The sequence below is a fragment of the Xanthobacter autotrophicus ATCC 700552 genome, from assembly GCF_043194565.1.
GTDB lineage: Bacteria > Pseudomonadota > Alphaproteobacteria > Rhizobiales > Xanthobacteraceae > Xanthobacter > Xanthobacter autotrophicus_F.
In genome coordinates, this window is record NZ_JBAFVS010000017.1 from 57672 (window position 1) to 105597 (window position 47926).

The following is a 47926-nucleotide window of genomic DNA, read 5'->3' on the forward strand; positions in this document are numbered from 1 at the left end:
ATGGGGCTTGCCCTACAGCGCCCCCATGGTCGGGGCAAGCCTCGTCCTGCCCGGCCCGCGACCGCAGGCCGCCGACCTCGTCGATCTGATCGCGACAACGGGAGTGACATGGTCGGCCGCGGTGCCCACCGTCTGGCTCGGTGTGCTTGAGCGCCTGCGCGCGACCCGACCGGCCATTCCCCAGCCGCTCAGGATAGCCGTGGGCGGCGCCGCCTGCCCGCCCCACATCGCCACGGCCTTTCACGACGAGTTCGCCATCACCGTCAACCATGCCTGGGGCATGACGGAGACCACCCCCTGCGGCCTGTTCAACCAGCGCAAGATTGAGAACAAGGACATGCCGCTTGCCGAATGGCTCGCCTCCCAGCGCCGCCAGGGGCGTCCCACTTTCGGCGTGGAGATGAAGGTGGTGGACGACACCGGCGCCGAAGTGCGTGCCGACGGAGCCTCCACCGGCGAGATGCTGATCCGCGGCCCCTGGATCGCGGCGGCCTATTTCAAGAGCCGGAGCCAGGACGCCTTCACGGCCGATGGCTGGTTCCGTACCGGCGACGTGGTCACGCAGGATGCCTCCGGCTATTTCGAGATCGTCGACCGCACCAAGGATCTGATCAAGTCTGGCGGCGAGTGGATCAGCTCCATTGCGCTCGAGAACATCGCGGTGGCGCATCCGGCGGTGGAGGAGGCGGTTGTCATCGCCGCGCGCCACGCCAAGTGGGACGAGCGTCCCCTCCTGCTCGTGGTTCTGAAACCCGGGCGAACTGCGGACAAGAGCGAGATCATCGACTGGTACGTCGGCAAGGTGTCCAGGTGGTGGATTCCGGACGACGTTGTATTTGTAAATGAATTGCCGCACACGGCGACGGGAAAGCTCCTGAAGTCCGAAGTTCGTAACACGTATTCTGACTACATCATCACCAACGCACAATAATAATCTGCGCAGAACGATCCGACGTCAAACAGTCAGCCGGAGTCCTCGTCCGATGTGCCCCATGCTGCGCGGGCCACGCCGGGAGGGCGAGCGGAGGGAAGCATCGTGCCGGTCAAGACGCATATCGAGGACGGGATCGGGATCATCGTCTTCTCCAATCCGCCCCTCAATCCCATCTCGGCGCGCGCGGGCATTCCCCAAGCCATCGAGGCTGCATTGCACGCGCTCGATGCCGATCCCCAGGTCAAGGCCATCGTGCTGGCGGCCGAAGGCCGGATGTTCAGCGCGGGCGCGGATATCGCCGAGTTCGACAAGGACCCTGCCGCGATCGCGGCTCCGGCGCGCCGGCTCGGTCATGTCCTCGATGGCCTGAAGAAGCCGGTGGTTTCCGCCATCCAGGGCGGCGCCCTCGGTGGCGGCCTGGAGCTCGCGCTGGCGACCGACTACCGCATCGCCACGGCGGACGCGAAGGTGGGGCTGCCCGAAGTGACGCTGGGTCTCATTCCCGGCGCGGGCGGGACCCAGCGGCTCCCCCGCCTGACCGGCGCAGCGCAGGCGGTGCAGCTGATCTCCGGCGGCACGGCCATCGACGCCGCGCAGGCTCGCCGCCTCGGCCTGCTGGACGCCCTCGCGGGAGACGACGTGCAGGCCGAGGCCATTGCCTATGCCCGTTCGGTCGCCGGAGAGGGCCGCCGCAGGAGCCGGGACCGGGAGATTTCCAACGAGGGCGGGCCGAGCGCCATGGCAGAAGCGCGCGCCAAGGCTCCCCGTGGCGCGCCGGGCGATGCGGTGCGCGGTGCGCTCAACGCCATCGAGACCGGCATCACGCAAGGCTTCGATGGGGGCTTAGAGGTCGAATACGACCTCTTCGACCGCCTGCTGGTCAGCGAGCCGGCGCGCGGCCTGCGGCACGCCTTCCTCGCAGAGCGCGCGGTGGCGCGGGTGCCGGGCCTCGATCCGGCGCTGAAGGTTGACCCGGTGCGGGCCGTCGCCATCATCGGGTCTGGCACCATGGGAACGGGCATCGCGCTCGCGGTGGCTCAGGCCGGCCTCCCCGTCACCGTCATCGACGCCAACGCCGCAGCGCTGGAACGCTCCCGCTCCTCGGTCGAGAGCGCGATCGCGCGCTCAGTCGAGCGCGGACGGCTGAGCGAGGCCGCGGGCGCGGCACAGCGCGCGCTCATCGGCTTCTCGCTCGATCTCGCATCCGTGCGCGGCGCCGACGTCGTCATCGAGGCGGTGTTCGAGGACATCGTCGTCAAGCAGCAGGTTTTCGAGGCGCTTGACCGGCTGGCCGACGAACACGCCGTCCTCGCCTCCAACACCTCGACGCTGGACGTGGACAGGATTGCCGCATTCACGAAACGGCCGCAGTGCGTGGTCGGAATGCACTTCTTCAGCCCCGCCAACATCATGCGACTGCTGGAGGTAGTGCGTGGCGAAAAGACCGCGCCCTTGACGCTCGCGCGCGCCATGACCTTCGCCAAGCAGATCCGCAAGGTGGGCGTGGTCTCCGGCGTGTGCGACGGCTTCATCGGCAACCGCATGTTCGAGGAATATCTGCGTCAGGCCTATTTCCTGCTGGAGGAAGGCGCCCTGCCGCAGCAGGTGGACGCCGCCATGGAAGCCTTCGGCATGGCCATGGGCCCGCTGCGCACCATGGACCTCGCGGGCCAGGACATCGGCTGGAGCATTCGCAAGCGCCGCGCCGTGGAGCAGCCCGATCGGCCCTATTCGCGCATCCCCGACCTCATCTGCGAGATGGGCCGCTTCGGGCAGAAGACCGGGGCCGGCTACTATCTCTACGGCAAGGGCGGCAAGCCGGACGTGGACCCGGCCATCGACGCGCTGGTGGCAGAGGAATCAAAGCGCCTCGGCATCACCCGCCGGCCGATCGGCGACGAAGAGATCGTCGAGCGCTGCGTCTATGCGCTGGTGAACGAGGGCGCGCGCATCCTTGAGGACAAAATCGCGGCGCGCCCGCTCGACATCGATACGGTGTGGGTGAACGGCTACGGCTTCCCGCGCTTCCGGGGCGGGCCAATGTTCCATGCCGATCGCGTGGGATTGCCGCGCGTCCTCTCCCGCATCGAGGACTTCGCCGGTGCCTATCAGGGCTGGGCCTGGCAGCCCGCCGACCTCCTGCTCCGAGCGGCCGGGTCCGGCATCGGCTTCGCCCGCCTCAATGGAGACGGCGCATGACCAACGACCTGCATCGCCTCCTCGACCTCTCCGGGCGCGTGGCGATCGTCACGGGCGGCTCGCGTGGCATCGGCCTGCAGATGGCGGAGGCGCTGGGCGAGTTCGGCGCCCTTGTGGTCATCACCGCGCGCAAGGCCGACGAACTGGCGCGGGCCAGGCAACATCTGGAAGGGCTCGGCATCGCCGCGATCACGCTCGCGGCGGATCTGTCCGACGCCGCATCGATCCCGGGCATCGTGACCGAGGCCCTCGCGGTAACGGGACGGATCGACATTCTCGTGAACAATGCGGGCGCCACCTGGGGCGCTCCGGCCGAAGCCTATCCGCCGCAGGGCTGGGCCAAGGTAATGGACCTCAACCTCAACCGCCTGTTCGATCTGACCCGCGAGGTGGCCGCGCGCGCGATGCTGCCGCAGGAGTGCGGGCGCATCGTCAACATCGCTTCCATCGCCGGCCTGACGGGCAACCTGCCGGGCATGGAAGGCACCGTCGCCTACAATGCCTCGAAGGGTGGCGTCATCAGCCTGACGCGCGCGCTCGCCGCCGAATGGGGCGCGCGCGGCATCACGGTGAACGCCCTCGCGCCGGGCTACTTCCCCTCGAAGATGACCGCCGGCACCCTCGACAGGCACGGCGAGAAACTGCTCGCCGTGACGCCGCGCGGCATGCTCGGCGGCGCGGGCGACCTGAAGGGCGCGGCGCTGCTCTTCGCCTCCGACGCTGGCGCCCATATCACCGGCCAGATCCTCGCCGTGGACGGCGGCATGACCGCGGTCTGAGCGCGGGCGCCGCTGTTCTCAAGCGAAACACGGGACCACCCATGACTGCCACATCTCTGATCCGTCGCGCGGACCTGGATTTCCTTCTGCTCGACTGGCTGGGCGCAGACCGGCTGGCCGAGGTCCCGCGCTTTTCCGACCTCAGCCGCGAGACGCTGACGGCGCTGCTCGATCTGAGCGAGACTGTCGCCGCGCGCCATTTCCTGCCCCACTACAAGACGGCGGACGTGACGGAGCCAACGCTCGATGCGAGCGGCGTCCATATCCTGCCTCAGATCACCGCCGCACTGTCCGCCTATGCCGAGGCGGGCCTGTTCGGACAGAGCTTCGCCTGTGAACATGGGGGCATGCAACTGCCGCTCACCGTGGCGGCCGCGTCCTTCGCCCATTTCCTCGCAGCGAACATCGCCACCGCCGCCTATCCCATGCTGACGGTGGCAAATGCGCGGCTCATCACCACCTTCGGCAGCGCTGCGCTGATCGACGCCCTCGCACGGCCCGAGATCGAGGGGCGTTTTTTCGGCACCATGTGCCTCTCCGAGCCGCAGGCGGGTTCCTCCCTTGCCGATATCGCCACCCGCGCGGTGGCGGACGGGGAAGATGGTCTCGGCCCGCGCTATCGCCTCGCCGGCAACAAGATGTGGATCTCCGGGGGCGACCAGGACGCATCCGAGAACATCTGCCACCTGGTCTTGGCGAAGATCCCCGGTCCGGATGGAAAGGTCGTCCCCGGCGCCGCCGGCATCTCGCTGTTCGCCGTGCCGAAGATCCTCGTCGCACCGGGCGACTTCGCCGGCGCGCCCAACGACGTGGTGGTGGCGGGGCTGAACCACAAGATGGGCTATCGCGGCACCGCCAACTGCCTGCTCGATTTCGGCGAGGGCCAGCGCCACCGGCCGGGCGGCGTGTCGGGTGCGGTGGGCTACCTCGTCGGCGCGCCCGGGCAGGGGCTCGCGATCATGTTCATGATGATGAACGAGGCACGGCTCCAGGTCGGGCTCGGGGCGGCCATGCTGGCCTATCGCAGCCACCGCCTCAGCGTCGCCTATGCCGGCGACCGCGCCCAGGGCCGTCCGCGCGGCGCGACACCACACATGCGCCCGATCCCCATCATCGCCCATGCCGACGTGAAACGGATGCTGCTCGCGCAGAAGGCCTATGCGGAAGGATCCCTGGCGCTGGTGCTCTACTGTTTCCATCTCGCCGACCGCGCCGAGGCGGCAGGGGACGTCGAGGCGCGGCAACTGCTCGACCTCCTCACGCCGGTGGCAAAAACCTGGAGCTCGGAATGGGGCCTCGCCGCCAGCGATATCGCCATCCAGATCCACGGCGGCTACGGCTACACCCGCGACTTCGACGTGGAGCAGCTCTATCGCGACAACCGCCTCAACCCCATCCACGAGGGGACGACCGGCATCCAGTCCATCGACTTCGTCGGCCGCAAGCTCATCCGCGACAAGGGCGAGGCCTTCGCCCTGCTGCTGTCGCGGATCGACGGGACGCTGACCCGGGCCACGGGCTCCGCAGCCCTCGCGGAGGCCGGGCAGGTGCTGAAGATGGCGCGGGGGGCGGTTGCGGACGTCGCGCAGACCCTGGTCGCCGATCCCGCGGGCACCGGCGCCCTGGACAATGCCACCGCCGTGCTCTCCGCCTTCGGCCATTTGGTGGCCGGCTGGCTCTGGCTGGACCAGGCGCTTGCCGCAGAGGCGGCGCGAGAGCACCTGCCGGCAGTGTTCGTGGACGGCAAGGTCGCGACTGCCCGGTATTTCGCCGCTTACGAGTTGCCGAAGATCCCCGGCTGGCTCTCGCCCCTGCGCGCCGCCCCGCATCTGTTGAGCGAGATCCGTCCCGAGCTGTTCTGAGCCGCCCCTCGCATTCCATCGCAACCACGAGAAAGGTCGAACCGCACCTGAGGTGCTCCCCGAAATCGGGCCGGCGGGAGCTGGGTGGGGGTGAGGCTCAGTTCGTTGGTGGCGTCCACGAGCTTGGCAAGGAGCGCCCGTTCCTCCGGCGACAGGGGCGCCATGATGCGGCGCCTTCGGCACGGTCGGTCACCCCTCGCTTGGTCGCCGATTGTGGCGCAGCGAAACAGTCCCCGATTGCTGCAGCGCTGCCGCATCCGAGGGGACAGAGAAGGCATCGCGATAGGCGCTCGGGTTCTGCCCCACATGGCGGGTGAACAGGCGGGTGAAATAGGCCGGATCGGTGAAGCCCAGCAGGAAGGCGATCTCGGCGACGGTCATGGAGGTGTAGAGCAGGTGGCGCCGCGCCTCCAGCACCAAGCGCTCCTGCACCACGCCCAGCGCCGAGCGCCCCACCATCTGCCGGCACACCCGGCTGAGATGGGGGGCGCTCACCCCCAGCCGCCGGGCCCGGTCGGCGAGGGAGGGGTGACGGCGAAAATCCTCCTCCACCTGCGCCCGGAAACGCTCGAACAGGCGCCGCTGGACCGATGCCCCGCCCGGCCCGCCGTCGGGCGACACTGCCGCGATGGCGCGCCGGAACCAGACAAGGATGAGGCCGGCGAAGGCCGTCAGCGCCTCGGTCCGCCCGGCACGTGCATCGGCGAACTCCGCGTGGGCGAGCGCAAGCATCTGCGACAGTCGTGAGGCCGCCTCCGGTTCTGCTGCGATCACCGCCGGGCGCGCCAAAGCGCTGCGCCATTGCCCGTGGGTGGTCGAGGCCCGGTCCAGGACCGCGGGCGGAACGCTCGCCACATAGCCGTCGGTTCCCGCCTCGAAATCGAAGCTGTGCACCACCAGGGGCGGCAGAACCACCGCCGAGCCGGGGCGCAAGACATGGGTCGCGCCGTCGATGGAGGCGACGCCGCCGCCACTTGCAATGAAGAAGAACTGGTAGAGGTCGCCGTGGCGGTGGGAGCGGATGCGCCATTCATGGATTGAACTGCGGGCGACGATGGTCTCCACATGCAGTTCGTCGGGAAAGCCGTCGCTGCCCTCGCCATAGAGGGCATAGGCCGGGACCGTGCTGCCCATCGCGTGCTCTTTTTGTTGAAGGGGCAATTATTGAAGGGGCAATCCACCGGGCAAGTTCATGCACGCCGCCCGGATCGCGCTCACGGTTCGATTTGTCCAAGACTGTGCCCGAACGCACCATTCCGCACAAGGTGCCGGCTGCGCCCCTCTCCCAAGGAAGACGCCGGCTGATCGAGCGCAGGCTCCCCTCGCCGACCGGGTCGAGGATTGGCCGGATGAGCGCTTCTATGACGAGTTGCACCGGCGCCTGCCGCAGGACGTCGAGGCGCCCGTCACGCCCGGCCCCTCCATCGATTTGCGGGCGGCTCGCGGACGGGTATCGACGCCTGTTCGCAGCGGGCGCTCGCGCGCATCTGGAGGGCGGTTGCGCCCTTCGGCGGCGTCAAGCAGTCCGGCCTCGGCCGCGAGGGATCGAGCCACGACATCAAGGAATATCTGGAGATCAAATATCTCGCCATGGGCGGGCTTTAAATTACAGGCTTTTGCCGTATCGAATGGCAAAATGACAGAAGATCGCTCTTCAATATAAGATAGCCCTGATCTGCCCCCAAACTTTTCAAAGCAGCCGTACATATTTGGCGGGGCGCGGTCGCCCGGACGAGGGCTGGAACCCCCGACTGTGGCCACCGCTCCAAGCCTACCACCAGCGGGACGGCCAGCTTCCGCGCCGGGCCAGATTGTGCCAGCCGAACGCATAGAGCGACAAAAGCACGGCGCCGAGGCCCACCGGGACCAGCAGGAAGCCCGGCTTCATGGCCTCCATCACCACGATGATGGGATTGATGGCCGCCGGTGGATGCATGGTGCCGCTGGCCCGCATGGCGACCATGGCGATCCCCACCGCCGCCGCGGCGGCCGGTTCCGAGCGCCCAAAGACGGCGAGCATGGCGAGGCCTACCAGCGTCGAGACCAGATGGCCTCCCACCAGAGCGCGGGGCTGGGCCGCCTCCGCCTCCGGCATGCCCAGCACCAGCACGATGGAGGTGGCGAACGGAATGAGGGCCAGCGGCGTTTCGCCGAAATAGGCCGCGATCTCCATGGCTGCGACCGCCAGCGCCCCGCCCATCCCCTGCCAGCACCAGAGCAGGAGCGTGCGCCGGTCTCTGCCAAGAAAGGTCCGCGCCGGAGCGCGTGTGTCAGATGAACTGCCGGGTTGTGGCGTGGAAGGGGGCATGCTTCATTTTGCAACACTACGCGACCCATTCGCAAATGCGAATTGGCCCGATCCGCAAACCGGGACGTGCCGGGGCTCCGAGCACGCGTCCCGCACTCGCTTGACCCATGGCGAACCGCCGGCGTCGCCGCTCAAGCTGCAACAGCCCGCGCGGCGAACGCCGGCCGGCTCACTCGGCGGCCGCGGGCGGATAGTTGGAGGGGAAGAGGGCGCGGCGGCTTTCCTCGTCGCCGGACGCCTTGAAGCTGTGGTCCTTGCCCACCGCGCGGGCGCGACCCACCGCTGCCCGGCCGTCGATCTCCGCGAACCACCGCTTCAGGTTGGGGAAGCCCGACAGCGGATCGCTCTCCACCTTCAGCACCCGCGCGGCGCGATCGAGCCAGCCCCAGGCGGACATGTCGGCGATGGTGTAGGTCTCGCCCACCATGAAGTGGCGCGCGGCAAGATGGTCGTCGAGCACCTTGTAGTGCCGCTCCACCTCCCGCCGGTAGCGGTTCACGGCATAGTCGAGGCCCTGCGGCGCCGCATGCTGGAAATGCACCGCCTGCCCCGAGAACGGCCCGAGCCCGCTGGCAAGGAAGAGCAGCCAGGACAGAAGCTCCGGCCGGTCCTGCGGCGCGCCGAGGAACCGGCCGGTCTTCTCGGCGAGATAGAGCAGGATGGCGGTGGAATCGAACACCCGCGCCTCGCCGCCGCCGGGACCCTCGGTATCGACGATGGCCGGCACCTTGCCGTTGGGATTGATGGCGCGGAACGCCGGCAGGTGCTGCTCGCCCTTCGCCGTATCGACGGGCACCAGCTCGTAGGGGAGGCCCGCCTCCTCCAGGAACAGGGCGATTTTGGCGGGGTTGGGCGTGGGATGGAAGTAGAAGCGGATCACGGGGCCACCTGTGCCAGGCGGTCCAGGCCTTGCGGCCGGACCGGATTTGCATTTTAGATCGACTGATATAGAATGCACGCTGAAGCGGAGGCCGCAAGGTCCCTCCTGCAAATTCTACGCGGCGCGCCCGTTTCCGCGTAGCGTTCAGCGCATCAAAGAGGCTGAAAATGATCGATCTTTATTATTGGCCGACGCCGAACGGCCATAAGATCACGCTCTTTCTGGAAGAGGCGGGGCTCGATTACCGGATCATCCCGGTGGATATCAGCACCGGAGACCAGTTCAAGCCGGATTTTCTTGCGATTGCGCCCAACAATCGCATGCCGGCCATCGTCGATCATGCCCCTGCCGACAAGGGCGCGCCGATCTCGGTGTTCGAATCCGGCGCCATCCTGCTCTATCTCGCCGAGAAGACCGGGCGCTTCATCCCCTCCGACATGCGCGGCCGCACGAGCGTCACGGAGTGGCTGTTCTGGCAGATGGGCGGGCTCGGCCCCATGGCCGGGCAGAACCACCATTTCAGCCAGTATGCGCCGGAGAAAATCCCCTATGCCATCGAGCGCTACGTGAAGGAGACGAACCGGCTCTACGGCGTGCTCGACCGCCGGCTGGCGGCGAACGCCGAGGCCGGAGGCGCGTTTGTGGCTGGCCCGGACTATTCCATCGCCGACATGGCCATCTATCCGTGGATCGTGCCCCACCAGCGCCAGCGGCAGGATCTCGCCGACTTTCCCCACCTCAGGCGCTGGTTCGAGGCCGTGGCGGCACGGCCGGCGACCATCGCCGCCTATGCCAAAGGCGAGCCCTATTCCAGCCGGCCGGCCGTGACCGAGGAAGGCAAGAAAATCCTCTTCGGCCAGACCGCGCGCCGCGCCGGGTGACGACGAGGCGGGCGGGGGCTAGCCTTGCCCGCATACCCCAACGAAAGACCACGTGAGACATGGCACGGCCAAGGGCGTTCGACGAAACCGAGGTTCTGGACGCGGCGATCCGCTGCTTCTGGACGCACGGCTATGAGGCCACGTCCGTGCGCGACCTTGCGTCCTGCATGGGGCTGACCGGCGCCAGCCTCTACAATGCCTTCGGCGACAAGCACGCGCTCTATGAACGCGCGCTTCAGCGCTATGTGGACGAGAGCGTGGCCGACCGCATCCGGCGCCTCGAAGACCCCGCCATCGCCCCGCGCGCGGCCATCGGCGCCTTCTTCGACGAGGTGATGGAGCGTTCGCTGAACGATCCCGACATGAAGGGTTGCATGCTGGTCAATGCCGCCGTGGAGCTCGGCCCCCACGATCCCGAGCTGCGGGCCGCGGCAAGCCGCACCCTCGGCGAGATCGAGGGCTTCTTCCGCCGTCGCGTGGCGGCAGGCCAGGAGAATGGCACCATCGCCGCCGGCCAATCGGCGGAGGACCTCGCGCGCATGCTGCTCGGCATCCTGCTCGGCATCCGCGTCCTGTCCCGCATCCGGCCCGAGCGGGCGTTGCTGGAAGGTGTGCTGCGTCCCGCCCTCGCCGCACTGGAGCCGCGCTGACCTTCGCGGACGCGGTTTCAGCGCAGCCCTGCCTTCAAAACCGATCCGAAGGGAGAGACGCCCATGATCAAGGCTTTCATATTCGACGCCTACGGCACGCTCTATGACGTGCAGTCCGTCGCCGACGTGACCGACCGGGCGTTTCCCGGCCATGGCGAGATCATCACCCAGATCTGGCGGATGAAGCAGCTGGAATACAGCTGGCTGCGCTCGCTCATGGACGACTACCGCGACTTCTGGACCGTGACGCGGGAGGCGCTGGCCTACACCCTCGGCGTGCTCGGCCTCTCGCCCACCGCCACCCTCTTCGACGATATCGCCGAGGCCTACAATCGCCTCGCCCCCTATCCGGACGCCGTGGCGGCGCTTGGCGGCCTGTCCGGCGTGCGCCGCGCCATCCTGTCCAATGGCAGTCCCCAGATGCTCGATGCGCTGGTGGGCGGCTCTGCCCTGCGCGACCTCATCGAGACCACCATCAGCGTGGACGAAAAGCGCGCGTTCAAGCCCGATCCGCGGGCCTACGAGCTGGTGGAGGAGCGGCTCGGGGTGAAGCCGCACGAGGTGGTCTTCGTCTCCTCCAACGGCTTCGACATTGCCGGTGCCAAGCGCTTCGGCTTCCGCGTCGCCCGTATTGTGCGCGTGCCCCAGGCTGCGCTCGCCCAAGACATTGCCGCAGACATGACCCGCACCGCCGGAGCGCTACGGCCGGCGACGCTCTACAAGGCATTGCGGACGCAGGAGGAAGCCCTTGGCCATGCGCCCGATTTCGTGGTCTCCTCGCTCGCCGACCTGTCGCGCCTCGCCGTCGCCGGCTGAGCCCTATTTCGGCAGCGCCTCCAGGAAGTCCTCCTGGAATTCCTCGAGTTCCACCGTGTTGAGGTCGGAGATGGCCCAGTAGGTCAGGCCGGCCTCGGACCAGTTGAGAAGGGTGTAGCCCTCATGGGCGCGCGCCATGAACGCCTTGGCCAGGTGCGCGTCGGAACCGGCGGGCCAGACGAAGACGTTGATGACATGCCCATTGCGGCGATAGACAAGGGCCGCCACCACCCGCCCGCCGATATAATCGAGCCGCCCCCCCGCCAGCGGAAAGCCACGCGCCGCGAGATCCACCACCGGGGGCGAGAAATCGATCTTGCCGCCGAACCAGGGCTTCACCGTGTGCTGGTTCGAGCTTGCCACGTCGGTGAGATGCTCCGCCAGCAGGGAGCGGACATGGCCGGCGACCAGTTCCTGCTCCAGCGATGGCCCGCCCCTCGGCGGCAGCACCACGAGCAGCAGCGCCGCCGCGAGCACCGCCAGCGAGGGAATGGCGCTCCATCGCTGGAGGGAAGGCAGCATGGCGCGTAGACGGCCCATGAGCCCCGTGATCCCGGCGGGCCGCTCCAAGGGCGGGGCCGTCGCCGCGCTTCGCTCCCGTGCGAGAGCGGTCATCACGCTGTCGCGCAGGGCCAGCGGGGCGCGCCAGCGCACGTCGTCCAGGGTGATGAGTTGCCGGACCCGCGTCATGCGTTCGAGGGCGCCTGCGCATGCGGGGCAATCGGCAAGGTGGCGCTCCACCTCCATCACATGGGCGGCGTCCAGTTCGCCGTCGAGATAGCCGTTCAGCAGCGCCTCCCATTCGGCGCAGGGCCCGGCTTCGGGGGTGGGCGTGCTCATGGGGCCGCCTCCCTGTCTGGCGCGGCGCGCGACCAGAGGTCCGCGAACAACCGGCGCGCACGGGACAGGCGCGACATCACCGTGCCCACCGGCACCTTCGCGATCTCCGCGATCTCGCGGTAGGACAGCTCGTCCAGCTCGCGCAGCACCAGCACCTCGCGCAGCGGCTCGGGAAGATGTTCCAGCAGCGCGCGCACGGCTTCCGCTTCGGTGCGGCGCAGGAGAAGGCTTTCGGGCGTGTCCCCGTCAACAAGAAGAGCGGCCGCATCGTCCGGCGTCTCCCCTTCGGCGTGCGGCAGGGGGGCGGACTGCGGCAACCGCCGACGCTTGAGACGCCATGTTGCATGGCAATTGCGCACGATGGCGAGCAGCCACGCCCGCGGGCTCAGCCCGCGGAAATCGGCGAAGCTGCGATAGGCGCGCAGGAAGGCGTCCTGCACGATGTCCTGCGCCGCATCCGGATCCCGGCTCAGATAACGCGCCAGATTATAGGCCGCATCGAGGTGCGGCAGGATCAGCGCATCGAACCGCGCCGCCCCGGCCGCATCCAGGCCGCGATCGGCGGCAGGAACAGCAGCGGCCTGCTCATGGCGGCCAGACAGAAAAGCCTTGCTCCAGACCCGCGGGGTGCGCGGGCGGGCGATTTCGGGCACCAAGGCGGCGAGGCCGAGGACCACGGCCCACCATCCGCGCCGCCGGACGAAAAGCGCGCCCGCCCCTCCCGCCTCCCCGGCGGGACACCCCAGCGGGTATCCCGGACCTGTTGCCAGCATCGACCTGCCCCGCTTCCTCAAGCTCTATCGCAGCGGAACCCCGTGTTCCGCTGCGAGTCATATTCGTTGAAATCAGCCCGCAGGTTTCACCACCACCTTGCCAGTCATGTGGGGATGCAGCGAACAGAAATAGGTGAAGTCGCCGGCCGTGTTGAAGGTGAAGGAGAACTTGCCTTCCGTATCGAGAGCCTTGGACCGGAATGCCTGTTTCTTGTCGACCACCGTGTGCGGGATGTCGTCACTGTTCACCCAGGTCACAGTGGTACCGGGCGCTACCGTCACCTCGGCGGGGGTGAAGGTGAAATTGTCGATTGAGACCGTCACCTCCCCACCCGCTGCGGCCGGCCGTGCCGCAAGGCCGAGGGCGAGCGCGAGGAGGGTTGCCGCGAAGAGGGCAGCGGCGGGACCGGACCGCAAGGCGGGAAGCTGCGCGAAGGGCTGACGCACGGAAAACTCCTTTCAGGAAATGGGAAGGGGCAAAGGCGCGCTCAGCCTTCGAGCGGCTGGTCGATGATGGCGAGGGGCTGGGAGCCACGGACGAAGTTCACCGTGGCGATGCCCAGATTCTTGCGCAGTTCGCCCGCCGGCAGCTTCAGCGGGCCGGGCGACGGCGCGCTCCCCGGCGCCGGCTGGGGGAAGGCGGTGGAGCGGGCGGTGTGGAAGGTCACGTTGCCCTCCACCTTCTGCATCACCTGGTGGATGTGGCCGTTCAGCACCGTCACCGAGCCGAAGCGCTTGAGATAGGCCAGCGCCTGCAGCCCGTCCGACGTGCCCCATCCCCATTCGGGATAGACGGTCCAGAGCGGGATGTGGGCGAACACCACGATGGGGGTGGAGGACGGCAGGCCCGCCACGTCGCTCTCCAGCCATTCAAGCTGCTCGGTGCCGAGATTGCCGAGGCCGCCGGCCTTCAGCTCCACCACGTTCACGAGGGCGATGAAGTGGACGCCGTCATGGTCATAGCTGTACCAGCCGGCGCCCTTCGAGCCCTTGCCGTAACGGTCGAGATAGGCCTTGCCCTGCCCATCATCGAGAAGGTCATGCTCGCCCGGCACGTAGAAGACCGGAAGTCCGGCTTCCTTGATGATCTGGTCGGCGTCGTCGAATTCCTTCTCCCGCGACAGGTGGCTGATGTCGCCGGTGTGGATCATGAAGGCCGGCTTCTCCTTCAGCGTCTTGATGCGCGCCACCGCCTCGCGCAACGTCGAGAGGGCGTCCGGGTTGGCCGGCTTGTCGAAGCCCACATGGCTGTCGCTGATCTGGAGGAAGGTGAAGGCCTTGGCCGGCTCCGCCGCCAAGGCGGAGCCAAGGCCGAGGCCGCTCGGCAGGCCACCGGACAGGGACCAAAGGATGCCCGTGCCGGCCCAGGTCATGCATTCCAGGAAGCCGCGGCGGTGGATGCCATCCGCGTCGGGGGCGGGTGTGGTGGTGTCGGATTTGGTCATGGGTCTCTCCGGGTGGGCCGGACACGTCCGGCGCGGGAGAGCGGCGCCCCGAGGGAGCGGCCGCTTCAGCTGGCGTGGGCGGACCCACACCAGCCAAGACCACGGAGCCTTCCGTTTTATTCGCGCACCCGGCGATTTTTCTCCGGAAACTTTCAGGCAGCGAGGGACGGCAGGCTCTCGATGGCTTTCAGCGCCGCATCGAGTGCGGCCGCAGCTGCACCTTCCTCGCCATTGGTTACTTCCACGCCCACCACCTCGATGTTGCGAAAGCCGATGAAGCCGAGCACGTGGGTGATATAGGGCTTGGCATAGTCGAAGGGGGCAAGAGCCCCGCCCGGCTCGTAGCTCCCCGCGCCATAGGCGAGCGCCACATAAGCCGCCTTACCGGTCACGAGGCCCCGGAAGGTGGCGCCGTCATAAGCGACGGTGCGGTGGATGCGCACCACATGGTCGATCCACGCCTTCAGCGTCGAGGGCAGGCCGAAATTATACATGGGCGCCGTGATGAGCAAGGCATCCGCCGTCTCCACCTCCCCGATGAGGCGGTCGGAGAGCCCGGTGGCGGCCCGCATCTCGCCGGTGATCTGGTCCGCCGGAGTGAAAAAGCCTGCAATGGTGGTGGCGTCGATGTGCGGAACGGGATCGACCGCGAGGTCCCGCCGGACCACCGCGCCGCCGGGAGTACTCGCGCGCCAGCGTGCCTCCAGCGCATCGCCAAGGTGCCGCGACCGCGAGCCCTCGATCCGCGCACTGGAATCGATCCGAAGCAAAGTCTTCATGCCAAGATACCTCCAAAAGCAGAGGCAAGATGGCGCGTGCTCACGGCGGTGAAAAATGGTGGCTGCGACAGTACATTCGTGCATAACCTGCACGAATGGACACGACCCAGCTGCGCATTTTCGTCCACGTGGCGAGACGGGGCAGCTTCGCCGCTGCGGCCCGCGACCTCGACATGGACGCTTCCGCCGTCTCCCGTGCCGTGGCGGCACTGGAAGCGGAGCTTGATGCCCGGCTGATGCACCGGACCACGCGCACCATGTCGCTGACCGAGGCGGGGCTGGCCTATCTCGCTCGTGTGGAGCCCATCCTCGACGAGCTCGATCGCGCCCGCGACGAGGTGGCATCCGCGCGCGAGGAGCCGGTGGGCACGCTCCGGCTGACGGCCTCCGTCGCTTTCGGGGAGGCCTGCCTGATGCCGCTGCTGCCGGAAATGCGCATGCGCTTTCCCCACCTCAAGCTCGATCTCATCCTCACCGACACGAACCTCGACCTTGCCGCCGAGCGCATCGACATGGCGCTCAGGCTGGCGCCAGATATGCGGGCGGACGTGATCGGAGTGAAGCTGTTCGCCACCCGCTACCGGGTGGTGGCGAGCCCCGATTATTGCGCGCGGGAGGGCGCCCCGCGCTCGCCGCAGGAGGTGGGGAAGCATTGCGCCATCGTGTTCGGCCTGCCGGACTTCCGCCTGCGCTGGCTGTTTCGCCGCGACGGCCAGGTGGAGGAGGTACCGGTGCGCGGCGATATTGCCATATCGAGCGGCCTCGCCATCCGCCACGCGGCCCGCGACGGGCTGGGGCTGGCGCTGCTACCGGACTGGCTGGTGGGGCCGGACCTTGCGGCCGGCAGACTCATCGACCTCTTTCCCGACCACGACATCGCCGCCACCTCGTTCGACACCGCTGCCTGGCTCATCTATGCCAGCCGCCGCTACACTCCGAAGAAGGTGCGGCTCATGACGAAGTTCCTGCGCGAGCGCCTCGGCAGGCCCGGCTGAGCGTCACGCCATTCAAGCCAACCCCGAAGAAACCGGCAGGGCCGCGAGCCGCGCCCTCAGGCGGGGCACCGCGAAATCCACGAAGGCACGCAGCTTCGCCGCCTGCAGGCGCGCGCCCGGATAGACCACATGCACCGGCAGCGGCTCGCCCTCGAAATCCTCCAGCACCAGGCGCAGGCGCCCGGCGGCCACCGCCTCCTCTACCTGATAGGACAGCACGCGGGTGACCCCTCGGCCGCGCGCCGCCGCCGCGATGGCAGCATCGGCGCTGTTGACGGTAAAGCAGGCCGTGACGCTCACCTGCTTGCGCGCACCGCCCGAAGGCCCCGCCGCGAAGGTCCACACCGCGTTCTCGGTGATCTGCGAGAACGAGATGACCCGATGCGTCGACAGGTCCGCCGGCACGGTGGGAGTGCCGCGGGCGGCGAGATAGTCCGGGCTCGCGCACACCACGCGCCGCACTTCGCCGACCCGCGTGGCGACAAGGCTTGAATCCGGCAGATGGCCGATGCGCACCGCCGCGTCATGGCCTTCGTCGACCAGATTGACCACCCGGTCCACCAGCAGCAGCCGCGCCTGCAGCGCCGGATATGCCTCCAGGAGATCCTCGATCACCGGCGCCACGTGCAGGCGGCCGAACATGACCGGCGCGGTCACGGAAAGGATGCCCCTGGGATCGGTGCGCTCGCCGGCGGCCAGCAGGTCCGCCTCGGCGAGATCGGCGAGGATGGCTCGGCATGACGCGAGATACAGCTCGCCCGCCTGGGTCAGGTGCAGGGCGCGCGTGGTGCGGTGGAGGAGGCGCGTACCGAGATGCTCCTCCAGCTGCGCCACCGCCCGCGTGATCGCCGCCGGCGAGCGGCCGAGCCGGCGCGCGGCGCGGGCCAGGCTGCCTTCGTCGAGAGCCGTGACGAAGGCAGTCATGGCGTCGATGCGGTCCATGCCTTGATTTCACTTTTCGAAAGAATAGCTTTCAAACTCTACTCATTCTGCACAACGACGGGAAGGCCTAGCTTTTTCCCACGGCGCCCCATGAAGAGCCGGAGGCGACGCGGCCGCAGCGGCTTCGTCCCGCCCTCCGCCTCTGCCCCCACGGGCAGGGACGCCGAAGGAAGGATCAATCCCATGAGCCGCGTTCCCGCCCTCGACCCCGCCGCCGCCACCGGCAAGGCGAAGGATCTTCTCGCCGCCGTCGCAGCCAAGTTCGGCTCCACGCCCAACCTGTTCAAGGTTGCGGCCCAGTCCCCGGCCGCTCTCGAGGCCCTCATCGGCCTGTCCGGCGCCCTCGGCGGCGGCGCGCTGCCGGCCAAGATCCGTGAAAGCCTCGCCATCGCGGTGGCCGAGGTGAATGGCTGCGACTATTGCCTCTCCGCCCATTCGCTCATCGGCAAGGGCGCCGGCCTCAGCGACGCCGACATCAGCCAGGCCCGCGCCGGCCGCGCCGCCGACAGCAAGGCCGAGGCGGCGCTTTCCTTCGCCCGCGCGGTGGTCGCGAGCCGCGGCAAGGTGAGCGATGGAGACCTCGCCCACGCCCACCAGGCCGGGCTGGGCGACGGCGATATCGTGGAGATCGTGGCGCAGGTCGCCATGAACATCTTCACCAACTATCTCAACAACGTCGCGGAAACCGAGATCGACTTCCCGGTGGTGCGCTCCGGCGCCCCGCGCGCGGCCTGACATCCCATCGGCCGGGACCGTCAAGCGGTCCCGGCCTCCCTCTGGAGGATTTGCCATGCCCGATCCGTCAGACCCGCTCCATCCGGCGCCTGCCAGCGACATCGCCTTCACGCCCGCGGTGAAGGCGGCGCAGGCTGAGCGCGGCTCGCGCGCCATGTATGCTCGCGTGGAAGCACGCGGCGGCTTCCGCACCCGCATCACGCCTGACCTCGTCGCCTTTCTCGGCGAGCTGGACTCCGCCTATCTCGCCACAGCCAACGCGACAGGACAGCCCTATGTGCAGCATCGCGGGGGGCCGAAGGGCTTCATCCGAGTGGTGGACGAGGAAACCCTCGGCTTCGCCGACTTCAGCGGCAACCGCCAGTATGTGACGCTGGGAAACCTGAGCGAGAACAGCAAGGCCTTCCTGTTCCTCATGGATTACGCCCATCGCCGCCGCATCAAGATCTGGGGAGAGCTTCACGCGGTGGAGAACGACCCGGATCTCGTCGCCCGCCTGATGCCCGAAGACTACGGCGCCCTGCCGGAGCGCGCCCTGCTGTTTCGCGTGCGCGCCTGGGACATCAACTGCCCGCAGCACATCCCGCAGAAGATCGACGCACCCCTCGTCGCCGCCGCGCTGAAGGAGCGCGACGACCGCATCGCGGCGCTGGAGGCGGAGGTCGCGTGTCTGCGCGCGCGGCTCGACGCGCGCGGATAGTGCCGGGAAGGCCGGCGACCACGATGGCTGAAGGATACGCGTTCACTCCTTCGTGATGCCTGTAACGCGCGGCCTGCGGCGAGCGAATTCCAAACCAATGACACACCAGAGCGGGGGCTTGCGATGACTGAAGGACCAGGCGGCATTTCCAGTTCCGGCGCGTCCAATTCTCGCGTGTCCACGTCCGGCATCTTCTCCTGCGCCATCGCCGTCATGGCGAAGGCCTCGGCGGCGGGGCGCACCAAGACGCGGCTCTGCCCACCGCTTTCGCCCCACGAGGCCGCCGCCTTCAACACCGCCTTCGTGCAGGACATCGTGGGCAACATCCTCGCCGCCGGCGCGCTCGCACGGCTGACGCCCTATGTGGCCTACGGGCCGGCGGGCGCGGGCCACTTCTTCGATGCCATTCTGCCGCCCGGCGTCGGCCGCATCGAGGCGGCGCTGCCCGGCTTCGGCGCATGCCTGCGGGCCACCATGGGCCACCTCTTCGCCTTGGGGCACCCGGCGGCGGCCGTGCTCAATTCCGACAGCCCCACTTTGCCCCCTGCCCTCCTCGTCGAACTGGCCCACGCGCTGGCGCAGCCGGGCGAGCGGGCGGTGCTCGGCCCCTCCACGGACGGTGGCTATTACGTGCTCGGCCTCAAGACCCCACGCTGGCGGCTGTTCGAGGACATCGACTGGAGCACCGAGCGCGTCTGCCAGCAGACGCTGGAGCGCGCCGCCGAGATCGGCCTCGACGTTCACCTGCTGCCGGCCTGGTACGACGTGGACGATGCCACCGCGCTGCGACTTCTGCACGGCGAGGTCATCCAGGCCGTGCCTTTCGGCACGTCCGGCCTTCAGCGCGGCGTTGCCCGCCATACGGAACGGCTGATGCGCCGCCTGCTCGCCTCCCAGGACCTTGCCGAACGCCTCGGCCTGCCCACCGAGATGCCTGGCGATTTCCCGCAGCGCCGCGCCTCGTGAACGATCCATCCCTTTGACGGACAATGCCCCATGAACGTGATCACACCCGGTGGCCCCCTCGATGCCCGTCGCTATTTCGAGCGGGCGGAGACGAACCGCACCAGCGTTCCGGTCAAGAAGCCGGTGTGCCTCTATCTGGAGACCACCAACCGGTGCAACCTTTTATGCACCACCTGCCCGCGCACCTATGAGGAGCTGGAGCCCCCCGCCGACATGAGCTGGGAGCTGTTCACCTCCATCGTGGACCAGATTCCGGACCTGGAGCGCTGCGTGCTGCACGGCATCGGCGAGCCCATGCTGGTGCCTGACCTCGACAAGATGGTCCGTTATCTCAAGGATCGCGGCACCTATGTGCTGTTCAACACCAACGGCACGGTGCTGAACGAGAAGAACGGCCGCGCCATGATCGACGCCGGCCTCGATGAGCTGCGTGTGTCGCTGGATGCCGCCAATGCGGCCTCTTACCGCGCCATTCGCGGCAAGAACTACTTCGATCGCATCCTCAAGAACGTGCGCGCCTTCCGCGAATTGCAGGAGCGCGAGGGCCACGTCAACCCGCGCGTGTCCGCCTGGCTCACCGGGCTGAAGGAAACCATTTCCGAACTGCCGGCCTTCGTGAAGGTGGCCGCCGAGCTGGGCGTCAAGGAAGTCTATCTCCAGCGCCTCGTCTTCTTCGAGCAGGAGGCCATCGGCCTCGCCCGGCCGGACCAGGCGCTCTACGAGCAGATCAATTCCGACGAAGCGCGCTACATCGCCGAGGCGACTGAGATCGCCCGCTCGCTGGGCATGGTCTTCTCCGCCTCCGGCGCCGCCGCCGAGCCGGGCCTGAGCCTGAAGCGGGCGGAAAGCGGCTCGCCCGCATCCCCGTCTCCCGGATCCCCATCCCCGTGGTCCATGTGCCGGCGTCCGTGGACGGTGATGTATTTCACCGCCAATGGCCGTGCCCTGCCCTGCTGCATCGCGCCCTTCTCCCAGCGCGGCTACGAGAATTACACGCTCGGCGACGCCACGCGGCAGAGCCTGTCGCAGATCTGGGAAGGCGAGGCCTATCGCGGCTTCCGCGACGGGCTTTTGTCAGAAACACCGCCCGCCGCCTGCGCCAATTGCGGCCTGAGGTGGAGCCTGTGATGGCCCCGGAAAATCCCCTGCGCATCGCCCTCGTCATCCCGACCCTGAACGAGGCGGAGGCCATCGGCGCGACCCTCGCGGAAATCCCCACGGGCGTGGTGGACGAGATCATCGTCGCCGATGGCGGCTCGAGCGACGCTACCCGCGAGATCGCCATAGCCCGCGGCGCCACCGTGCTCGCCTCCGGCCGGGGCTTCGGCAGAGCTTGCCTGGAGGGCGTGTGCGAGGCCCGGTCGGCCGACATCATCGCCTTCATGGATGCCGATGGCGCCGACGACCCCGCCTTCCTGCCTGCGTTGCTGGCCCCGCTGAAGGCCGGGACGGCGGACTTCGCCATCGCCTCGCGCACCCGCGGCGTGCGGGAGCCGGGCAGCATGGCATGGCACCAGGTGGCGGCGGGCCGTGCCGCCGGCTGCGCCATGCAGGCGCTCTACGGCGTCGCCTATTCCGACATGTGCACCTTCCGCGCCATCCGCCGCGATGCGCTCGTGGGTCTCGGCATGCGGGAGCTGACCTACGGCTGGAACATCGAGATGCAGATGCGCGCGGCCCGTGCCGGCCTGCGCATCGTCGAGATCCCGGTGGCCTATCGCCGACGGCGGGGCGGCGTGTCCAAGGTCGCCGGCAACCTGGGCACCACGCTCACCGCCGGCACGCGCATCGTCTCCACCTTCCTGCGGGTGGCGACCCAATCGTCCAGGCCCGCCTAGAGCGTTTTCCGTTCGCTCCGGCTCACGGAAAACGCTCCGGCCGAACAAGATGTGAGACCCTTCCATGCTGCTACAGCCCCTGCTCGATCCCGCCGAAACCGAACGCCCGGTGCGCACGCCGCTTCCCTCCGGTTCATTGACGTCCGGCTCATTGACCTCCAGTTTTCTGCCGCTGATCGAGCGGGCCGACCATCGCGCCCCGTCCGTTTTCCGGCCGGAAAACATGATGCGCGAGGCGCGCCGGCAGAAGGGACTGGCGGCGGGGCCGGTGCCGCGCATCGTCCTGCTCGATCCCGACGGCGACATGGTGGACTATGTGCGCGCCCATCGCGCCGCGCGGCGTTCCACGGTCTGGGCCTGTTACCACACCGACATGTGGGAGTGGGAGGAAGAGGGCCTTGCCTTCGGCATCGTCGGCTATGCGGTCGGCTCGTCCTTTTCCGTGCTGGTGGCCGAGCAGGCCTTCGTCTGCGGCTGCGAGCTTCTGATTTCCGTCGCCTCCGCCGGCCAGATCGCCGACCATGCGCCGCCCTCCTACCACATCCTCATCGACCGGGCGCTGCGCGACGAGGGCACGAGCTATCATTACCTTCCGGCCTCGCCTTTCGCGGCGGCGGATCCTGCTCTCATCGCCATGGCCCGCCGAGCCTTCGCCCGTGCCGACGGCCCGGTGCTGACGGGCGCCACCTGGACCACCGACGCCCCCTTCCGCGAGACCGAAGCCGCCATCGCCCGCCGCAAGGCCGAGGGGCTGCTGGCGGTGGAGATGGAGGCGGCCGCCCTCTACGCCTTCGCCCGCGCGCAAGGCCGGCCGGTGCTGTGCCTCGCCCATGTCACCAACCAGCTCGGTTGCGTGGATGGCGACTTCGAGAAGGGCGACCACAACGGCGCCTGCCGCTCCATCGCGCTGGCCGCCGCATTCGCTTTGGCGTGGGACGCCGGGGCGCTCGCCGACCTACCCGCCGCCCGCTGAGAGAGGGAGCCAGACCGCCATGCTCGAGCGCACCTCCTACCACCCCCTCGATTGCGAGAGCCTGCCGCTGCGCCTCGGCGCGCGGGCGGAACTCCTCGCCCCCCTCGGCCCTGCCACGGGATGGCGGGTGCGCGAGGTGGGCGACGGCAACCTGAACCTCGTCTTCATCGTGGAGAGCGAGAGAGGCTCGCTGGTGGTGAAACAGGCGCTGCCCTACGCCCGCGTGGTGGGCGAAAGCTGGCCCATGTCGCTGGACCGCGCCTTCTTCGAGCATGAGGCCCTGAAAAGGCTGGGCGCACGCGATCCCGGCCGCGTGCCCGACCTGAAGCTGTTCGACCCCGCGCAGTCGCTCCTCGTGATGGAGCATCTGACGCCCCACAAGGTGGTGCGCCGGGCACTCATGGAAGGCGAGGAATTACCGCTTCTCGGCGAACACCTTGGCCTCTATCTCGCCCGCACCCTGTTCCGCGGCTCCGACTGGTCCATGCCCACCGCCACCCGCAAGGCCGACCTTGCCCTGTTTGCCGGAAACGTGGAACTGGCCGGCATCACCGAAGAGCTGGTCTTCTGCGACCCGTTCAAGGATGCCCCCCTCAACCGGCACACGCCGGGACTTGAGGCGACCGTGCAGGCGGTTCGCGCCGACCGTGCCCTGAAGATCGCCGCCCAGGAGATGAAGGCGCGCTTCGCCACCTGTGCCGAAACCCTGCTGCACGGCGATCTGCACACCGGTTCGGTGATGGCGACGGCGGATGACACCCGCGTCATCGACGCCGAGTTCGCGCTTTATGGCCCCATGGGGTTCGATGTGGGCGTGCTGCTGGCGCACTTGTGGATGGCCTATTTCACCCGCAAGGCTCACCGCCCCGACGCGCGCACCGCGGCCCTGGCCGGGGACCAGCTGCTTGCCACGGCGGAGACATGCTGGGGCGTGTTCGCGGCGGAATTTTCCCGCCTGTGGCGCACCGAGCGCACCGGCATCCTCGGCGGGCGCGACCTGTTCGAGGACCAGGGCGATGCCGTGGGCAGCGAAACGGCTCTCGCCCGGCACCTCGACACCGTGTGGCGCGATGCGCTGGGCTTTGCCGGCATCGAGATTCACCGTCGCATCCTGGGGCTTGCCCATGTGGCGGAGTTCGAGACCATCGCCGATACGGGCCTGCGCGCGGCACTGGAGCGCACGGCGCTGGCCTTCGGTCGCCACCTGGCGCTGAACCGGCGCGACGTGAACACGATGGAACTGGGCACGGAGGAATTGGGCACGGTGGATGCGGTGAACCGCATCGCCCAAAGCATGGAGGGGCGGTGATGGGCCGCCCCCTCCCCGCTCCGGCTTCACCTGCGGGTAATGGCGATCCGGATGATCTCGTCGCCGGATATGGGCGCGCCATCCTTCGCCGCCCAGCCAGCCCGCTGGGGCAGATCGGCGCGGGGAATATCGAGCAGGGCAATCTGGCGGCCGAGAATGGCCACCGTCTCGATGGGCACCGCCACCGGCCGGCCGCCATGGCCGAACCAGCCGCCCACAGGCACCACCAGCACGATGCCGCCCTCGGGCGTGCGCGCCACCTCCCGCACATAGCCCAGCGTGCGATCGTCGAAATCGAGCAGCGGAAGCCCGACGAGGTCGCCCACGCGCACCTTCTGGGGGAAGCGCGCGGCCATGCGCTCGGCGGGGGTGAGGTCATTGTCGGCCGGCCCGGCCTGGGTGTTGGCGTGCGGCGGCCCTCCCGCGACGGCGGAGGCGACGGGCGTCGCGCAGACGAGGAACAGGGCATAGAGCACGGGGGCTGCACGCATGACATCGATCCCTTCAACAAACATGATCTGCACGAATCTATACATCAAAAACTAAATGAATGAAATATATAAATACATAAAATGTAAAAATGATTACATAAATGTCTTGCGGAGACGCACCATGAACCCTGTCACACACCGCACAAGGCGCATGCACCCGATTCCAATCCGGATCATGCACTGGACCAATGCCGTTGCCATGATCATCATGATCGGCAGCGGCTGGAAGATCTATAATGACGAAGTGATCTTCGGCTTCCTGCACTTCCCGCAGGAGATCGTGCTGGGCATCTGGGCTCAGCATGCCCTGCAATGGCATTTCTTCGGCATGTGGATCCTGGTCTTCAACGGCCTGTTCTACCTCGCCTATGGGATCGCCACCGGTCGCTTTGCCCGGCTGCTCTTCCCCATCCGCCCGCGCGAGGTGGTGGCGGAGATGATCGCGGCGCTGACCTTCCGCCTGAAGCATGCGGACCTGACGCACTACAATGCGGTGCAGAAGGTGCTTTATGTGGGCGTCATCGCGATCATCATCGTGCAGGTCGTCTCGGGCCTCGCGATCTGGAAGCCGGTGCAATTCTCCTTTCTTGTCAGCCTGTTCGGTGGCTTCCAGGGGGCGCGGCTCGCGCATTTCCTGGGCATGGCGGCCATCGTGGGCTTCATGGTGGTGCATGTGGCGCTGGCGCTGCTCGTGCCGCGCACCATCCTCGCCATGCTCACCGGCGGGCCGGCCGTGCCCGCCGAAGACACCCATTCCGAGGGCGCACCTGCGCCCACCACCCCCCATTGACCGGAGGCGAAAATGGCATTCCGCAATCCCTTCGCCACACGGCGTCCCTCGGTCACCACGCCCGACAAGAGCCTGCTCATCGAGAACCGCAAGCTGATCGAGGCCATCAACCGCCGCAAGGTGCTGCGCGGCACCTTCAGCCTCGGCGCCCTCTCGCTGCTCGCCGGCTGCGACATCTCCAATCGCGGCGCAGTGCAGAGCGTGCTGAAGACGGTCTCGGACTTCAACGACGGGGTGCAGGCCGCCCTGTTCAACCCGCACAAGCTTGCCCCCACCTTTTCTCCCGACCTCGTGGTGAAGCCGCCGCGCTTCAACGCCTATTACGAGATCGACGAGGTGAAGCCGGTGGACATCTCCACCTGGAAGCTGGAGCTGTCCGGCCTCATCAAGGACAAGCGCCCCTGGACGCTGGACCAGATCTACGCCCTACCCGAGCAGGAAGAGATCATCCGCCACATCTGCGTGGAAGGCTGGGATTATATCGGCCAGTGGTCGGGGCCGAACCTGAAGGATTTCCTGACCCGCATCGGGGCCGACCTTTCGGCGAAATACATCGCCTTCTACGGCAACGACAACTACATGGAGAGCATCGACATGGCCTCGGCGCTCCACCCCCAGACCATCCTTGCCACCAAATATGCCGGCGAGCCCATCACCGATCCCTACGGCTTCCCGCTGCGCCTGCGCACCGCGGTGAAACTCGGCTACAAGAATCCCAAATGGATCCGCGCCATCGAAGTCACCAACACCTATCCCCTGGGCTTCTGGGAGAAGCAGGGCTTCAACTGGTTCGCCGGCCTGTGAAGGCCGGCAGCGCGGGCGCAGCCATTTCAGGCGCGGTCGGACACCGGGACTGACCGGCGATGGTCTCCACCGCGCATCTCCTGTTTTCGATCCTCGCCGGGCTCCTGCTCTGGGGCGGACCCGGCTGGCTTGTCGCTCGCGCCCTCATGCTCCACCGAGCCCCAGCCATCGCGCTGGCACCCGCGCTCGGCTGGGCCGTGCAGAACATGGCGATGCTGGCCCTTGCCCCGATCACCGGGCTATCGCCAAGCGCCATTCTGCTGGTCACAGCGCTGGTCTGCATCGGCGCGCCACTCCTGCGCAACGGTCGGGAGGCGCTTGCCGCGACAGACGCCACAGCACGTCTCCTCCTGCCCGCCCTGGCGGTCGCCGCGCTGCTCGCCTGCATCCCCGCAGCCGCCGTCCTGCCCAAGGTCGGCGCGGACGGCGCCATCGCCCTGGCGACCCCCATCTACGATCACGCCAAGATCGCGCTCATCGACGAGATCGCGCTCCACGGGGTGGTGCCTCCGGCCAATCCGGTGTTCGGCGCCGGCGGCGCACCTGGGGTCATATCCTATTATTATCTCTGGCATTTTGGAGCAGCCCAGCTCGTCATTCTCACCGGCGCGACGGGATGGGAGGCGGATGCGGCGGCCACCTTTCTCTCGGCCTTCGCCGCGCTGGCGCTGGTGGCCGGCATTGCCTTCCGGTTCCGCCCCTCCGCAACGGCGCCGCTTCTGGCTCTGGCGGCGGCGGCTTCCGGCTCGCTGAGGCCGCTCCTTGCGTCCCTGTTCGGCGCGACCCGTGTCGATCAGGTGATCGAGCCGGCGACAGGGCTCGCGGGCGTGCTGTATCAGGCGAGCTGGAGCCCGCACCATGTGGCGTCGGCCTCAAGCGTGGTGCTCGCCGTCTGGCTGCTGGCGCAGGTGCGCACCCGGCCTTCCGCCGGAGCCACGGCGGTGCTCGCACTCCTGGTCGCGGCAGGGTTCGACAGCTCCCTGTGGGTCGGCGGCGTCACCTTCGCGCTTGCGGGCGGCGGCGCCGTACTGGTCCTCGCCGCCCGCCGACCCAGCGAGGGACGCGGGCGCTTCCTGGCGCTGGTGGCGACCGCGGCCCTCGGCGCCGGCGCGCTGGTGGCGCCGATCCTGCTCGCGCAGCTTCAGGTCGCGGCGCTGCGTGGCGGTGGGCCGCCGCTCCGGATCGAGCCGTTCGCCGTGCTCGGCCCGGCGTTTCCGGCTGGGCTGCGGATGATGCTCGATATCCCTGCCTATTGGCTCGTCCTGCTGCCCATCGAGTTTCCCGCCATCGCCTTCGCCGGTGCCGCCGGCCTCGCCATGGCACTCCGCCGGCGCAGGGGTGGGGAGACCGGAACCCGCCGCCTCGCATCCGCCCTCGGCACCTTGACGCTCTGCGCCTTGGCCATCAGCGCATTTCTCGTGAGCACGGCCGGCGAGAACAATGACCTCGGCTGGCGCGCCGTCCTGCCGGCGGTGCTGGTGCTTTCCGGGTTCGCAGGCGCTGCGATCGCGGGTGCCCTGCACCGGAGGCGGTGGCTCGCGATGGGCGCCGCGGCGCTGCTCATCGCCGCCGGCTTGCCGGACAGCATCACGCTCGCTGCCGGCAACCTGCGGGGCGTGCGGAGCATCGATGGCGGGACCTTCGCAGGCGATCCCGCCCTGTGGGCCGCCGTGCGCCGCGAGGTGGCGGCGGACGTGCGCATTGCCAGCAATCCGGGCCGGCTGGAACAGCTGACGCCCTGGCCCATCAACCTGTCCTGGGCTCTTCTGGCTCGGCGGCGCTCCTGCTTTGCGGGACCCGAAATGGCCCTCGCCTTCGCGCCGCTGACGCCGCAGCAACGCGCAGAGGCGACCGACCTGTTCGCCCGCGTCTTCGAGGGAAGAGGAACGCCCGCCGACCTCGCGCACATGCGCCAGAACTTCGGCTGCGGGGCGGCGGTGGTGACGGCGCAGGACGGGGCGTGGCGAAACGATCCCTTCGCGGCAAGCCCGCTCTTTCGCCTGGCGCAGGAGGAAGAGGGCCGCTGGCGCATCTATGTCGCGGTGGAGACCCAGCCCGGCACGCCGCCGTAAGACGCCGAGCATCCCGCAAGGCCCACAAAAAAGCCGAATCCACTCAGGTTTCGCCAACCTGAGTGGATTCGGCCCTGAACGGAAGCCCCGGCCGTGGCGGACCCGTCGTGTCGGACCTGCCGCCGCGGCCGGGCTGCGGTCAGTTTTGGCCGAGGCCGCGATCGCCCAGCTCGAACAGGAAGGTGTCGTTGGCGGAGACGCCGGCCGGACCGGGCTGCGCGCCGGCAAAACCGCCGGCATGCGCCTGGTTGCCATAGCCGAGCACGTGCTGGGCACCGCCATCGTGGTCGGCGGTGACGCCGCGCGCCACCCGGATGCTCTCGCGGTTGGCCTCCGTCACGCTGTCGTCAGCCCGGGCAACGGCAGTGAAAGAGAGGGCCCCGGCGAGGATCGCGAGGGAAAGGATCGACTTACGCATGATGTAATCTCCATGTTCAATACGTTGACATGGAGGTTTCCGCAAATCGTACCCTTCAGGTTACAGATGGTGACTTTTCACGAGGTCAACTGTTTTTGACCGTGGCGCGAGACATTCGATCCGACATCATGGAATAAAACGAGCCGCGGGAAAGTCTCCCCCCTTATCTGGTGCTTCCGGCCGGCGTGCTCGCAGTTTCGTGATGGGACGTGGGGTAACACACGACGTCCCCGGGGCGAAGACATCCGCATGAGGGGGAACTTCATGACCAGTCCTGAACCTGATCTCGAGGCGCTGATGCAGGCGAGCCAGTCCGGCGACGCCACCGCGCACCGGGCCCTGTTGCAGCACGTGTCCGGCCGCCTGCGCAGCTATTTCCGCAACCGGCTCCGCCGCTCCGGCGCGGGCATGGACGAGGCCGAGGACCTGGTGCAGGACACGCTCCTCGTCCTCCACACCAAGCGCCACACCTATGACGGCTCCTCCCCGGTGCTGGCCTGGACCTATGGTATCGCGCGCTACAAGCTCATCGATTATCTCAGGGCCAACGCGCGGGCCTTGCGCCATGTCCAGATCGAGGAGGTGGATGATCTCGCCGACGAGCACGACGAGTTCTCCGCCGCGGATACATCACGCGAGCTGCATAAGGCGCTGGCGACACTGCCGCGGCATTTCCGCCTTCCCATCGAATACGTGAAGATCGAGGGCCTCAGCATAGCGGAAGCGGCCGCGCGCATCGGCATGTCCGATGCGGCGGTGAAGATCGGAATACATCGCGGCATGAAGCGGCTCGCCGTCGTGCTGTCGGAGGCACGCCCATGAATACCGACGACCTCATCGACTTCCTCTCGACCCGCGTCGAGGCCGTGGATCCCCGCCGGCAGGACCGCATCGTGGCGCTTGCCGTGTTCGGATCGCTGGCGGCGACGGCGCTGGTGTGCATGCTCACCCTCGGCCTGCGCCCCGACATGGTGGAGGCGGTCAGGACGCCCGACTTTGCCCTGAAGATCGGCTTTCTCGCCGCCGTGGTGGCCATCGCGTTCTACGGACTGCGCCGGGCCGCGCGCGCAGGCACCGCCCGGTCGCGCGCGCTGCTTTTCGTGCTGCTCCCCCTGGGGCTGGTCTGGCTCGCGGCAGGCATTGAGCTCGCGTCGCTTTCGCCATCTCAGTGGTACGAAGTGGTCATGTTCCGCGAATGGCGGCTGTGCGTGGTGGCCATTCCGCTGCTCTCGGTGCTCCCGCTGGCGCTGCTCACCCTGGTGCTGCGCGAGGCGGTGCCCACGGAGCTGCCCCATTGCGGGGCGCTTATGGGCCTCCTGGCGGGCGGCATCGGCGCCCTCGCCTATGCCGCCTACTGCCTCAATGACACGCCGGTCTATGTGGGCCTGTGGTACGCGACCGGCATCGCCGTCGTCACCGTGTTCGGCTGGGCCATGGGGCCGCGCCTGCTGCGCTGGTGAGGTCGCTCCGGCAAACGCAAGGCCGCCCGCACACGCAGTGCAGGCGGCTCATTTCGGGAGGCTCAGCGCGCCGCCGGCCGGTCGCCCTTCATCGGCAGGGAGCGGGCGAGAAAATCACGCATCAGCGCCGCGATTTCCGGTCCCTTGTCCTCCAGCGCGAAATGCCCGCTGTCGAGCAGATGCAGTTCGGCCTTGGGCAGGTCTTTCATATAGGCCTGCGCCCCGGCGGCGGGAAAGATCTCGTCGTTGGCGCCCCACACGATGAGGGTGGGCGGATGACGGTCGCGGAAGAAGGCGTGGAAGGCGGGATAGAGCGCCACATTACTTGCATAATCCTTGAACAGGTCGAGCATGATCTCGTCCACCCCCGGCCGGTCGAGCAGGGCCTGGTCCACCAACCAGGTATCGGGATCGATCATTGAAACATCCGAGACACCGTTGACGTATTGCGCGCGGGTCGCCTCTCGCGTCAGCCCCGCACGCAGGGCATTGCGGTTCGCCTGCGAACCATCCGCCCAATAGGCCTTCAGCGGAGTCCAGAAGGGGCTGAGGCCCGCCTCGTAGGCGTTACCGTTCTGCACCACAAGCGCGGTCACCCGCTCCGGATGCATGAGGGCCAGCCGGTAGCCGACAGGTGCGCCGTAGTCCATCACATAGAGGGCATACGAGCCGGCGTGGAGCTCGCCCATCAGCCGGTCCACGAGGCCGGCATAGGCGGCAAACCCGTAGGAAAACCGGGCGCGATCCGGCACGGCACTGTGGCCGAAGCCGGGATAGTCGGGCGCGATCACCCGGTAGCGATCGGCCAGCAGCGGGATGAGGTTGCGGAACATGTGCGAGGACGAGGGAAAGCCGTGCAGCAGCAGAAGCACGGGCGCATCAACAGGTCCCGCCTCGCGATAGAAGACGTCGACACCGTCGATGGTCTTCGACCGATAGTGGACCGTGGGCGAGAGCACGGCCTGCGACGCTCCCGGCGCACCAGCCGGCGGGGCGGATCGGGCGGCAGGGAGCGGCAGGCCGAGACAGAGCGCCGTCGCCCCGATGGCGAGCAGCGTGCGGGACAGGGAAGGCATCGGAAGACTCCGCGAGAGGCAGGGGGCCGCCGCGCCGGGATCGACAGGCGCGGCGGCAGGCGATGTGTGCGAGGTCGTTTGCGAACGGCGTCAGGCGGCCGGCGCCACGCGGGCGAGGAAGGCGCGAATGGCAGCGCTGATCTCCGGCCCGTGGGTCTCCAGCGCGAAATGGCCGGCGTCGTAGGACTGCACCTCGGTCGTGGGCACCAGCGCCTTGAACAGGTCGCGGCCGGCGGCGGTGAAGAAGGGGTCGTTGTCGCCCCAGGTCACGAGGATGTTCGGCTGGTGGGCGCGCAGATAGGCCTGCCACTGCGGATAGGCGCCCACATTGTCCTGGTAGCGATACAGCAGCTCCAGCTGAACCCGGTCGTTGCCGGGGCGGTCCAGCAGCCACTGGTCATGCTGCCAGGCGTCCGGGCTGACGCGATCCGCGCGGGCCGAGGAGCCGTGTTCGTACTGGAAGCGCGTGGTCTCGGCGGTGAGGAAGCCGCGGACGGGCTTTTCCGTCTCGCCATTGCGGTCGGCCCAGTAGGGTCCGAAGGCGCCTGCCGCGCTGGCGGCGAAGCCTTCCAGGTTCGCCACCGCATTCTGCACGATCAGGCCGACGACCCGCTCCGGATGGCGGGCGGCGATGCGGAAGCCCACGGGTCCGCCAAAGTCCTGCATATAGAGCACATAACGGTGCACGCCGAGGTCGGCGAGAAGCTTCTCCACCACCTCCGCGAGGGCGTCGAAGCTGTAAGCGAAATCCTCGGGCGCCGGGGCGCTGGAATAGCCGAAGCCGGGATAGTCCGGCGCGATCACGCGGTAGCGGTCGGCCAGGGCGGGAATGAGATCGCGGAACATGTGGGAGGAGGACGGGAAGCCGTGCAGCAGCACGATCACCGGCGCGTCGGCCGGTCCCGCATCCCGATAGAAAATGTCGAGGCCGCTGATCGCCGCCCGGCGGTAGGCCACCTTGACCACCGGCTGAGATCCTGGGGCAGGTCGGACGGCCTGAAGAAACGCATTCAACATGGGGCGCCTTTCGTAACTGGCTTGATGCCGCGAAAGGAGTTACACACCCATTGTAACCTGTCAAATAGTTTTAAGAGGTTTCATGGCGATTGACTCCGACCTTGTGCCAAACCTGTGACGACCTATCTTCCCGGTTACGGCGCCCCCGAAGGCGCCCGTCGAGAAAGGGCGCGGGCCTTGACCACACAGCAGGACAGCGATTTTCGCGATGGCATGCCCTTCCTGGGCAGCCGCCTCTGGATTGATTTCGCGAACTCCGCGCCGGTGGCCCTGGGCGACTTTCTCGCGACGCCCGAGGGGTGGACGAGTTGGCTCGCCGCGGCCGGCCTCAAGGCGGGGGTGGGACGCAAAGGCGCAGCCGTTGTCGACCTCGGGGCGGTGCATGCGTTGCGCGCCGCGCTGTCGCGCCTCTTCGACGCTTTGCAGACCGGTGCGCGCCCCGCCGCCTCAGACCTGGATCTGGTCAATCAGCATCTGGCCGCCGGCGCGGCGCCACCGCGGATTTCATGGCGCGACGGTGAAGTTCTGGTGGAGCGGAAGGAGGCCGGCGACATGGATCCACTGGCGGCCATCGCCACCGACTTCGCGGACTTCGCAGCCCATTACGAGACGGCCCGGCTGCGCCACTGCGCCAACCCGGAGTGTAGCCTCATCTTCTACGACACGGCGCGCAACGGGGCCCGGCGCTGGTGTTCCATGTCCGCCTGCGGCAACCGCCACAAGGTGCGCAGCCACCGCATGCGCGCCGCGAAGCTGGAATGCTCCTGATCTTGTCAGCGGACCTCGCCAGGCCGCTCCTTGCTTTCGCCGCACCCCGGATGGATGATTTGATATGATTGTCGCTTTGGCGCGGGGCTTGCGGGGCTCATCGATGGGTCCTCTTCCCCGGCCGCGGCTCTGAACTGGAAGGCGGGTTCACGATGCGCGACGGCGTGCGCTTCGCTGGAGGGCAAAAGGGCATCTCAACGGATGCACTGATCGACGCTCTCGCGGGGGATCTTTCGGCCACACCCGTCCCATCCGTGCGCCGCACGCTCGCCCTGGCGTTCGCTTTCGGAAGCGCGGTGTCCGCGGCGGCCATGCTGGCGCTGCTGGGCCTGCGCCCGGACATGGCCTCGGCCCTCGCCACCGCGTCGTTCTGGATCAAGCTCATCTTCCCGTTCGGCCTCGCCGTGGCCGGGCTGATGGCCGTCGACCGGCTGGGCCGGCCGGGTGCCGCGGCCGGTCGCGGCTATGCGATGGGGATCGCCGTCGCAGGCACCATGGCCCTGCTCGCGAGCATCCAGCTCGCCACCGCGCCGCGGGATGCCATGCGGCCGCTCCTCCTCGGCCACACGCTGGACCACTGCACGGCCCTCATCATGCTGCTGGCGCTGCCCATCCTGGCCGCCGGCATGTATGCCATGCGCCAGATGGCCCCCACACGGCTGCGCCTCGCGGGCGCCGCCGTGGGCGTGACGGCCGGTGCGCTTTCGGCCGCCATCTACGCGATCGCCTGCGATGAGACGGCGCTACCCTTCGTCACCTTGTGGTACGGAGCGGGCATTGCCCTCACGGGCGTGCTCGGCGCGCTTCTGGGGCCGCGCCTGCTGCGGTGGTAAAGCCCGACCGAACCGTTCATCGGCCGTGACCTGCTTGTGTTTTAGGGCGACCGATCTAGAATAGATTGGGCCATTTGATCGTTAGGCCAAGCGCGACGGTCTCCGGTGGCCCACAGGCTGCAGGGGTCTTCGTTGCACGCGCGGATCTGGAGCGGAGATGGACGTGTCGGTGCCGAACCCGCCACTCGACGCCCTGATGATCGCCGCCCAGGCGGGCGACGAGGCAGCCTATCACGCCCTCCTGAAGGCCGTGGCGGCGACACTCCGCAGCTATTTCGCGCGCCGGCTCGGCCGGGATGCGTCAGTGGAAGATCTGGTTCAGGACACGCTCATCGCCATCCACGAACGCCGCGCCACCTATGATCCGCAGCGGCCGTTTGCGGCCTGGTTCTTCGCCATCGCCCGCTACAAACTCATCGATCATCTCAGGGCGGCGCGCCGGACCGCGACCAGCCCGGTGGAAGAGATCGAGGACCTCGCCGGGCCCGACGAGGAAACACCCGCCAGCGCGCGTCTCGACCTGGAGCGGCTTCTGGACGGCCTTCCCCAGCGCTCCCGCGACATCGTCCGCACGGTGAAAATCGAGGGGCAGTCGGTGGCCGAAGTCTCTCTGCGCTCGGGCCTGTCGCCCATAGCGATCCGCGTGCTCCTGCACCGTGCGGTCAAGGCCATGTCGGCCAAGGTGGGTAATTCCCGCCCGTGACCGCGTGCTTGCCAGCTCCGGCGGCGAACGCGACCTGCAGCTGCCGGGATAAAGCAGGCGCCGATGGCCTCGCACGGCGGCGAAATTTATCGGCGCCCGCGCAGTTTCCGGGTTCATATCTCCCACCCAGGAGGGAGAGGTGGTCGCGAATGGAAGGGACAGCGGCTCGACGTGACGAGAGGCGGGAGCGGACATCACGAAGGCCATGAAGGAAATCATGGCAGGGAAGACGCGTGTCACCATCAAGACGAAGAACCTGCGCGGCAAGTCCATCGTGAGAGGAGGTGCCGGCACGGCGACACGGACAATCGGCCTGCTGGGCGGCATCCTCACCTATGCGGTCGAAGCCGGGATCATCGAAACGAACCCCGCACATGGTGTGCGGCGGCCGAAGGACAACGTCCGTGCGCGGCGGCTGAGCGAAGCCGAATATCGCGTCCTCGGCGACCTGCTCAAGGCGGCGGCTGAGAACGAGAGCTACCGGATGTCGGTCGAGATCATCCGCCAGATCGCGCTCACCGGATGCCGCCGCATGGAGATGGTCACGCTGCGATGGGCGGAAGTCGATACGGATTCGAGCTGCCTCCGCCTGATCGACAGCAAGGAGGGAAGCTCCATCCGGCCCATTGGACTGCCCGTGGTGGAATATCTGGAGAAGCGCCGGAAAGAGGCATTCGGAGATTACGTCTTCCCCGGCCGGGACGGCGAGAATGCGTTCGGGAGTTTCCCCAATCATTGGAAGAAGATCTTCGCGGGCTCGCCCCTGGCCGACGTCACCCCTCACATTCTCCGCCACAGCTTCGCCAGCGTCGCGAACGATCTCGGCTTCACCGAGGTCACCATCGCCGCCCTGGTCGGCCATGCGAAGGGATCGGTCACGAGCAACTATATCCACACGCTCGACACCGCCCTGATCATGGCCGCCGATACGATCTCCGGCTAACATTCAGGGACTGCTGGACGGGATAGAGTTCAAGCAGACCGCCTACGCGCTGGATCGCGGCTCCCGGAAAGCGGCATTGGCCCGGTTTCTACAAAAGGCAGCCGGCGATGAGGAGGATAAACATGCTGAAAATCAACATCTTGCCGCATGAACTCGGTGAACCTCCCCATGATCGCCACGCGCCGACCCCGATATGCCTGCGCAGCTTGCCGGAAGAATGTGGTCCAAGTTCCGGCGGCCGAAACTCGAGCGGCAGCATCTTGCACCCGTCGCGCAGATACCAATCTGGGGGATTGACGCCCGCCGATTGAACACGAACCAGCACCTCTCCCGGCTTCAGCGCGGACTTGTGCATGGTCACCGGAATAGAATAGTGCCCGTTCACCACTTTCGACCTGCGGATTGCCCAAGCTCAAATGCTGCTCACGACGGTCGTCAACGAGATCCACCAGTCAGGTCGGCCGGCTCGAACAGCGCCACCTCCAAAATCCGCCAGACCATTACGAGGGGTGTTACGCAATGTGCTGCCAACGATCGGACTGTCATTGATGCAAGCGGATGGCGGCCAAGGGATCATTTCACCGCCTTCCGAACGATGAAATGACCCAGGCTTGAGTCGTGAACACGGCCCATGCCGCTCACTGCTGCGGATGCGCGCCCTTGGCAGCCATCAGCGCTTCGGTGCATGGCTGGGACACATTTGCCGCATTCTGCTGCAGGCAGCCGAGCAGGCGTCCGCCACCGGGCTGAATACCGCTGCACAAGCGTCGCGCATCTGCCTCGCAGGCCGACTTCAGCTGCATCATCTGCTGACGCGACATTTGCTGCGCCTGGGCCGCACCCACTACCAGGACAAAGGCGAGAACGAGAGCGGTTCGCATTGATCATCTCCTTGGATTTCAAAAAGACATGGAACCGGCGAGCACGCCGGGCAGTCACCGGCCAGCCGGAAAGGAAAACGCCTCAAAACGCGCCGGAGCCTGCGATGCCCACCTGCAGCCTGGGAATGCGCGCCGCCTCCAACTGCTGCGCCGAGAGCTTGCCGCGCAGGTTCGCCACCGCCGCCTTGAGGGCCTGGGCCTTGGTGGCGTAGGCGATGAGCATATCGGCGACCGCCTCAGCCCGGCCGAACGCCTCGGGCCCCCTGGGGTCGTCCTTGCCCTCGGCTGCGCCGAGGATGGCCAGCACCCGCTCACGCTCCGGCACCAGAGCCAGCAGCGCGTTGGTGTATCTGCGCCAGGCCTCCTGCTGCTCGGCCGTGATACCGATGGCCGTCTCCTGGACAGACAGGGCCGCTGCCAGCACCAGCCGTAGCCGGACGCCGGTATAACTTTGGCGGACCATCTCCAGGCGATCGGCGAGCACCGCCAGCGGCGAAACGTACTCCTCCACACAGGCCACTTCGGACTGGGCGACGGTGGCCGGTGCCGGCGCGCGCGCCAGCGTTGCCTCCTGTGCGGAGGCAGCCAGCGGCGCAGCGGTGGCCATGGTGGCGCCGAACAGCGCCACGGCGAGAATTCTGACCGACATGATGAGCTCCGTACATTGAGTGGGCTCATCCTGCGGCGGTGAATTTGCAGCGGCTTCTCAGGTTTGTAGGAATTTGTTGCGGCCCTGCGCTGTCGATGCGCAGCGCAGGGCTACAAATTGAAACCGTCCGGACATTCCCGGGATACGGCAGGCCACGAAAACGACCCGCGGCCCCGCCCTCGTGGCGGCCTGGGGCCGACCTTCCCCGGCATCCCGGCAGGCTGCTCCATGACTGGTCATTCCTCCCGCGTCCTGATCCCGGCGCCACTGCGCGCGCTCCCCCTTGGCCTCGTGGCGCTGGCGCTGGCGGGCTGCGCCAATTCGCCGGCGCCCAATCACTACCAGGATCTTGCTTCCGCGCCCTATCTGGCCGCCAGCACGCAGGGAACGGGCCGGCGCACGCCTTATCGCTATGAAATGGCCGGCGCTCTCAGCCGCTATCGCGCCATCCACCTTCTGCCGGTGCGGATCTACAGCGGCGCCGATCAGCAGTTCGGCACGCTCACTGCCGCCGAGCGCGCGCAACTCGCCGCCACGGCGGAACACGAATTCCGCGCGGCTCTCGCCGGCCACGGCATCCTTGCCGCCGGGCCCGCAGCCGACGCGGTGGAGCTCAGCATCACCCTGACGGGTGCCCAGGCCAGCGTGCCGGTGCTCGCCACCGCGAGCCGCCTTACCCCCGTGGGCTTCGCCATGAGCGGCCTCACCGCCGCAACCGACGGCGAGGGACGCCTCTCCGGGATGGTGATCTATGCCGTGGAGTTCCGCGAGCCCGGGTCGGGACGGATCCTGTGGGCCTATGTCACGAAGCAGTATCCCAACGCCCTCGACATCGGCGCCACGCTCGATCCCCTGGATGCGGCGCGGGCCGGCCTCAAGGCGGGCGCGCAGGAGTTGGCGCGGGCGACCGTCGCCAGGCTCCGGCCGCAATAGGCCGCCTCAGCCCGGGCGGAACAGGGCCAGGATGATGAGCACCTGTCCGCCCGGCCCCTCGCCGAGCTCAATGGTGCCGCCATGGGCTTCCACCAGGCTGCGCGCCACCGCAAGGCCCAGGCCGGCACCGCCGGTGCGCCGCGCTCGCGAGGGCTCGGCCCGCATGAACGGCTCCATCAGCACGTCCCGCATCGGCGGCGGAAATCCGGGGCCGTCGTCGCGCACCACGAGACGCACCTGATCCCCGATCACGGTCAGTCTCACTCGGGCATGCTGGCCATATTTGATGGCATTGTCGATGATGTTGCCGATGACCCGGCGCAGCGCCAGCCGGTCCGCCAACACCCACACGGGTCCCTCCGCCACCGTATCGAGCGTCACCGGCCGGCCGGCGGCCCTCAGGTCCGCAGCCTCAGCGCGCACCAGCAAGGCGAGGTCCAGCATCTCCTCGTCCAGCGCGCCGACGCCGGCGCGCGCCGTGAGCAAGGCGTTGTCGAGCAGCTCGATCATGTCGCGGATGTCGGCTTCTGCCCGCTCGCGCTCCACCGGGTCCGGCAATTGATCGATGCGCAGCCGGAGCCGCGTGGCAAAGCTGCGCACATCGTGCTGGATGCCGCCGATGAGAGCGAGGCGCGAGCGCGTCATGGCATGGATGCGCGTCTGCAGCCGCTCGAACGCGCTCACCAGCGTGCGCACCTCCGGCGTCGAGGCCCTGAGGTGGGGCAGCGGCACGGGCTCGCCGGTGGGATCGATATGATCCGCCACCGCCGCCAGCCGCGCCAGAGGGCGGATCTCGCGATGGAGCAGCAGCAGCACCACGCAGGCGAGGACCGCGCCGAACAGGCCCGCCCCGACCCCGGCAGGCAGGCCGAAGAAGGTGACGAAGAACGGCGTGCGGGCCTCCGCCACCAGCACCTCACGACCATCGAGGGCGATGTAGAAGGCCCGTGGCGCGGCACGGTCGTTGAGCAGCTGCGACAGCGGGCGGTGCTCCACCCCGGGCCGGATCCGCATGCGGATCAGCCGGTCTCCCAAAGCGGCACGATAGGCCTCCAGTTCCTCGCCCTCGCTCATCTCATCCGAGCCGGCTGGAACTTCGGCCGCCGGCACCACGTCCACCTCCAGCAACGGCGAGCGCAGGGCCGGCAGCGCCGCCGCGCGCGCCGGCGAAGGCAGGGAGGCGAGAAGGTCGGCGATGGCGACAAGGCGCTCCGGCGGCGGCCCGCTGGAGGTGGGGGAGAGCCCGCTGACCCGGTAGAAGACGACGATGAAGCCGATCCACAGCACCAGCAGAAAGGTGCCGGCGATGGACAGAACCCGCGCAGTGAGGCCAAGGCCCATTGGCATTTCTCCGTCAGGAGGCGTCCATCAGGACACCTGCTTTACCTGCGCCGTCATGAGATAGCCGCCGTTGCGCACGGTGCTGATGAGATTGCAGCCGGGGCTCAGCGCATCGAGCTTCTTGCGCAGCCGCGACACCAGGATGTCCACGGAACGGTCGAACGGGTCGGCGGTGCGCCCGTGCACCCAATCGAGGATCTGATCGCGCGAGAGCACCCGGCGTGGACGCAGCACGAAGCAGGAGAGCAGATCGAACTCGGCGCTGGTGAGCGGCACCAGTTGCTCGTCCTCGGCGAACAACTGGCGCGCATCGAGATCCGCCAGGAAGCGGTCGAAGGCATAGCGCCGCATCGGCGCCTGCGCCTGTTGTACGCTGGCGCGCCGCAACAGGGCGCGCACCCGCGCCAGCAACTCCCGCGGGCCGAAGGGCTTCACCACATAATCGTCGGCACCGAGCTCCAACCCCACCACCCGGTCGGTCTCGTCGCCCTTGGCGGTCAGCATGAGAATCGGCACGGTGAGGGTGGCGCGCAGCCGCCGGCAGATGCTGAGGCCATCCTCCTCCGGCAGCATCAGATCCAGAATGATCAGATCGACTTCATGTCGCTTGAGAATGCCGGCCATCTCGCGCGCATCCTGCGCCAGCTCCACCCGGAAACCTTCGCGGGTGAGGAAGTCGCCGACCAGCCGGCGAATGTCCGGATCGTCGTCGACGATAAGAATACTGCGGACTTTATGTTCCATCACGGCTGCATAGCTAGCAAAGCCATGGCCAATACTCAATAGCGTGCGCCTGTCTGTACAAAACGATACAAATCGACACCCCGCAACACATCTTGGTTCGTACGGCTCACGCGCAGGACAAAAATCCCCCCCACGTTGAGCTTCGCCGCGGTGGCTGAGTCGTCTCATGCAACGGCTCCCCGCCCGGCAGGCTTCCGCCCACCGTCTATGCTCGGGGAGATGTCGTGTAGTGTCCACAGGCGCAGGTATTCGGGATCCGGCCAAAGCCGGGGGTCTCTTGAAGGTCAATCGGCTCCCCGACGCAACCGAGGCAGGCGGCACCTTCACGCCACCGCATCTGCCGCCCCGCCCCAGCCCGCGCAGACCCCGGCGAGGCCGCCAGGTTCTTGGCATCGCCGCGCTCATCACCGTCCTCGCCTTTGCCCTCGCGGGCTGGCGCTACGGCATGCCGCACACGACGCAGGCCGAGGTGGTGCGGGCGGGCCCATTCGAGAGCGTACTGAGCGGCCCCGGCATCCTCGACGCGCTTCGCAAGGCCAGCGTCAGCGCCAGCATTCAGGGCGTCATCACCACCCTTGCCGTGGATGTGGGTGACTCCATCCACGCCGGCGACATGGTGGCATTGCTGCAATCGACGGACCTCAAGGCCGAACGCGAGTCCCGGCTCGCCTCCCATGAGGCCACACGCAAGGCTGTAGCGCTCGCGGAGGCAGAGCTCCGCAAGGCGCACGCCGCCCGGAACAATGCCCATTCCGTGCTCGGCCGTCGGGAGGAGCTGATCCGCAGCGGCGCCACCAGCCGCGCGACCCTGGAAGACGCCCAGACCAGCATGGAACAGTCCTTGGCCGAGGTGGCCCGGGCCGAGGCGGCCGTGAGCCAGGCGCGGGCCACGGAGGCCTCCGCCGAAGCGGCGGTGCGGGTGGCGGAAGCGCAATTGGAGAAGGCCACCATTCGTGCCCCCATCGATGGTGTGGTGGTGGCGCGGCGCATGGACATGGGCGATCTGGTGGTGCCCGGCTCGGTGATCGTGGACATCGTGGATCCGGAGAGCGTGGTGCTTGCCGCCCGGTTCGACGAGAGCGCCATCGCCCGCGTCACCAAGGGCCAGCCGACGAGGCTCCTGTTTACCGCCACTGGCGATACGGCAACGCCCGGCGAGATCCGGCGCATCGGCCGTGAGGTGGACACCGAGACCCGCGAATTCACCGTGGACATCGCCCCCCGCCAGTTGCCGCGCAACTGGGCCATCGGCCAGCGCGGCACCGCCCTTATCACCTTGCAAACCTCCCCCGACGTGCTGTCGGTGCCATTCGCCGCCATCGCCTTCAAGGACCGCGCGCCGGGGGTGTTCGTGATGCGCGATGCACGGGCCTGGTGGCAGCCGGTGGAGCTCGGCCCCATCGGCGCGGCCCGCGTGGACGTGCGTGGCGGCCTGAAGGAGGGCGATGTCATCCTGGCGCAGCCCGAGGGCGCGTTCGCCGGCATGAAGGTCGCCGACCCATTGGGGGCGCGGCCATGAATCTCGCCTTCAAGGACATCCGCTTCAACCTGCTGCGCTTCCTTCTGACCGCACTGGGCGTCGCCTTCCTGATGATGTCCTCCATGGGCATGGTCGGCCTTTATCGCGGCATCGTCGCCGATGCTTTGCTCATCATCGAGCGCATCGGCGCCGACCAGTGGGTGGTGCAGGGCGGGCGGCAAGGTCCGTTCTCGGAAGGCTCCGCCATCTCCTCCACCATGGATCGCCGGGTGGAGGGGATCGCCGGTGTGGCGAGCGCGCGCCGCTTCGTGCAGTTCAGCCAGCAGTTCTCCCTTCACGGGCGGCAACTGCGGGCCTCCGTGACGGGGCTCGATTTTCCCAAGGACCCCGGCCGCTGGATCCCCATCGTCGGCGGACGCCTCCTCGCGTCCGGCCACTACGAAGCGGTCGCGGACATGAGTATCGGCCTTCGGCTCGGCGAGAAGGTGCATCTCGGCCAGGACGACTACACCGTCGTCGGCCTCACCCGCGGCATGGTGGACACGGGCGGCGACGGACTGTTGTTCGTCACCGTCAACGATGCGGTCGCCATCGCCCAGCGCCGCACCAGCGAGGAGGTGCTGCTGGCCCGCGCGGGTGCCGGTCCCGCCGCCGCCAGCCGCAGCTCGGTGCCGCAGGACAGCAAGATCGCCGCCGTGCTGGTGACCCTCAACCCCGCCGTGGATCCTGAAATGGTACGCCGCGCGGTCTCCTCCTGGGGTGATGTGAACGTGTTGAGCCGGGCCGAGCAGGAAAACCTGCTTCTCAACCAGCGGCTCTGGCGCCTGAGGGTGCAGATTCTGGCCTTCACCGGCGTGCTGCTTGTGGTGACGGGCATCGTCGTGTCCCTCATCATCTATATGCTCACCATGGAAAATCTGCATGAGATCGCTATGCTGAAGCTGATCGGCGCGGACAATTTGGTTATTATTGTCATGATTGCCCAGCAGGCCTTCCTCATCGGCGCCTGCGGGCTCGGGTTCGGCCTCATGCTGTCGCGGCTCGTCTTCCCTTTCTTCCCACGCAAGGTGCTGATCCTGCCCGCAGATGTGGCCCTGCTCGGGATCGCGGTAGCGGTCATCTGCGCGTTCGCGAGCCTGCTCGGCATCTCCCGCGCGCTGAAGGTGCGGGCCCAGGAGGTCTTGTCGTGAGCGATCACGTCGTGAGCCCGGTGGTCGTGAGTGGCGCTGCCGCGAACCCTCCGCCGGTGCTGTCCATCCGCGATGTGCAGCGGCTCTACCGGAGCGGCGACACGACGGTGCGAGCCCTGGACGGGGTCTCGCTCGATATCCATCGCGGCGAGGTGGTGGGGATCTCCGGTCCGAGCGGGTCCGGCAAGAGCACGCTGCTGCTCATCGCCGGCCTGCTTGAGCCGCCGAGCGCCGGCGAGGTGCTCATCGACGGGCGGCGCGTCTCTCACCCCGCAGCCGATCTCGACCGGCTGCGCACGTTCCGCCGCAACCACATCGGCTTCATTTTCCAGAAGGCGAACCTGATCCCCTTCCTCACGGCGGTGGAAAACGTGGCGCTGGCGCTGGAGATCGACCATGTGCCGCCGCGCGCGGCGCGGGCCTATGCGAGCGCGCTGCTCGCCAGCCTCGACCTCGGCCACCGGCTCGACAACCACCCCTCCCGGCTGTCGGGGGGCGAGCAGCAGCGGGTGGCGGTGGCGAGGGCGCTCGCCAACGCGCCAAGCCTGCTGTTGGCGGACGAACCCACCGCCGCCCTCGACAGCGTGCGCGGGCGTCAGGTGCTGCAGCTGTTCCGTGAGATTGCCAGGACCCGCCAGGCGGCGGTCGCGGTGGTGACCCACGACCAGCGCGCCCTCGACCTGTTCGACCGCACCATCGAACTCAGCGACGGGCGGACCCGCGATGTGGCCGTGCACGGCACCCCGGGAGCTGCCGGTACACATTGAAACATATCGTCACGGCAGCGACAGCCGGCGGCGACACCACCGCCTTAGCCTCTTCGCGATAACGGCGGGCACGGGTGCGCCGGCCAGCTGCGAAATGGAGGGTAAAGGCGATGAAACGTCTGTTTTTGGCTCTGGCCACGGTGTTCTGTCTCTCGTCGGCCGCCGGCGCGGCGACCCTCGCCGTCGCGACCGGGAACGTCAATCTGAGAGCCGGCCCCTCCACTGCCTATCCGGTGGTGACGACGGTGCCGGCCGGAGTCCAGGTGACAACCCATGGGTGCCTTGCCGGCTATACCTGGTGCGATATCTCCATGGGCGCCTATCGCGGCTGGGTCGCCGCAACTTACATCCAGGTGGTCTATCGTGGCGCGCCGGTGGTGCTGACCCCCGCCGTGGCGCCGGCGGTGGGCCTCACCGTCGTGACCTTCAACAAGATCTATTGGGACACCTACTACGCGGCTTATCCCTGGTACGGCCGCTGGACCTATTACGCGCCTCGTCCGGTCTATCCGGTAGCGCCGGCCGCGCGTGTGAACAGCTACAACGGCTCGGTCCAGTGCGCCAACGGCAGTTGCACCGCGGCCCGCTCGGCCACCGGAATCTATGGTGGCTCGGCCAGCCAGAGCCGCACCTGCTCCGGCGGCGACTGCACGTCCACGCGCAGCGCCACCGGCCCCTACGGCGCCTCCGCTTCGCGCACGCGCTCGTGCAGCGGCAATACCCAGTCCTGCACGGTCACGCGCACGGGTCCCGCCGGCAACAGCGGCACCCGAACCTTCACTCGCTGAGCGGACTGCCCCCTCGCACTCCGTGGAGCAGCCCACCATGTTGGTCGCTCAGTATGCCGCGGCGGGATTGACCTGCCAGATCTCGTCGATGAGCTTGCCGTCGCGATAGACCAGCACGTAGCGCACTTTGACCGTGCTCTTGCCGGCGAAGGCGACGTCCGCCGTCACCGTCGCGCCCTTGGGGTTGGCCGCTTCCGAGAGCGCGGCCACGCTTGCCTTCTGGGCGCCCTGGGCGGTGAAGAACTTCGACCATACCTGGCGTCCATTACAAGCCGGGCAAGTATACACTCACCAAGAAGGACATCGGCACCCGTTACGCCGCGGTCGCCATCCGCACGCTGGTGAACCCGTCCAATCCTGAAGATGTGAAGAAGGTGCATGCGCTGCAGGACGGCTTGCCCCTAGGAGCATAGGCGCGCTGCCGGATAGGCCCTTCAATGACCGCGGCTAGGCTGGCGCGCGCGAACCGACCTCTTCCCAAAGAGAGGACAAAGGCGCCGCTGCCAGCCGGTCGCCGAACGGCACGACATCCGTGCTGTCATAGAGGACGACGCCGAAGGCGAAGCGGTCCCCGCATGCTTCGGCCAAGGCCCGCAGGCCCGCGAAGTCGCTGGCCTTGACCGTGGCGCTCGCCTTCACCTCGATGCCTGCGATCATTCCGTCATCGCGCTCCAGCACGATGTCCACTTCGCGCATATCCCGGTCCCGGAAATGATGCGGCGTGAGCCGCAGGTCCGAGGCCGTCATCAGTTTCAGCACTTCCGAGAACACGAAGCTCTCCAGCAGCGCGCCGAACGCCCCGCGATCCGCCTTCACCCGGTCGAAGGAGAGCCCGCGCACGGTCGCCAGCAGGCCGGAATCGAGGAAGTGCAGCTTCGGCGTCTTGACGATCCGCTTCAGCGCATTGGTGAACCAGGGCTGCACCGTGGCGACGAGAAACAACTGTTCGAGCAGCCCCACATAGCGCTGGCCCGTCTTGTGGCTGACGTTGATTCCGGCGCCGAACTGCGAATAATTGACCAGTTGGCCGGAATGCTCGGCAAGTAGCCGCACGAATTTCGGAAGCTCGGTTAGCTTCTCCACGTCGGCGATGTCCCGCAGATCGCGCGTGAGGATCGAGGTGAGATAGGACCGCAACCAATCCTGACGTCGCCGCTCGCTTTCGCGGCTGATCGCTTCGGGGAAGCCTCCGAGCAAGACGAGCCGGACAAGATCATCGCCGAGGATGGCGTCCCGCGGGCGCTGTAGCTTCCCCTCGAAAAGGCGCTCCAGAAAGGTCGCTGTACGGCCTTCGATCTCGGCCCGCGCCAGCGGCAGCATCTGGATGGTCTCCATCCGCCCAGCCAGGCTGTCGGCGATCCGCGGCAGGGTCAGCACATTTGCCGAGCCGGTGAGCAGAAAGCGACCCGGCCGATAATCCTCGTCGACGGTCTTCTTGATCGCCAGCAGGAGGTCGGGCACGCGCTGGATCTCGTCGATGATGGCCCGGTCCAGGCCGCGGATGAAACCGGCCGGATCGGATTGGGCGGCCTCGAGGACCGTCTGATCGTCAAGCGTGATATACGTCCGGCCGGCTTCCCCCATCTTTCGGACAAGCGTGGTTTTGCCGGCCCGTCGCGGGCCCACGATCAGGACCACCGGGGGTGTCCGAAAGGGCTTCCTCCACCCGCCGCTCTACAAACCGCTCGAACATACCATCCCCGAATCCCGGACAATCGGAAGCATTGATGTCGGCTGATTGGAAGTCAATTGGCCGCTAATTGGAATAGCATGGGTCGCCATCTGGAAGCGTAAGGGGGAAGGCTTTTCCCCTGCGGTCCAATCTGCCGTCTTGGCCGACCCCTTCTATGTGGAGACCCCAGGCTGGGCCAAAACTCGCCCCGGACCGGCCGCCTGACTTGCTTCCCAAGTGGGTGATTGAAAGGGGGCGCCCAGTTTGGCGCCCCAAGTTGTTTCAGCGGCCAGAACGGGTCGGTGACCGCCTCATGCCCTGCGACATCGGGAAAGAAGGTCACGCGCTGGCAACGGACTGGGAAGTCGCACGCCTCCGCTCGCCACGACCTCGTTCGCTTGAATGATCCGGCGCACGGGGCCAGCGGTGCCCGCGCCCATGTTGCGCTGCAACGTGATTTGATCTAAATCAACTCCATTCATCAGGACCCGGTGCAAGCCCGGGTGGCTCTTCCGGCCGCCGATCCGCCGGACCACGCATAGTCAGCGCATCCTCGCCGCCGTTTCGGCGGACGCTCACTTATTGCGAAGCCTCATCCCATGACCCGTTCTTCCCGCTATCTCCGCGACTGGACCTCCCATATCCGCGCCGACGTGCTCGCCGGCATCGTCGTCGCCCTCGCCCTCATCCCGGAGGCCATCGGCTTCTCGGTGATTGCCGGCGTCGATCCCAAGGTGGGGCTGTTCGCCTCCTTCGCCATCGCCTGCGTCTCCGCCGTGGTGGGCGGGCGGCCCGGCATGATCTCCGCGGCCACCGCCGCCACCGCGGTGGTGATGGTGAGCCTCGTGCGCGATCACGGGCTGCAATATCTGTTCGCCGCCACCATCCTCATGGGGCTGATCCAGATCGCGGCCGGTTTGCTGAAGCTCGGGCGGGTGATGCGCTTCGTCTCGCGCTCGGTCATCACCGGCTTCGTCAACGCGCTGGCCATCCTCATCTTCATGGCGCAGGTGCCGGAGCTGATCGGCGTGCCGCTCCAGACCTATCCGATGATCGCGGTGGGGCTCGCCATCATCTACCTGTTCCCGCGCCTGACCAAAGCCGTGCCGTCACCGCTGGTGGCCATCGCCGCGCTCACCCTCTTCGCCTGGTGGAGCGGAATGGATCTGCGCACGGTCGGCGACCTCGGCGAGCTGCCCTCCAGCCTGCCAGTCTTCGCCCTGCCGCAGGTGCCGCTGACGCTGGAGACGCTGCAGATCATCCTGCCCTACTCGCTGACGCTCGCCGCCGTGGGCCTGCTGGAATCCCTGCTCACCGCCCAGATCGTGGACGACATGACCGACACGCTGAGCAACAAGAGCCAGGAATGCGTCGGCCAGGGCACCAGCAACATCGCCTCGGCGCTCATCGGCGGCATGGGCGGATGCGCCATGATCGGCCAGTCGGTGATCAACGTGACCTCCGGCGGGCGCGGGCGGCTCTCCACCTTCGTGGCGGGGTCGTTCCTTTTGTTCCTCATCCTGGTGCTGGACGACCTTGTGCGCATCATCCCCATGGCGGCGCTGGTGGCGGTGATGATCATGGTGTCCATTGGCACCTTCTCCTGGCGCTCGATCCTGGACCTGCGCAGCAACCCGCGCTCCTCCTCGGCGGTAATGCTGGCCACCGTCATCACCGTGGTGGCGACGCACAACCTCGCCATCGGCGTCTTGGTCGGCGTGCTGCTATCCGGGGTGTTCTTCGCCGGCAAAGTGGCGCGCCTGGTCCATGTGACAATGCGGGAAGACGAGGTGTCAGGGAGCGTGACCTACACCGTGACGGGACAGATCTTCTTCGCCTCGGCGGAGGTGTTCCTGCGCGGCTTCGACTTCGATGCCCCCGCCCGCGCGGTGGTGATCGATGTCAGCCACGCCCATTTCTGGGACATCACCGCCGTCGACGCCCTCGACAAGGCGGTGCTGAAGCTGCGCAAGTCCGGCGCCGAGGTCACCGTCCACGGCCTCAATGAGGCCAGCGCCACCATGGTCGACCGCTTCGCCCGCCACGACAAGGACGAGCCCGTGACGGCGCGCCCTCATTAGAGGGGCCTGGAGCACAGCAGGACACCCCCCTCCGTGACCGGAGGAGGCGCCACCTGCGGTCGGGCTCCCGTCACAACGACGAAGAGCCCCGTGGTGGCCAGGCCTCGCCTGCCGGGCGGCTTTACCGGTCCTGCAGGCGAGGGAGCGCGGCGCACATGCCATGAAGCGGCCATAGCCGGCGACGCTGCAGAATCGGTGCTCAGGCGAACTGCACGCCACGGCCGACGGACCAGTTCTCCTTGGGTGCATCGGTGATGACCACGAACACATCCTCCGATCGGATGCGTGGCCATCCTGTGAAACAATGGCTGGTCCCGCCTGGGGGCATCACGCACGTTGACGCCCCCAGGCCAAGTCGGCTGGTATCGGTGAGACTGTCGGAATGATGCAAACAGGTATCCTCCTCGCCTTGGCCTCGGCG

General features: G+C 67.7%; 48 protein-coding genes, 4 pseudogenes and 1 other annotated feature (1 of these 53 running past the window's edge). Of the genes and pseudogenes, 31 read left to right on the forward strand and 21 right to left on the reverse strand.

What is annotated here, in order from left to right:
• The 4 genes from V5F48_RS17240 to V5F48_RS17255 form a co-directional block, all read left to right on the forward strand.
• Positions 1-931 carry the 3' portion of a long-chain fatty acid--CoA ligase gene (locus tag V5F48_RS17240; RefSeq protein ID WP_394259698.1) on the forward strand. It extends 716 nt beyond the left edge of the window, so the window shows 931 of its 1647 coding nt (coding positions 717-1647); the start codon falls outside the window, past its left edge; it ends in the stop codon at positions 929-931.
• Positions 932-1036: 105 nt separating this feature from the next.
• Positions 1037-3133, forward strand: coding sequence for a 3-hydroxyacyl-CoA dehydrogenase NAD-binding domain-containing protein (locus tag V5F48_RS17245; protein WP_394259699.1), 2097 nt, complete (start codon positions 1037-1039; stop codon positions 3131-3133).
• A complete protein-coding gene (locus tag V5F48_RS17250; RefSeq protein ID WP_394259700.1) occupies positions 3130-3912 on the forward strand; it encodes an SDR family oxidoreductase in 783 nt (260 codons plus the stop codon). Before V5F48_RS17245 ends, V5F48_RS17250 begins: the two co-directional genes overlap by 4 nt.
• A gap of 41 nt (positions 3913-3953) precedes the next feature.
• Positions 3954-5774: an acyl-CoA dehydrogenase gene (locus V5F48_RS17255; RefSeq protein WP_394259701.1), complete on the forward strand. Its 1821-nt coding sequence runs from the start codon at positions 3954-3956 to the stop codon at positions 5772-5774.
• A gap of 189 nt (positions 5775-5963) precedes the next feature.
• On the opposite strand, the gene V5F48_RS17260 is transcribed toward V5F48_RS17255, so the two are convergent.
• Positions 5964-6908, reverse strand: coding sequence for a helix-turn-helix domain-containing protein (locus tag V5F48_RS17260; RefSeq protein WP_394259702.1), 945 nt, complete (start codon positions 6906-6908; stop codon positions 5964-5966).
• Between the two features lie 363 nt (positions 6909-7271).
• On the opposite strand from V5F48_RS17260, the pseudogene V5F48_RS17265 reads away from it, so the two are divergent.
• A pseudogene (locus V5F48_RS17265) lies at positions 7272-7379 on the forward strand (aldehyde dehydrogenase family protein); the annotation flags it as partial.
• Positions 7380-7545: 166 nt separating this feature from the next.
• Here V5F48_RS17265 and V5F48_RS17270 read toward each other — a convergent pair.
• Positions 7546-8082 (reverse strand): HPP family protein, encoded by a 537-nt coding sequence (locus tag V5F48_RS17270; protein ID WP_463593826.1) that lies wholly within the window; start codon positions 8080-8082, stop codon positions 7546-7548.
• Between the two features lie 169 nt (positions 8083-8251).
• Positions 8252-8962, reverse strand: coding sequence for a glutathione S-transferase family protein (locus V5F48_RS17275; RefSeq protein WP_394259703.1), 711 nt, complete (start codon positions 8960-8962; stop codon positions 8252-8254).
• 167 nt (positions 8963-9129) lie between these two features.
• Between V5F48_RS17275 and V5F48_RS17280 the strand changes: the two genes are divergently transcribed.
• The 3 genes from V5F48_RS17280 (at position 9130) to V5F48_RS17290 (ending at position 11309) form a co-directional block, all read left to right on the forward strand.
• Positions 9130-9843 (forward strand): glutathione binding-like protein, encoded by a 714-nt coding sequence (locus tag V5F48_RS17280; RefSeq protein ID WP_394259704.1) that lies wholly within the window; start codon positions 9130-9132, stop codon positions 9841-9843.
• A gap of 59 nt (positions 9844-9902) precedes the next feature.
• The gene (locus V5F48_RS17285; protein WP_394259705.1) at positions 9903-10493 is read left to right on the forward strand and encodes a TetR/AcrR family transcriptional regulator; all 591 of its coding nucleotides are present in this window, start codon (positions 9903-9905) and stop codon (positions 10491-10493) included.
• A 63-nt stretch (positions 10494-10556) separates the two neighbouring features.
• Positions 10557-11309, forward strand: coding sequence for a haloacid dehalogenase type II (locus V5F48_RS17290; RefSeq protein ID WP_394259706.1), 753 nt, complete (start codon positions 10557-10559; stop codon positions 11307-11309).
• Positions 11310-11312: 3 nt separating this feature from the next.
• Here V5F48_RS17290 and V5F48_RS17295 read toward each other — a convergent pair whose 3' ends face one another.
• From V5F48_RS17295 to V5F48_RS17315, 5 genes are all read right to left on the reverse strand, one after another.
• Positions 11313-12149 carry an anti-sigma factor family protein gene (locus V5F48_RS17295; protein WP_394259707.1) on the reverse strand — a complete coding sequence of 279 codons (837 nt, stop codon included), beginning with the start codon at positions 12147-12149 and terminating at the stop codon, positions 11313-11315.
• Positions 12146-12826 (reverse strand): sigma-70 family RNA polymerase sigma factor, encoded by a 681-nt coding sequence (locus tag V5F48_RS17300; protein WP_394259708.1) that lies wholly within the window; start codon positions 12824-12826, stop codon positions 12146-12148. The genes V5F48_RS17295 and V5F48_RS17300 overlap by 4 nt, the downstream gene beginning before the upstream one ends.
• A gap of 168 nt (positions 12827-12994) precedes the next feature.
• Entirely contained in the window at positions 12995-13369 is a 375-nt protein-coding gene (locus V5F48_RS17305) for a cupredoxin domain-containing protein (protein WP_394259709.1), read from the reverse strand.
• Positions 13370-13410: 41 nt separating this feature from the next.
• Positions 13411-14367 (reverse strand): metallophosphoesterase family protein, encoded by a 957-nt coding sequence (locus tag V5F48_RS17310; RefSeq protein WP_394259710.1) that lies wholly within the window; start codon positions 14365-14367, stop codon positions 13411-13413.
• 152 nt (positions 14368-14519) lie between these two features.
• On the reverse strand, positions 14520-15146 hold the full coding sequence (locus V5F48_RS17315) for an FMN-dependent NADH-azoreductase (protein ID WP_394259711.1): 627 nt from the start codon (positions 15144-15146) through the stop codon (positions 14520-14522).
• Between the two features lie 95 nt (positions 15147-15241).
• Between V5F48_RS17315 and V5F48_RS17320 the strand changes: the two genes are divergently transcribed.
• Positions 15242-16141, forward strand: coding sequence for a LysR family transcriptional regulator (locus V5F48_RS17320; protein WP_394259712.1), 900 nt, complete (start codon positions 15242-15244; stop codon positions 16139-16141).
• 12 nt (positions 16142-16153) lie between these two features.
• Here the strand turns inward: V5F48_RS17320 and V5F48_RS17325 are convergent, their stop codons facing one another.
• Positions 16154-17083, reverse strand: a complete 930-nt coding sequence (locus tag V5F48_RS17325; protein ID WP_394259713.1) for a LysR family transcriptional regulator — start codon at positions 17081-17083, stop codon at positions 16154-16156.
• Between the two features lie 183 nt (positions 17084-17266).
• On the opposite strand from V5F48_RS17325, the gene V5F48_RS17330 reads away from it, so the two are divergent.
• From V5F48_RS17330 to mtnK, 7 genes are all read left to right on the forward strand, one after another.
• Positions 17267-17818 carry a carboxymuconolactone decarboxylase family protein gene (locus tag V5F48_RS17330; protein ID WP_394259714.1) on the forward strand — a complete coding sequence of 184 codons (552 nt, stop codon included), beginning with the start codon at positions 17267-17269 and terminating at the stop codon, positions 17816-17818.
• Between the two features lie 55 nt (positions 17819-17873).
• A complete protein-coding gene (locus V5F48_RS17335; RefSeq protein ID WP_394259715.1) occupies positions 17874-18518 on the forward strand; it encodes a pyridoxamine 5'-phosphate oxidase family protein in 645 nt (214 codons plus the stop codon).
• Positions 18519-18641: 123 nt separating this feature from the next.
• A complete protein-coding gene (locus tag V5F48_RS17340; protein ID WP_394259716.1) occupies positions 18642-19484 on the forward strand; it encodes a TIGR04282 family arsenosugar biosynthesis glycosyltransferase in 843 nt (280 codons plus the stop codon).
• 30 nt (positions 19485-19514) lie between these two features.
• Complete coding sequence (locus V5F48_RS17345) at positions 19515-20612, forward strand: radical SAM protein (protein WP_394259717.1); 1098 nt, start codon at positions 19515-19517, stop codon at positions 20610-20612.
• Positions 20612-21322 carry a glycosyltransferase family 2 protein gene (locus tag V5F48_RS17350; RefSeq protein ID WP_394259718.1) on the forward strand — a complete coding sequence of 237 codons (711 nt, stop codon included), beginning with the start codon at positions 20612-20614 and terminating at the stop codon, positions 21320-21322. Before V5F48_RS17345 ends, V5F48_RS17350 begins: the two co-directional genes overlap by 1 nt.
• Positions 21323-21386: 64 nt before the next feature.
• A complete protein-coding gene (locus tag V5F48_RS17355) occupies positions 21387-22295 on the forward strand; it encodes a nucleoside phosphorylase (protein ID WP_394259719.1) in 909 nt (302 codons plus the stop codon).
• A gap of 19 nt (positions 22296-22314) precedes the next feature.
• Complete coding sequence (gene mtnK / locus V5F48_RS17360) at positions 22315-23604, forward strand: S-methyl-5-thioribose kinase (RefSeq protein ID WP_394259720.1); 1290 nt, start codon at positions 22315-22317, stop codon at positions 23602-23604.
• Between the two features lie 26 nt (positions 23605-23630).
• Here the strand turns inward: mtnK and V5F48_RS17365 are convergent, their stop codons facing one another.
• Entirely contained in the window at positions 23631-24095 is a 465-nt protein-coding gene (locus V5F48_RS17365; protein WP_394259721.1) for a PRC-barrel domain-containing protein, read from the reverse strand.
• Positions 24096-24216: 121 nt separating this feature from the next.
• On the opposite strand from V5F48_RS17365, the gene V5F48_RS17370 reads away from it, so the two are divergent.
• The 3 genes from V5F48_RS17370 to V5F48_RS17380 are packed head-to-tail and all read left to right on the forward strand — an operon-like array spanning position 24217 to position 27761.
• Positions 24217-24885 (forward strand): cytochrome b/b6 domain-containing protein, encoded by a 669-nt coding sequence (locus V5F48_RS17370; protein WP_394259722.1) that lies wholly within the window; start codon positions 24217-24219, stop codon positions 24883-24885.
• Between the two features lie 12 nt (positions 24886-24897).
• A complete protein-coding gene (locus V5F48_RS17375; RefSeq protein ID WP_394259723.1) occupies positions 24898-25689 on the forward strand; it encodes a molybdopterin-dependent oxidoreductase in 792 nt (263 codons plus the stop codon).
• A 59-nt stretch (positions 25690-25748) separates the two neighbouring features.
• Positions 25749-27761 (forward strand): hypothetical protein, encoded by a 2013-nt coding sequence (locus V5F48_RS17380; protein ID WP_394259724.1) that lies wholly within the window; start codon positions 25749-25751, stop codon positions 27759-27761.
• 139 nt (positions 27762-27900) lie between these two features.
• Here V5F48_RS17380 and V5F48_RS17385 read toward each other — a convergent pair whose 3' ends face one another.
• Complete coding sequence (locus V5F48_RS17385; RefSeq protein ID WP_394259725.1) at positions 27901-28179, reverse strand: hypothetical protein; 279 nt, start codon at positions 28177-28179, stop codon at positions 27901-27903.
• Positions 28180-28443: 264 nt separating this feature from the next.
• On the opposite strand from V5F48_RS17385, the gene V5F48_RS17390 reads away from it, so the two are divergent.
• Complete coding sequence (locus tag V5F48_RS17390; protein ID WP_394259726.1) at positions 28444-29001, forward strand: sigma-70 family RNA polymerase sigma factor; 558 nt, start codon at positions 28444-28446, stop codon at positions 28999-29001.
• Positions 28998-29639, forward strand: coding sequence for an NrsF family protein (locus V5F48_RS17395; RefSeq protein ID WP_394259727.1), 642 nt, complete (start codon positions 28998-29000; stop codon positions 29637-29639). Before V5F48_RS17390 ends, V5F48_RS17395 begins: the two co-directional genes overlap by 4 nt.
• Before the next feature lie 62 nt (positions 29640-29701).
• Here the strand turns inward: V5F48_RS17395 and V5F48_RS17400 are convergent, their stop codons facing one another.
• Positions 29702-30715, reverse strand: coding sequence for an alpha/beta fold hydrolase (locus V5F48_RS17400; RefSeq protein WP_394259728.1), 1014 nt, complete (start codon positions 30713-30715; stop codon positions 29702-29704).
• Between the two features lie 90 nt (positions 30716-30805).
• The gene (locus V5F48_RS17405) at positions 30806-31681 is read right to left on the reverse strand and encodes an alpha/beta fold hydrolase (RefSeq protein ID WP_394259729.1); all 876 of its coding nucleotides are present in this window, start codon (positions 31679-31681) and stop codon (positions 30806-30808) included.
• Positions 31682-31909: 228 nt separating this feature from the next.
• On the opposite strand from V5F48_RS17405, the gene V5F48_RS17410 reads away from it, so the two are divergent.
• The 4 genes and pseudogenes from V5F48_RS17410 to V5F48_RS17425 form a co-directional block, all read left to right on the forward strand.
• Positions 31910-32500 carry a CGNR zinc finger domain-containing protein gene (locus V5F48_RS17410; protein WP_394259730.1) on the forward strand — a complete coding sequence of 197 codons (591 nt, stop codon included), beginning with the start codon at positions 31910-31912 and terminating at the stop codon, positions 32498-32500.
• Positions 32501-32652: 152 nt separating this feature from the next.
• Positions 32653-33333, forward strand: coding sequence for an NrsF family protein (locus V5F48_RS17415; RefSeq protein ID WP_394259731.1), 681 nt, complete (start codon positions 32653-32655; stop codon positions 33331-33333).
• Between the two features lie 157 nt (positions 33334-33490).
• On the forward strand, positions 33491-34036 hold the full coding sequence (locus V5F48_RS17420; RefSeq protein WP_394259732.1) for a sigma-70 family RNA polymerase sigma factor: 546 nt from the start codon (positions 33491-33493) through the stop codon (positions 34034-34036).
• Between the two features lie 187 nt (positions 34037-34223).
• Positions 34224-35130 (forward strand): annotated as a pseudogene (locus tag V5F48_RS17425) (tyrosine-type recombinase/integrase); the annotation flags it as partial.
• On the opposite strand, the gene V5F48_RS17430 reads toward V5F48_RS17425, so the two are convergent.
• The 3 genes from V5F48_RS17430 to V5F48_RS17440 all read right to left on the reverse strand — a co-directional run bounded on the left by V5F48_RS17430 (position 35068) and on the right by V5F48_RS17440 (position 36509).
• Positions 35068-35364, reverse strand: coding sequence for a hypothetical protein (locus V5F48_RS17430; RefSeq protein ID WP_394259745.1), 297 nt, complete (start codon positions 35362-35364; stop codon positions 35068-35070). The pseudogene V5F48_RS17425 and the gene V5F48_RS17430 overlap by 63 nt on opposite strands.
• A gap of 253 nt (positions 35365-35617) precedes the next feature.
• The gene (locus V5F48_RS17435) at positions 35618-35860 is read right to left on the reverse strand and encodes a cysteine rich repeat-containing protein (RefSeq protein WP_394110116.1); all 243 of its coding nucleotides are present in this window, start codon (positions 35858-35860) and stop codon (positions 35618-35620) included.
• A gap of 82 nt (positions 35861-35942) precedes the next feature.
• The gene (locus tag V5F48_RS17440; protein WP_394259733.1) at positions 35943-36509 is read right to left on the reverse strand and encodes a hypothetical protein; all 567 of its coding nucleotides are present in this window, start codon (positions 36507-36509) and stop codon (positions 35943-35945) included.
• A gap of 228 nt (positions 36510-36737) precedes the next feature.
• Here V5F48_RS17440 and V5F48_RS17445 point away from each other — a divergent pair, with 228 nt between their 5' ends.
• Entirely contained in the window at positions 36738-37442 is a 705-nt protein-coding gene (locus tag V5F48_RS17445; protein WP_394259734.1) for a DUF3313 domain-containing protein, read from the forward strand.
• Between the two features lie 6 nt (positions 37443-37448).
• Here V5F48_RS17445 and V5F48_RS17450 read toward each other — a convergent pair whose 3' ends face one another.
• Positions 37449-38783 (reverse strand): sensor histidine kinase, encoded by a 1335-nt coding sequence (locus V5F48_RS17450; RefSeq protein WP_394259735.1) that lies wholly within the window; start codon positions 38781-38783, stop codon positions 37449-37451.
• A gap of 27 nt (positions 38784-38810) precedes the next feature.
• Complete coding sequence (locus V5F48_RS17455) at positions 38811-39527, reverse strand: response regulator (RefSeq protein WP_394259736.1); 717 nt, start codon at positions 39525-39527, stop codon at positions 38811-38813.
• A 277-nt stretch (positions 39528-39804) separates the two neighbouring features.
• Here V5F48_RS17455 and V5F48_RS17460 point away from each other — a divergent pair, with 277 nt between their 5' ends.
• The 4 genes from V5F48_RS17460 to V5F48_RS17475 all read left to right on the forward strand — a co-directional run bounded on the left by V5F48_RS17460 (position 39805) and on the right by V5F48_RS17475 (position 43752).
• Positions 39805-41046: an efflux RND transporter periplasmic adaptor subunit gene (locus tag V5F48_RS17460; RefSeq protein WP_394259737.1), complete on the forward strand. Its 1242-nt coding sequence runs from the start codon at positions 39805-39807 to the stop codon at positions 41044-41046.
• Positions 41043-42197: an ABC transporter permease gene (locus V5F48_RS17465; protein WP_394259738.1), complete on the forward strand. Its 1155-nt coding sequence runs from the start codon at positions 41043-41045 to the stop codon at positions 42195-42197. Before V5F48_RS17460 ends, V5F48_RS17465 begins: the two co-directional genes overlap by 4 nt.
• The gene (locus tag V5F48_RS17470) at positions 42194-42964 is read left to right on the forward strand and encodes an ABC transporter ATP-binding protein (RefSeq protein WP_394259739.1); all 771 of its coding nucleotides are present in this window, start codon (positions 42194-42196) and stop codon (positions 42962-42964) included. The genes V5F48_RS17465 and V5F48_RS17470 overlap by 4 nt, the downstream gene beginning before the upstream one ends.
• A gap of 110 nt (positions 42965-43074) precedes the next feature.
• Positions 43075-43752, forward strand: coding sequence for an SH3 domain-containing protein (locus V5F48_RS17475; protein ID WP_394259740.1), 678 nt, complete (start codon positions 43075-43077; stop codon positions 43750-43752).
• 48 nt (positions 43753-43800) lie between these two features.
• Here the strand turns inward: V5F48_RS17475 and V5F48_RS17480 are convergent, their stop codons facing one another.
• Positions 43801-43962 carry a hypothetical protein gene (locus V5F48_RS17480; RefSeq protein ID WP_394259741.1) on the reverse strand — a complete coding sequence of 54 codons (162 nt, stop codon included), beginning with the start codon at positions 43960-43962 and terminating at the stop codon, positions 43801-43803.
• A 237-nt stretch (positions 43963-44199) separates the two neighbouring features.
• Positions 44200-45445, reverse strand: a pseudogene (locus V5F48_RS17485) (ATP-binding protein).
• Positions 45446-45905: 460 nt separating this feature from the next.
• Positions 45906-45961, forward strand: a sequence feature (sul1 is cis-regulatory element that is thought to sense ions involved in sulfur or methionine metabolism; They are found in Alphaproteobacteria).
• Between the two features lie 62 nt (positions 45962-46023).
• Between V5F48_RS17485 and V5F48_RS17490 the strand changes: the two are divergent.
• Positions 46024-47505 (forward strand): SulP family inorganic anion transporter, encoded by a 1482-nt coding sequence (locus V5F48_RS17490; RefSeq protein ID WP_394259742.1) that lies wholly within the window; start codon positions 46024-46026, stop codon positions 47503-47505.
• A 199-nt stretch (positions 47506-47704) separates the two neighbouring features.
• On the opposite strand, the pseudogene V5F48_RS17495 reads toward V5F48_RS17490, so the two are convergent.
• Positions 47705-47926: pseudogene (locus V5F48_RS17495) on the reverse strand (hypothetical protein); the annotation flags it as partial.

Coding starts and splice junctions, on each gene's coding strand:
- V5F48_RS17350 (WP_394259718.1), top strand. CDS start 20,612: ATGGCCCCGGAAAATCCCCTGCGCATCGCCCTCGTCATCCCGACCCTG.
- V5F48_RS17445 (WP_394259734.1), top strand. CDS start 36,738: ATGACTGGTCATTCCTCCCGCGTCCTGATCCCGGCGCCACTGCGCGCG.
- V5F48_RS17375 (WP_394259723.1), top strand. CDS start 24,898: ATGGCATTCCGCAATCCCTTCGCCACACGGCGTCCCTCGGTCACCACG.
- V5F48_RS17365 (WP_394259721.1), bottom strand. CDS start 24,095: ATGCGTGCAGCCCCCGTGCTCTATGCCCTGTTCCTCGTCTGCGCGACG.
- V5F48_RS17255 (WP_394259701.1), top strand. CDS start 3,954: ATGACTGCCACATCTCTGATCCGTCGCGCGGACCTGGATTTCCTTCTG.
- V5F48_RS17345 (WP_394259717.1), top strand. CDS start 19,515: ATGAACGTGATCACACCCGGTGGCCCCCTCGATGCCCGTCGCTATTTC.
- V5F48_RS17385 (WP_394259725.1), bottom strand. CDS start 28,179: ATGCGTAAGTCGATCCTTTCCCTCGCGATCCTCGCCGGGGCCCTCTCT.
- V5F48_RS17320 (WP_394259712.1), top strand. CDS start 15,242: ATGGACACGACCCAGCTGCGCATTTTCGTCCACGTGGCGAGACGGGGC.
- V5F48_RS17355 (WP_394259719.1), top strand. CDS start 21,387: ATGCTGCTACAGCCCCTGCTCGATCCCGCCGAAACCGAACGCCCGGTG.
- V5F48_RS17315 (WP_394259711.1), bottom strand. CDS start 15,146: ATGAAGACTTTGCTTCGGATCGATTCCAGTGCGCGGATCGAGGGCTCG.
- V5F48_RS17250 (WP_394259700.1), top strand. CDS start 3,130: ATGACCAACGACCTGCATCGCCTCCTCGACCTCTCCGGGCGCGTGGCG.
- V5F48_RS17415 (WP_394259731.1), top strand. CDS start 32,653: ATGCGCGACGGCGTGCGCTTCGCTGGAGGGCAAAAGGGCATCTCAACG.
- V5F48_RS17340 (WP_394259716.1), top strand. CDS start 18,642: ATGACTGAAGGACCAGGCGGCATTTCCAGTTCCGGCGCGTCCAATTCT.
- V5F48_RS17420 (WP_394259732.1), top strand. CDS start 33,491: ATGGACGTGTCGGTGCCGAACCCGCCACTCGACGCCCTGATGATCGCC.
- V5F48_RS17280 (WP_394259704.1), top strand. CDS start 9,130: ATGATCGATCTTTATTATTGGCCGACGCCGAACGGCCATAAGATCACG.
- V5F48_RS17395 (WP_394259727.1), top strand. CDS start 28,998: ATGAATACCGACGACCTCATCGACTTCCTCTCGACCCGCGTCGAGGCC.
- V5F48_RS17380 (WP_394259724.1), top strand. CDS start 25,749: ATGGTCTCCACCGCGCATCTCCTGTTTTCGATCCTCGCCGGGCTCCTG.
- V5F48_RS17390 (WP_394259726.1), top strand. CDS start 28,444: ATGACCAGTCCTGAACCTGATCTCGAGGCGCTGATGCAGGCGAGCCAG.
- V5F48_RS17490 (WP_394259742.1), top strand. CDS start 46,024: ATGACCCGTTCTTCCCGCTATCTCCGCGACTGGACCTCCCATATCCGC.
- V5F48_RS17475 (WP_394259740.1), top strand. CDS start 43,075: ATGAAACGTCTGTTTTTGGCTCTGGCCACGGTGTTCTGTCTCTCGTCG.
- V5F48_RS17310 (WP_394259710.1), bottom strand. CDS start 14,367: ATGACCAAATCCGACACCACCACACCCGCCCCCGACGCGGATGGCATC.
- V5F48_RS17450 (WP_394259735.1), bottom strand. CDS start 38,783: ATGGGCCTTGGCCTCACTGCGCGGGTTCTGTCCATCGCCGGCACCTTT.
- V5F48_RS17440 (WP_394259733.1), bottom strand. CDS start 36,509: ATGTCGGTCAGAATTCTCGCCGTGGCGCTGTTCGGCGCCACCATGGCC.
- V5F48_RS17335 (WP_394259715.1), top strand. CDS start 17,874: ATGCCCGATCCGTCAGACCCGCTCCATCCGGCGCCTGCCAGCGACATC.
- V5F48_RS17370 (WP_394259722.1), top strand. CDS start 24,217: ATGAACCCTGTCACACACCGCACAAGGCGCATGCACCCGATTCCAATC.
- V5F48_RS17290 (WP_394259706.1), top strand. CDS start 10,557: ATGATCAAGGCTTTCATATTCGACGCCTACGGCACGCTCTATGACGTG.
- V5F48_RS17325 (WP_394259713.1), bottom strand. CDS start 17,083: ATGGACCGCATCGACGCCATGACTGCCTTCGTCACGGCTCTCGACGAA.
- mtnK (WP_394259720.1), top strand. CDS start 22,315: ATGCTCGAGCGCACCTCCTACCACCCCCTCGATTGCGAGAGCCTGCCG.
- V5F48_RS17455 (WP_394259736.1), bottom strand. CDS start 39,527: ATGGAACATAAAGTCCGCAGTATTCTTATCGTCGACGACGATCCGGAC.
- V5F48_RS17285 (WP_394259705.1), top strand. CDS start 9,903: ATGGCACGGCCAAGGGCGTTCGACGAAACCGAGGTTCTGGACGCGGCG.
- V5F48_RS17260 (WP_394259702.1), bottom strand. CDS start 6,908: ATGGGCAGCACGGTCCCGGCCTATGCCCTCTATGGCGAGGGCAGCGAC.
- V5F48_RS17400 (WP_394259728.1), bottom strand. CDS start 30,715: ATGCCTTCCCTGTCCCGCACGCTGCTCGCCATCGGGGCGACGGCGCTC.
- V5F48_RS17435 (WP_394110116.1), bottom strand. CDS start 35,860: ATGCGAACCGCTCTCGTTCTCGCCTTTGTCCTGGTAGTGGGTGCGGCC.
- V5F48_RS17295 (WP_394259707.1), bottom strand. CDS start 12,149: ATGAGCACGCCCACCCCCGAAGCCGGGCCCTGCGCCGAATGGGAGGCG.
- V5F48_RS17465 (WP_394259738.1), top strand. CDS start 41,043: ATGAATCTCGCCTTCAAGGACATCCGCTTCAACCTGCTGCGCTTCCTT.
- V5F48_RS17330 (WP_394259714.1), top strand. CDS start 17,267: ATGAGCCGCGTTCCCGCCCTCGACCCCGCCGCCGCCACCGGCAAGGCG.
- V5F48_RS17270 (WP_463593826.1), bottom strand. CDS start 8,082: ATGCCCCCTTCCACGCCACAACCCGGCAGTTCATCTGACACACGCGCT.